This is a genomic window from Cellulomonas xylanilytica, from assembly GCF_007989805.1.
Taxonomy (GTDB): domain Bacteria; phylum Actinomycetota; class Actinomycetes; order Actinomycetales; family Cellulomonadaceae; genus Cellulomonas; species Cellulomonas xylanilytica.
This window is the reverse complement of the sequence record NZ_BJUB01000012.1, coordinates 1-57,671: the sequence shown is the minus strand read 5'-3', so window position 1 is coordinate 57,671 and position 57,671 is coordinate 1. Positions and strand designations below refer to the sequence as shown.

53 protein-coding genes, 1 tRNA gene and 1 pseudogene (1 of these 55 running past the window's edge) are annotated in these 57,671 nt (G+C 73.1%); 15 read left to right on the top strand and 40 right to left on the bottom strand.

What is annotated here, in order from left to right; all coding sequences use genetic code 11:
* Together CXY01_RS17350 and CXY01_RS17345 are read right to left on the bottom strand one after the other, a co-directional pair.
* Positions 1-1,921 carry the 5' portion of a glycoside hydrolase domain-containing protein gene (locus CXY01_RS17350; RefSeq protein ID WP_146929858.1) on the bottom strand. The gene continues 299 nt to the left of window position 1, outside the view, so 1,921 of the gene's 2,220 nt are visible here — the first part of the coding sequence; it begins with the start codon at positions 1,919-1,921; its stop codon lies beyond the left edge, outside the window.
* Positions 1,922-2,059: 138 nt separating this feature from the next.
* On the bottom strand, positions 2,060-2,518 hold the full coding sequence (locus CXY01_RS17345; RefSeq protein WP_146929855.1) for a hypothetical protein: 459 nt from the start codon (positions 2,516-2,518) through the stop codon (positions 2,060-2,062).
* Positions 2,519-2,729: 211 nt separating this feature from the next.
* Between CXY01_RS17345 and CXY01_RS17340 the strand changes: the two genes are divergently transcribed.
* Genes CXY01_RS17340 through CXY01_RS17330 form a run of 3 tightly spaced genes read left to right on the top strand, consistent with a single transcriptional unit; the run spans position 2,730 to position 5,026 of the window.
* On the top strand, positions 2,730-4,229 hold the full coding sequence (locus tag CXY01_RS17340; RefSeq protein WP_146929852.1) for an MFS transporter: 1,500 nt from the start codon (positions 2,730-2,732) through the stop codon (positions 4,227-4,229).
* 45 nt (positions 4,230-4,274) lie between these two features.
* Positions 4,275-4,598: a hypothetical protein gene (locus CXY01_RS17335; protein ID WP_146929850.1), complete on the top strand. Its 324-nt coding sequence runs from the start codon at positions 4,275-4,277 to the stop codon at positions 4,596-4,598.
* A gap of 11 nt (positions 4,599-4,609) precedes the next feature.
* Entirely contained in the window at positions 4,610-5,026 is a 417-nt protein-coding gene (locus CXY01_RS17330) for an SseB family protein (RefSeq protein WP_186813445.1), read from the top strand.
* Between the two features lie 21 nt (positions 5,027-5,047).
* Here the strand turns inward: CXY01_RS17330 and CXY01_RS17325 are convergent, their stop codons facing one another.
* From CXY01_RS17325 to CXY01_RS17310, 4 genes are all read right to left on the bottom strand, one after another.
* Positions 5,048-5,788: a hypothetical protein gene (locus CXY01_RS17325; RefSeq protein ID WP_146929844.1), complete on the bottom strand. Its 741-nt coding sequence runs from the start codon at positions 5,786-5,788 to the stop codon at positions 5,048-5,050.
* A 66-nt stretch (positions 5,789-5,854) separates the two neighbouring features.
* On the bottom strand, positions 5,855-6,583 hold the full coding sequence (locus CXY01_RS17320) for a GNAT family N-acetyltransferase (RefSeq protein ID WP_146929841.1): 729 nt from the start codon (positions 6,581-6,583) through the stop codon (positions 5,855-5,857).
* Positions 6,580-7,404: an LLM class flavin-dependent oxidoreductase gene (locus tag CXY01_RS17315; protein ID WP_146929837.1), complete on the bottom strand. Its 825-nt coding sequence runs from the start codon at positions 7,402-7,404 to the stop codon at positions 6,580-6,582. Before CXY01_RS17315 ends, CXY01_RS17320 begins: the two co-directional genes overlap by 4 nt.
* A gap of 11 nt (positions 7,405-7,415) precedes the next feature.
* Positions 7,416-8,345: an NAD-dependent epimerase/dehydratase family protein gene (locus CXY01_RS17310; protein ID WP_146929834.1), complete on the bottom strand. Its 930-nt coding sequence runs from the start codon at positions 8,343-8,345 to the stop codon at positions 7,416-7,418.
* A 122-nt stretch (positions 8,346-8,467) separates the two neighbouring features.
* On the opposite strand from CXY01_RS17310, the gene CXY01_RS17305 reads away from it, so the two are divergent.
* The 7 genes and pseudogenes from CXY01_RS17305 (at position 8,468) to CXY01_RS21080 (ending at position 12,192) form a co-directional block, all read left to right on the top strand.
* Complete coding sequence (locus CXY01_RS17305; protein ID WP_222594579.1) at positions 8,468-9,208, top strand: TetR/AcrR family transcriptional regulator; 741 nt, start codon at positions 8,468-8,470, stop codon at positions 9,206-9,208.
* A 130-nt stretch (positions 9,209-9,338) separates the two neighbouring features.
* Positions 9,339-9,415 (top strand) — tRNA-Arg (locus CXY01_RS17300).
* Positions 9,416-9,431: 16 nt separating this feature from the next.
* Positions 9,432-9,509, top strand: a pseudogene (locus CXY01_RS21430) (HNH endonuclease); the annotation flags it as partial.
* Positions 9,510-9,577: 68 nt separating this feature from the next.
* Positions 9,578-9,877, top strand: coding sequence for an HNH endonuclease (locus tag CXY01_RS17295; RefSeq protein ID WP_307724407.1), 300 nt, complete (start codon positions 9,578-9,580; stop codon positions 9,875-9,877).
* 27 nt (positions 9,878-9,904) lie between these two features.
* Positions 9,905-10,918, top strand: a complete 1,014-nt coding sequence (locus CXY01_RS17290) for a hypothetical protein (RefSeq protein WP_146929830.1) — start codon at positions 9,905-9,907, stop codon at positions 10,916-10,918.
* Between the two features lie 93 nt (positions 10,919-11,011).
* On the top strand, positions 11,012-11,815 hold the full coding sequence (locus CXY01_RS17285) for an RDD family protein (RefSeq protein WP_146929828.1): 804 nt from the start codon (positions 11,012-11,014) through the stop codon (positions 11,813-11,815).
* Complete coding sequence (locus CXY01_RS21080; RefSeq protein ID WP_222594578.1) at positions 11,812-12,192, top strand: DUF2510 domain-containing protein; 381 nt, start codon at positions 11,812-11,814, stop codon at positions 12,190-12,192. Before CXY01_RS17285 ends, CXY01_RS21080 begins: the two co-directional genes overlap by 4 nt.
* Positions 12,193-12,305: 113 nt before the next feature.
* Here CXY01_RS21080 and CXY01_RS17270 read toward each other — a convergent pair whose 3' ends face one another.
* The gene (locus CXY01_RS17270; protein WP_443092706.1) at positions 12,306-13,256 is read right to left on the bottom strand and encodes a glycoside hydrolase family 113; all 951 of its coding nucleotides are present in this window, start codon (positions 13,254-13,256) and stop codon (positions 12,306-12,308) included.
* A gap of 82 nt (positions 13,257-13,338) precedes the next feature.
* On the opposite strand from CXY01_RS17270, the gene CXY01_RS17265 reads away from it, so the two are divergent.
* A complete protein-coding gene (locus CXY01_RS17265) occupies positions 13,339-14,232 on the top strand; it encodes an SDR family oxidoreductase (protein WP_146929825.1) in 894 nt (297 codons plus the stop codon).
* Here the strand turns inward: CXY01_RS17265 and CXY01_RS17260 are convergent.
* From CXY01_RS17260 to CXY01_RS17215, 10 genes are all read right to left on the bottom strand, one after another.
* Complete coding sequence (locus tag CXY01_RS17260) at positions 14,229-14,966, bottom strand: uracil-DNA glycosylase (protein ID WP_371862784.1); 738 nt, start codon at positions 14,964-14,966, stop codon at positions 14,229-14,231. The genes CXY01_RS17265 and CXY01_RS17260 overlap by 4 nt on opposite strands.
* Before the next feature lie 58 nt (positions 14,967-15,024).
* Entirely contained in the window at positions 15,025-16,467 is a 1,443-nt protein-coding gene (locus CXY01_RS17255; protein ID WP_246125457.1) for a cellulose binding domain-containing protein, read from the bottom strand.
* A gap of 200 nt (positions 16,468-16,667) precedes the next feature.
* The gene (locus CXY01_RS17250) at positions 16,668-17,144 is read right to left on the bottom strand and encodes a TIGR00725 family protein (protein WP_146929819.1); all 477 of its coding nucleotides are present in this window, start codon (positions 17,142-17,144) and stop codon (positions 16,668-16,670) included.
* Positions 17,145-17,294: 150 nt separating this feature from the next.
* A complete protein-coding gene (locus tag CXY01_RS17245) occupies positions 17,295-17,915 on the bottom strand; it encodes an L-threonylcarbamoyladenylate synthase (protein ID WP_146929816.1) in 621 nt (206 codons plus the stop codon).
* 10 nt (positions 17,916-17,925) lie between these two features.
* A complete protein-coding gene (locus tag CXY01_RS17240; RefSeq protein WP_146929813.1) occupies positions 17,926-18,279 on the bottom strand; it encodes a nucleotide pyrophosphohydrolase in 354 nt (117 codons plus the stop codon).
* A complete protein-coding gene (locus CXY01_RS17235; RefSeq protein ID WP_146929810.1) occupies positions 18,276-20,333 on the bottom strand; it encodes an elongation factor G in 2,058 nt (685 codons plus the stop codon). The genes CXY01_RS17240 and CXY01_RS17235 overlap by 4 nt, the downstream gene beginning before the upstream one ends.
* A 96-nt stretch (positions 20,334-20,429) precedes the next feature.
* A complete protein-coding gene (locus CXY01_RS17230; protein ID WP_146929807.1) occupies positions 20,430-21,374 on the bottom strand; it encodes an FKBP-type peptidyl-prolyl cis-trans isomerase in 945 nt (314 codons plus the stop codon).
* 217 nt (positions 21,375-21,591) lie between these two features.
* Entirely contained in the window at positions 21,592-23,274 is a 1,683-nt protein-coding gene (locus tag CXY01_RS17225) for an alpha-amylase family protein (RefSeq protein ID WP_146929804.1), read from the bottom strand.
* A complete protein-coding gene (locus tag CXY01_RS17220) occupies positions 23,271-24,302 on the bottom strand; it encodes a TIGR03885 family FMN-dependent LLM class oxidoreductase (protein ID WP_146929801.1) in 1,032 nt (343 codons plus the stop codon). The genes CXY01_RS17225 and CXY01_RS17220 overlap by 4 nt, the downstream gene beginning before the upstream one ends.
* A gap of 63 nt (positions 24,303-24,365) precedes the next feature.
* Positions 24,366-27,812, bottom strand: coding sequence for a TM0106 family RecB-like putative nuclease (locus tag CXY01_RS17215; protein WP_146929798.1), 3,447 nt, complete (start codon positions 27,810-27,812; stop codon positions 24,366-24,368).
* Between the two features lie 156 nt (positions 27,813-27,968).
* Here CXY01_RS17215 and CXY01_RS17210 point away from each other — a divergent pair, with 156 nt between their 5' ends.
* Complete coding sequence (locus tag CXY01_RS17210; RefSeq protein WP_146929795.1) at positions 27,969-29,411, top strand: LamG-like jellyroll fold domain-containing protein; 1,443 nt, start codon at positions 27,969-27,971, stop codon at positions 29,409-29,411.
* Positions 29,412-29,422: 11 nt separating this feature from the next.
* Here CXY01_RS17210 and CXY01_RS17205 read toward each other — a convergent pair whose 3' ends face one another.
* The 4 genes from CXY01_RS17205 to CXY01_RS17190 all read right to left on the bottom strand — a co-directional run bounded on the left by CXY01_RS17205 (position 29,423) and on the right by CXY01_RS17190 (position 33,856).
* Complete coding sequence (locus tag CXY01_RS17205; protein WP_186813444.1) at positions 29,423-31,720, bottom strand: helicase-related protein; 2,298 nt, start codon at positions 31,718-31,720, stop codon at positions 29,423-29,425.
* A 195-nt stretch (positions 31,721-31,915) separates the two neighbouring features.
* On the bottom strand, positions 31,916-32,422 hold the full coding sequence (locus tag CXY01_RS17200; protein ID WP_246125455.1) for a hypothetical protein: 507 nt from the start codon (positions 32,420-32,422) through the stop codon (positions 31,916-31,918).
* A gap of 362 nt (positions 32,423-32,784) precedes the next feature.
* Positions 32,785-33,408, bottom strand: coding sequence for a DUF6318 family protein (locus tag CXY01_RS17195; RefSeq protein WP_146929789.1), 624 nt, complete (start codon positions 33,406-33,408; stop codon positions 32,785-32,787).
* 43 nt (positions 33,409-33,451) lie between these two features.
* On the bottom strand, positions 33,452-33,856 hold the full coding sequence (locus CXY01_RS17190) for a winged helix-turn-helix transcriptional regulator (protein ID WP_146929785.1): 405 nt from the start codon (positions 33,854-33,856) through the stop codon (positions 33,452-33,454).
* 101 nt (positions 33,857-33,957) lie between these two features.
* Between CXY01_RS17190 and CXY01_RS17185 the strand changes: the two genes are divergently transcribed.
* Both CXY01_RS17185 and CXY01_RS17180 read left to right on the top strand, forming a co-directional pair.
* Positions 33,958-34,806 (top strand): SDR family oxidoreductase, encoded by an 849-nt coding sequence (locus CXY01_RS17185; protein ID WP_146929782.1) that lies wholly within the window; start codon positions 33,958-33,960, stop codon positions 34,804-34,806.
* A gap of 131 nt (positions 34,807-34,937) precedes the next feature.
* Positions 34,938-36,584, top strand: a complete 1,647-nt coding sequence (locus CXY01_RS17180) for an ABC-F family ATP-binding cassette domain-containing protein (RefSeq protein ID WP_146929779.1) — start codon at positions 34,938-34,940, stop codon at positions 36,582-36,584.
* Between the two features lie 3 nt (positions 36,585-36,587).
* On the opposite strand, the gene CXY01_RS17175 is transcribed toward CXY01_RS17180, so the two are convergent.
* The 16 genes from CXY01_RS17175 to CXY01_RS17100 all read right to left on the bottom strand — a co-directional run bounded on the left by CXY01_RS17175 (position 36,588) and on the right by CXY01_RS17100 (position 54,214).
* Complete coding sequence (locus CXY01_RS17175; RefSeq protein ID WP_146929776.1) at positions 36,588-37,052, bottom strand: hypothetical protein; 465 nt, start codon at positions 37,050-37,052, stop codon at positions 36,588-36,590.
* Complete coding sequence (locus CXY01_RS17170; protein ID WP_146929773.1) at positions 37,027-39,048, bottom strand: DNA/RNA non-specific endonuclease; 2,022 nt, start codon at positions 39,046-39,048, stop codon at positions 37,027-37,029. Before CXY01_RS17170 ends, CXY01_RS17175 begins: the two co-directional genes overlap by 26 nt.
* The gene (locus CXY01_RS17165) at positions 39,045-39,347 is read right to left on the bottom strand and encodes a hypothetical protein (protein ID WP_146929770.1); all 303 of its coding nucleotides are present in this window, start codon (positions 39,345-39,347) and stop codon (positions 39,045-39,047) included. Before CXY01_RS17165 ends, CXY01_RS17170 begins: the two co-directional genes overlap by 4 nt.
* Positions 39,348-39,355: 8 nt before the next feature.
* A complete protein-coding gene (locus tag CXY01_RS17160) occupies positions 39,356-39,802 on the bottom strand; it encodes a hypothetical protein (protein ID WP_146929768.1) in 447 nt (148 codons plus the stop codon).
* 52 nt (positions 39,803-39,854) lie between these two features.
* The gene (locus CXY01_RS17155) at positions 39,855-44,501 is read right to left on the bottom strand and encodes an FtsK/SpoIIIE domain-containing protein (protein ID WP_146929765.1); all 4,647 of its coding nucleotides are present in this window, start codon (positions 44,499-44,501) and stop codon (positions 39,855-39,857) included.
* Positions 44,502-44,579: 78 nt separating this feature from the next.
* Positions 44,580-44,852, bottom strand: a complete 273-nt coding sequence (locus CXY01_RS17150; RefSeq protein ID WP_056588984.1) for a WXG100 family type VII secretion target — start codon at positions 44,850-44,852, stop codon at positions 44,580-44,582.
* A gap of 139 nt (positions 44,853-44,991) precedes the next feature.
* Entirely contained in the window at positions 44,992-47,847 is a 2,856-nt protein-coding gene (locus tag CXY01_RS17145) for a LysM peptidoglycan-binding domain-containing protein (protein WP_146929762.1), read from the bottom strand.
* Positions 47,844-48,317, bottom strand: a complete 474-nt coding sequence (locus tag CXY01_RS17140; protein WP_146929759.1) for a pilus assembly protein TadG-related protein — start codon at positions 48,315-48,317, stop codon at positions 47,844-47,846. Before CXY01_RS17140 ends, CXY01_RS17145 begins: the two co-directional genes overlap by 4 nt.
* Positions 48,314-48,736, bottom strand: coding sequence for a TadE/TadG family type IV pilus assembly protein (locus CXY01_RS17135; RefSeq protein WP_222594577.1), 423 nt, complete (start codon positions 48,734-48,736; stop codon positions 48,314-48,316). The genes CXY01_RS17140 and CXY01_RS17135 overlap by 4 nt, the downstream gene beginning before the upstream one ends.
* A gap of 26 nt (positions 48,737-48,762) precedes the next feature.
* Positions 48,763-49,182, bottom strand: a complete 420-nt coding sequence (locus tag CXY01_RS17130) for a TadE family protein (protein WP_146929756.1) — start codon at positions 49,180-49,182, stop codon at positions 48,763-48,765.
* 20 nt (positions 49,183-49,202) lie between these two features.
* Entirely contained in the window at positions 49,203-49,424 is a 222-nt protein-coding gene (locus tag CXY01_RS17125; RefSeq protein WP_246125454.1) for a hypothetical protein, read from the bottom strand.
* A gap of 64 nt (positions 49,425-49,488) precedes the next feature.
* Entirely contained in the window at positions 49,489-50,409 is a 921-nt protein-coding gene (locus tag CXY01_RS17120; protein ID WP_146929753.1) for a type II secretion system F family protein, read from the bottom strand.
* Positions 50,406-51,380, bottom strand: coding sequence for a type II secretion system F family protein (locus CXY01_RS17115; protein ID WP_146929750.1), 975 nt, complete (start codon positions 51,378-51,380; stop codon positions 50,406-50,408). The genes CXY01_RS17120 and CXY01_RS17115 overlap by 4 nt, the downstream gene beginning before the upstream one ends.
* Complete coding sequence (locus CXY01_RS17110) at positions 51,380-52,693, bottom strand: TadA family conjugal transfer-associated ATPase (protein WP_146929747.1); 1,314 nt, start codon at positions 52,691-52,693, stop codon at positions 51,380-51,382. Before CXY01_RS17110 ends, CXY01_RS17115 begins: the two co-directional genes overlap by 1 nt.
* Before the next feature lie 11 nt (positions 52,694-52,704).
* Entirely contained in the window at positions 52,705-53,484 is a 780-nt protein-coding gene (locus CXY01_RS17105; RefSeq protein WP_146929744.1) for a CpaE/TadZ family protein, read from the bottom strand.
* Position 53,485: 1 nt separating this feature from the next.
* Positions 53,486-54,214: an SAF domain-containing protein gene (locus tag CXY01_RS17100; protein ID WP_146929741.1), complete on the bottom strand. Its 729-nt coding sequence runs from the start codon at positions 54,212-54,214 to the stop codon at positions 53,486-53,488.
* Between the two features lie 303 nt (positions 54,215-54,517).
* Here CXY01_RS17100 and CXY01_RS17095 point away from each other — a divergent pair, with 303 nt between their 5' ends.
* Entirely contained in the window at positions 54,518-55,486 is a 969-nt protein-coding gene (locus tag CXY01_RS17095; RefSeq protein ID WP_146929738.1) for an FHA domain-containing protein, read from the top strand.
* A 162-nt stretch (positions 55,487-55,648) separates the two neighbouring features.
* Here the strand turns inward: CXY01_RS17095 and CXY01_RS17090 are convergent, their stop codons facing one another.
* The 3 genes from CXY01_RS17090 to CXY01_RS17080 all read right to left on the bottom strand — a co-directional run.
* Complete coding sequence (locus CXY01_RS17090) at positions 55,649-56,002, bottom strand: hypothetical protein (protein ID WP_146929734.1); 354 nt, start codon at positions 56,000-56,002, stop codon at positions 55,649-55,651.
* Between the two features lie 181 nt (positions 56,003-56,183).
* The gene (locus CXY01_RS17085) at positions 56,184-56,678 is read right to left on the bottom strand and encodes an Imm61 family immunity protein (RefSeq protein ID WP_146929730.1); all 495 of its coding nucleotides are present in this window, start codon (positions 56,676-56,678) and stop codon (positions 56,184-56,186) included.
* Positions 56,679-56,683: 5 nt separating this feature from the next.
* Positions 56,684-57,671 (bottom strand): TNT domain-containing protein (locus CXY01_RS17080; protein WP_146929727.1); only part of this gene is annotated, 988 nt, incomplete at its 5' end.

Below are 57,671 nucleotides of genomic sequence, written 5' to 3'. Positions count from 1 at the left end.
GACCTGCCACGGGGAAGAGCCCGAGCGACGCCCACACGAACCACGACGAGAGCCCGCCGGAGTCGTCGTTGCCGGGCAGACCGCCCCGCCCGGTGCCGAACTGGTTCTGCACGATGGCCTGCACCACCTCGGCCGTCCGGTCCGGCCGGCCCGCGTAGTGGTAGGACCACGGGGCCTCCATGTCCGGCTCGTTGTTCAGCCCTTCGAACCGGTTGAGCGCGTACCCGGCGGCCATCTCCTCGATGGCCGGCCGGAGCCCTGGCTGCGTCACGGCGGGTGCGCCGAACCCGAAGAACTGGTCGAGCTGGGCGACGAACGCGTCGTCGCCGCCCGAGAGCTTGATGCGTGCCGCCATGTCGTGCAGCAGCCGGAACGAGTAGTTCCAGCGCCCGCCCTCGTAGTACGTGGAGTCCTGCAGCAGGCCGGTCTCCTCGTCGAACGCGTTCACCCAGCGTGCCGCCAGCGGCGTGAACTGCTCGACGAGCGCCGGGTCGCCCACGTGCGCCGCGATCTGGGACGTGCACCAGTACCCGAACGCCAGGTCGAGGGTGTGGCTGATCGGGTGCACCTTGCCGCGCAGCAGGAAGTCCTCGCCGTACGTCCGGCGCAGGTCGTTGTGCATGTGCACCAGCGCCCAGTCCCAGTCCATCCCCGGCAGTCCCAGCTGGCACAGGTCGGCGAGGAACGTGTGCGCGAGAGCGGACGCCTGCCGGCTGAACTGGTCCGCACCCCGAGCCATCCGGTACCCGATGGGGAGGTTCCCCTCCTCCTCCGAGATGTACAGCAGCGCGTTCGCCAGCTCGACCGCCTTGTCCGGCAGGAGCGTCGTCAGCAACGGCAGCTGCGTCCGGTAGATGTCCCACATGGTTGCCAGGTCGAACGCGAACGGCCCGTCGGCCGGCCAGAACGGCGACTCGTCCGGCGCCAGGCACGGCTTGATCAGCGAGTGGTAGAGCGCCGTCGAGAAGACCGTCTGCTTGTCCTTCGAGGGTGTGTCCACCCGGATCTTGCCGAGCGCCTCCTGCCAGACCTCCGCGGTCGCCGCGCGCCTCGTCGCAAAGCTCGACGGCCCCGGCCCGCACTCCCGCTCGAGGTTCTCCCGGGCCTGGTCCACCCCCCGCAACGAGAACCCGAACCGCAGCTCCACCACCTGCCCGGGCTCCGACGGCCCCGCCCACATCAGCCCGAACGGCCGCAGCGTCGTCGGCCGGATCCGGTCGAAGTCCAGCCGCGTGCCCCCCGGCATGAGCCGGCGGTCGTACCAGAGCAGCTGCCGCCAGCGCGGGTCGTCACACTCCACGTGGATCGCCAGCGGAGCGCCCTCGACCACGATCTCGCCCTGCGCGATCCCCGGGCTGATCGAGTGCAGGTGCGCCCGCAGCGGCACCGTCCGCCCGTGCGGGATGGACAGCCCCCCCAACGAGAAGTCGATGACCAGCCGCGCGTCCCGGTGCGCCGGGAACGTGTACCGGTGCACAGCCGACTTGGGCCCCACCGTGATCTCCGCGCGGATCCCGCTCTCGAGCGTCGCCGTGTAGTACCCCGGCTCAGCGCTCTCGTCGACCACGTCCCACAGCTGACCCAGGTCGTCCAAGGGCTGCAGCATCGGGGTCACGCGGAAGTAGTTGTAGTACTTGCGGATCGCGCCCGTGCCCGACTGCTGGAAGTGCGTGAACCCGCTGGCCACCTGCCGGTCGTGCAGCTCCGTCGGCAGCCCCTCGGTGCCCAGGTCGTACCGGCCGTACCCCGTCGGGTACGCGCCGCTGTACGCGCACGCACTCACCATGCCGAGCGGGAACGTCGCCCCCGGGTGGGTGTTGCCCACCTGCGGCTTCGGCCACCACCACGTCTGCGCGAGACCGTGCTGCTCCGGCAGGCTCGTCGCCTCCGTGCCGATGAACGGGTCGACGCGTTCGAACATCCGCCGCTCCTCGCGCTCGTCGTCGGGGACGACAGGGTCCCGGTCGGGCGACGCCTGCGTCTCTGCCTCGTTCAGGGGGACGGTACGGGGGGAGTGTGTCTGGCGGGTTACAGACCACTGTGGATCACCGGAGCGCGGTCAGGATCCTCGGACGGCCGCAGCGATGCGTTCGAGGTACTGAGCAGCGAGCAGGTCGAGACTCTGCTGGAGCTCGGAGAAGTCCGTCCCGGCGGGCGCAGGCCGTCTCCACGCTCCCGTGACCCGGGCGCGGGTGCGGCCAGGATCGATGTCCAGGAGCAGCAGCGTCTCGACGTGCTCCCACGTCGACGTCAGGACCTCCGAGGTGATCCAGTGGGGCTCCTGGAGGGCCGTGACCTCGCTGTACATCACGGTCCGGAACCCGTGAGGCCCTACGGGTGGACCGAGCCTGACGGACTTGGCGCCGAGACCTGACCTCGGTTGGCCGACGAGCGCGTAGCCGCCGTCGTCCGCCAGCTCGTCCAGCTCGATCGCCGCGCGCCACACCGCGGCCCTCGGCGCATCGATCGTCAGCTCGCCGGACGTCGGGACCGTGTGCACGACGTCGGGAGCCGGCACGGCAGCCCCTGAGGGAGACCTAGAGCCGAACATGGCGACGATGGGTGGGCACTCCGACTACTCGGCCAGCCGCAGCTCGATCTTGAGCCCGCCGGCTCGACGGGCGTGCGGTCGCGCCCACGCCGCCGTTGCGGCGCGGTGGGTGTCGGAGAAGGGTGGGCCACGAAGCGCGCGCCGATCGCGCTGCCCATCCGCCTGAAGGGCCGCACCGATGACGGACGCCACCGCAGCCACGGGGAACCCACGCGTCACCGTCCCCCGCAGCGCGTGGCACGCGCTCGTCGTCCTCATGGCCGGCATGTTCATGGCCCTGCTGGACACGACGATCGTCAACGTCGCGCTGCCGACGATCCAGGTCAGCCTGGATGCGTCGGAGGCGACGCTGAGCTGGATCATCAGCGGGTACGCGCTGGCGTTCGGGATCGCGCTGATCCCCGCGGGGCGGATCGGGGACCGGGTCGGGCACAAGTGGGTGTTCTTCACGGGGCTGCTGCTGTTCACGATCGCGAGCCTGTTCTGCGGGCTGGCGCAGAACAGCATGCAGCTGATCGTCGCTCGCGTGGTGCAGGGACTTGCAGGCGGCATCTTCGTGCCGGCGGTGACCGCCATGATCCAGCTGCTGTTCCCGGGGCCGGTGCGGGGCAAGGCGTTCGCGATCATGGGGTCGGTCATCGGGGTCTCGACGGCGCTGGGGCCGATCCTCGGCGGGCTGATCATCGAGGCGTTCGGCGACGAGAACGGCTGGCGGCTCGTCTTCTGGGTCAACCTCCCCATCGGTGCGATCGCGCTGCTCGCTGCGGCGAAGATCCTGCCGGCCGGTGCGGAGGGGAAGCCGAAGGACGGGTACGACTTCGTCGGGCTGGTGCTGCTCACCGCGGGGCTGATCGCGTTGCTGGTGCCGCTGATCGAGGGGCAGGACAAGGGCTGGCCGGCGTGGACGTTCCTCACGCTCGCGGCGGGGGTGCTGCTGATCGTGGCGTTCGCGTGGTGGGAGAAGCGCATCGAGGACGACAACCCGATGGTCCCGCCGCACCTGTTCGCGCACCCGGCGTTCACCGGCGGGACGATTCTCGCGCTGGTCTACTTCGCGGCGTTCACCAGCATCTTCTTCACCATCTCGCTGCTGTGGCAGGCGGGGCTCGGGCACACGGCGCTCGAGTCCGGCGTGGTCGGGGTGCCGTTCGCCATCGGGAGCATCATCGGGGCGTCGCAGAGCAACCGGCTGTCGCAGCGGCTGGGGCGCACGGTCCTCGTCGTCGGCACCGCCATGGTGGCCACCGGCCTCGTGGCGGTCTGGGCGATCCTGCGGTTCGTCCCGGCGGCCGACCTCGTGAACTGGGACCTGCTGCTGCCCCTGCTGATCGCCGGCATCGGCAGCGGGCTGTTCATCGCGCCGAACGCGCAGTTCATCGTCGCGACCGTCAACCGCTCGGAGGCCGGCGCAGCCAGCGGGGTGATCAGCGTGATGCAGCGTGTGGGGTCCGCCATCGGGATCGCCGTCATCGGCAGCGTCCTGTTCGGCACGCTGCACATCACCAGCAGGGACCCCGCGCAGGTCGCGCAGGCGTTCGTCGACAGCGCCGCGCACGCGATGGCGGTGAGCGCGGTGCTGGCGGTCGTCAGCTTCGCGCTGGTGTTCGTGCTGCCGAGGCAGGTCGACGCGCACGGCGGCCCGCCGGTGGAGACCAGCGAAAAGGCCATCCCCGCGTAGGCCGGACGTCACGCGGGCGCCACCTGGCTCGCGTGCACTGGACGCATGGCCACCACGCTGGACGCCACCCGCCTCTACTCCGCCGCCGACCACCACGAGCCGATCCTCGGTTCGACCGTCTGGGCCGTCGCCCACCCGATCGGGGAGCCGCCGACCATCGGCCCCGACCTGCGCTGGGTCGCCGTGATGGGGGAGGTCATGGGCGTCCGGCTCGACACGCCCGGGTGGCCGCACGGCCAGGTGTGGTCGACGGAGCAGCTGTGCCGTGAGCACGCCTGGGCACGGCACGTGGCGGGGCGGCGCACCGGCTTCGAGATCCACCGGATCTCCGTCGTGACACCCGCGCTCTTCCGGCTGGCTCCGCGCTGATCGCAGGTAGCGTGACCCTCGCCCGCAACGACGAGGGAGCACTCGTGAAGGACTTCGACCAGGCCTTGCGCACGGCGGCCCCCGGCACCATCGACGGGGCCAAGCTGCTGACGCGCTTCGCGTACGAGCAGCTCGCGGTACCGAGCGGCGGGCCGGTGGGGGAGAACTTCGAGGGGTTCATCCCCGCGATCGCGCGCCGGGACGGCGAGAACCGCCTGGTGGCGTTCTCGTCGGTCCAGCGGTTCCGCGACGAGGGTCGGCTCGGGGGCGAGGCGATCACCATGGCGGTGCGTGAGGTGCTGCTGCGCATGCCCACGGACGTGGGCATCGTGATCAACCCGGGCAGCTCGCAGGGGTTCGAGCTGGGTGCCGACGACGTCGCGAGGCTCCGGGACGAGCTGACGCGGCCGCACGACGAGTCGCCGTGAGCCGCGCCAGGGCGTGCTGGGTCAGGCGGGCACCTTCACGGTCGTGAGGAACGCGGCCGCCTGGGTGAGATCGTCGAACTCGTCCTCGACCAGGTCGACGAGCAGATCGTTGCTCCACAGGATGAGCCGACCGATCGTGAACTGCTCCTTGGCGACCTCCGGGAGCGTCAGCCCGTAGACGCGCTGCGCGATCTCCTTCTTGCCGCCGCGCGCGCCGCCGTAGGTGTGGATGGGCAGGTACGCGTCGGGTGACGTGGCGACGAGTACCCGGGTCAGGGTCGGCTCCTTGAAGCCGGTCATGCCGAGCCCGCCCTGGCCGAGGATCAGCCGGGTCAGCCGGTCGGGCAGCGGCACCGTCGCGGGTCCGTAGAGCAGGTACCGGATGGTGTTGCGGGTGCGGGCCGACGCCTCGCGCTCGCCCATCGTCTTCCACGCCCGGTTGAACGACGCGGTGGTGGCGTTCGTCGCGCCGGGGGTCTCGTTGACGAACGACAGCAGGTCCCGCGGGTCGCAGTCGGCGACCTCGTCACGGGCGAACACCTGCTGGTAGTGGGTCCAGTCGTATCCCGGCGCGGTGGGCGGCGATGCTGCGGCGAGCGCGGCGACCTTCTCCCACCGGGCCTGGTCGACGGCGGACCGGTCAGGGAACCTGGCCTGCAGGTCGGCGGAGGAGGACGGTAGGGGGGCCGACGTCTTCGCCTCTCCTCGGGTCCACTGGTGGGTGCATGCGGTGCATCGGATGGTGCGGCGATCGTCCGCCAACCGTTCGACGAGTTCGAGCTCTCCGGACGTACAGACCGGGCATGTCAGCATGGTGCTCCTTCGTCTCTACGGAGAGTGTGACGCACCGAGCGCGGCTCCGGGGACGGTGGGCGGATGCAGCCACCACGTGATGCCCGTCCCGATGCGCTCCAGACCGCACTTCTCGTAGAGCCGGACGCCGGTCGGCGTGGAGTTGAGCACGACGTCCCGGGCTCCGGCGTCCGCTGCCGCGGCGCAGACCGCCCGCATCAGTCCGGCACCCAGTCCACGCCGCTGGAACGGCTGCCAGACGTCGACGTCGAACACTCCCGCGAGCTCCTCGACGCGGTGGGACCAGGCCCGCCCTGCGAACCGGCCCTCGGCGTAGGCGGCCGCGTACCAGGCGCGGGACGGCCGGAGCCGGGCCATCGCGAGCGTCTCCGCGTAGGGCGCGTGCTCGCCGACGTAGTCGGTGGTGTGCTCCTGCAGCTGGACCCGGGGGTCCGCCGGGAGGCCGCCCAGGTCGGTCGGGCCGGCCATCCACCAGGGTGACCAGCCCCTCTCGAACCCCGCCGCGGCGAGCGGGCTCGGGTCGACGTCGAGGCCGAGCCACGCGCCGACGACGGTGGTCCCGCCGGCGCGGGAGCGCTCGACGCCGCGGGCGAGCGCAGCCGGGTCGATGACCTGCGGGAACATCAGGTCGCCGTTGGCCCAGACGAGTCCGGTGTCCTCCCACGCGTCCACGCCGAGCACCTCGGACCGGAGCTGGAACCAGCTGGTCTGGACGCGCTCGCAGTCGGCGACGGTCGCGCTCACGCGGGCAGCGGTCCCTGGCGGATCCGGTCGAGGAGGCCGTCGGGGGTGACGGTTTCGAAGTTCCAGTTGGAGTCGATCCACCAGGTGACGCCGGCGTCCTCGAGCGCGGCGATCCGGTCTGCCGCCTCGGCCCGGTCGGCCGGGAGGACGCCCTCGGCGACCAGCTCGACCGGCCGGCCGTCGCTGTGCTCGTCCACCCAGGTCCGCACGGACCGCCACTCCTCGGGCTTCAACGGGTCGAAGCCGTCCTCGCGCCGCACGGCGATGACCCCGTCGCGCGTGACCGCTCGTCCCATCGACCGGGGCGCGAACCAGGCGCCGATGACCCAGACGGGGATGGTGCCGTGCACCGGGCGCGGCCGGAACTCGAGGTCGGTGACCTGGTGGTGCGTCCCGGCGTAGCTGAACTTCTCGCCGGTCCAGGCGAGGTCGAGGATCGCGAGCGAGTCGTCGAGCAGGGCGGCCCGTTGCCTGACGTCGGTGGTCTCGCCGGAGACGCGGCTGTACGCACCGTCGTCGACCGCCCCCAGCCCGACCGGCAGGACCAGCCGGCCGCCGGACAGGTGGTCGACCGTCAGCGCCTGGCGCGCGACCTCCCACGGCTTGCGCCGCGGCAGCGAGAACACCATGGCGCCGAGCGTGATGCGGCTGGTCCGCACCGCAGCGGCACCGAGCACGGTCCACGGGTCGAACGTGTCCATGGGCCCGACGCTGATGCCGTCCCACGCCATGAACGCGTCCCAGCCGGACTCCTCCGCCGCGACGGCCATCTCGATGTTCTGGGCAGCTGAGCCGCACGACGCGGTGACTCCGAACCTCATGGGACCCGACGCTACGCCCGACCTCCGACAGCCGACCGGCCGAGCGTCCCGGCGATCGCGACGTCCCACGGGGTGGCGACGAGGCCGAGCACCCGCGAGGACGCCGCGGTGTCCATGACGTACGGCTGCGTGAAGTGGTCGGACACGGCGGCGACCTCCCGGAGCAGCGGCGACACGAGGCCGAGCGCGCGCACCGCCGCGGCCGGCATCGGCCTGATCCGGGGCGCCGGGTGGCCTGCGGCGAACCGCTGACCCAGCTCCAGCATGGTGAGCGGCTCCGCGGTGGGGACGTGCCAGGCGTGCCCCCATGCCTCGGGTGTCCGGCCGGCGGCGACGAGCGCGCGGGCGAGGTCGGGCAGGTACGTCCAGCTGTGCGGCTGGTCGACGGCGACGACCGTCCGCACGACCTTGCCGGCGAGCAGCGGGTCGAGGAACCGTGGGCCGGCCATGGCCTGCGAGTCGGCGAGCGGTCCGAAGTAGTCGGCGGCGCGGACCTCGGTGACCCGCAGGTCGCCGGCGCGGTGCCGGGCCTCGGCGTCACGCCACATCTGCGCGCGGACCCGGCCCTTGCGCTCCGTGCTGTCGAGCGGGGTCTCCTCGGTCATCACGGCGCCGTGCGTCGCGTAGCCGTAGAGGTTGCCGACGGAGACCAGCACGGCGCCGGTCTCGGCGGCCGAGTCGAGCATGGCCGACCACAGCGGGGGCCAGTCGGTGGTCCAGCGGTGGTACGGCGGGGCGGCGCAGTTGTAGACGACGTCGGCCCCGCGCGTGGCGGCGGTCAGCGCGGCGACGTCCGTCGCGTCGACGGCGCGGTGGGTGATGCGGCCGGAGGAGGTGCCGCCGGACCGGCTGAGCACCAGCACGTCGGCTCCGTCGTCGGCGAGCAGGTGGGCCAGCGTGGTGCCGATGGCACCCTTGCCGACGATGACGTGACGGGACACGGGGAGCTCCTCGATGCGAAACGAGAGCGGTGCTCTCTCTTGTGAGCGATGCTCGCACGCCGTGGTCGAGAAAACAAGAGCAGTGCTCGCAGTTCCGTCGCGGAGAGGGCACACTGACGACCGTGACCGAGCAGACGGCAGCCCCGCGCGTCCCGACCACCGCCCGCGACCGGGCGCGGGCCGAGGTCATGTCCGAGCTGCTCGCCGCCGCGCGCGCACGCCTCGAGAGCGAGGGCTCCGCAGCGCTGAGCCTGCGGGCCGTCGCACGCGACCTCGGGATGGCGTCGTCGGCGGTCTACCGCTACGTCCCCTCACGCGACGCGCTGCTGACGCTGCTGATCATCGAGACGTACGACGCCGTCGGTGAGGTCGCGGAGACCGTGGCCCGGACCAGCGACGCGGGACCGGCGCAGACGTGGCTGGAGGTCGCGCGCGCCGTGCGGCGGTGGGCCCTCGACCAGCCGTACTCCTTCGAGCTGATCTACGGCACGCCGGTCCGCGGCTACCGCGCCCCCGACGACACGGTGCGCCCCGCCGTGCGGATGTGGGGCGTCATCATCGGCCTGCTCATGGACGCGGACCGCGACGGCGTGCTCGACCCGGCCGGACCCGACTTCGACCCCGCCGGCCGGATGGCGCCCGAGGCGTTCGCCACCGCCGGCTACACCGACCCGGCGACCGTGCCCGACGACGTGGCCCGCATCGCGATCCGGTCGGCGACGCTGTTCACGTCCCTCGTCGGCGCGATCTCCGTCGAGCTGTTCGGCCACCTGCACCGCGTCGCGGAGGACCGCTCCCGGTTCTTCGACGTCACGATCGCCACGGCGGCAGCGGGCGTCGGCCTGCGCATCACGCTGGACTGACCAGGAAATCACTGGCCGGACCGCCCGCCCGGACCGCACCCTGGTCCCCGCGGGCGCAGGTCGCCGGCGGGTCCACGACGGGCTCGCCCCGGGAGGTTCGACTCCTCCGCTCGCGACCACCCATCCACCCGCCCCGCTAGCTCAACAGGACAGAGTGCCGGCCTACGACGCCGGAGGCTGCTGGTTCGACTCCAGCGTGGGGCACCACCGAGAGGTTGCGACGATGGCGGGAGTACTCGTCCTCGACGCGGGCTACGAGCCCCTCCAGCGCGTCTCGCTCGCGCACGCCGTCCGCATGCTGCACCGCCGCGTCGCCGTCGTCGAGGAGGCCGTCGACGGCCGCACGTTCGGCCCGTACCGCTGCCCGCCGTGCTGCGCCTGGTCCGCTACGTGCAGATGCGCTGGCGGCACCGCACCGGCGTCCCGACGTGGTCCCGCGCCGGGATGCTCGCACGCGACGGCCACCGGTGCGCGTACTGCGGCACCAGCGGCGCGCTGACCGTCGACCACGTGGTTCCTCGCAGCCGCGGCGGCGCCAGCTCGTGGCTCAACACGGTCGCCGCGTGCGCCCACTGCAACCACCGCAAGCGCGACCGCACCCCCGAGGAGGCCGGGATGCGGCTGCGCGTCGAGCCGCGGGTGCCGACGCACCTGGAGCTGCTCAAGTAGCGGCTCCAGGTGGTCGACACCTTGAGGATGGACGAGTGGATCGACCGGGGCCGGGCGGCCGTCGAGAGGTGGCGCGACGACCAGCGGCTGCGCGCGGTCCAGCGGCTTCCGCTGGTGCAGGTCCGCGTGCGCGAGCAGGTGGCGCTGCCGGCCTCGGCGGCCACGATCTGGTCGCTCGTCGGCGACACCGGCAACGACGCGGCCGTCGTCGGACCGTCGCACGTGCGCACCTTCGTGGTGCCGGGGACCCCCGCCGGTGCCGTCGGTGAGCTGCGGTGCACGGTGCTGAGGCGCCCGGACGGGTCCTGGGCGGGACACCTGCTCCAGGTGGTCGAGCGGGTCGAGGGCGTCCGGTTCGCCGGGCGCGCCCTGAGCCTCGGGTTCCGGCACCTGGAGACGGTGACGGTCGCCGACGGGCTGCTGACCTGGGAGGCCGCCGTCGAGACGCAGCAGCCCGTGGCCGCGCAGGTCCAGGCGCTCGTGCAGCGGAACGTCGCCGGGCACGTCGCCCGCATCGCCGCAGTGCTCGACGGAGACGCGCCGGCGGAGGACACCGTGCCTTTCGTGACCTCCTGCGACGACCGCAGCGCGCTCGTGGACGTCGAGGTCAGCGTCAGCGCCGACCTGCGGATCCCGGTGGACGTCGCGTGGGCGCACGTGCGGGCCGCCCGGAGCGTCGCGCTCGAGTCGGCGGACCCGACCGCGACCAGCTTCACGGTCCCCGGGTCGCCGCAGGCCGAGCCCGGCGAGCTGGTGTGCGTGATCGCCGCGACCTCCGACGGCGGGCGTGCCGCGACGTTCCAGCAGGTCGTCGGTCAGGAGGCCGGCCGGTCCGTCGTGAGCCGGTCGTTGTCCGTCGTCGCCGAGCACGCCTGGGAGCGCGAGCTCCGCGTCGAGCCGATCCCGGGCGGCGCACGGGTCACCTACCGCGTGCGCGTCCCGGTGCACCGGCGGCAGGCCGCCGCGACGCGGGCCACCTGGACGGCGGACGCGCAGCGCTACCTCGGGGCGATCGAGTCGGCGCTCGTCGCAGCCGCCTGACCGCCAGGGCTCAACCGGCCGGCCGGTCGTGTCGATGGGGAGGCACACCCTCGTCGGCGGCCCCTTCCGCTGCGCCGGAAAACAGGAGACCCCTTGAGCACGCAGGACCCGTACTCGCAGCGCCCGGCCGCCAGCTGGACCCCCGGGGCGCCGGACCCGTCCGGCCAGGACGCCGCGAGCCCGTTCACGCAGCCGAGCCCGCCGCCCTACGGCCAGCCGGCCTACGGCGAGCCCGCCTACGGCCAGCCCGCGTACGGCCAGCCCGCGTACGGCCAGCCCGCGTACGGCCAGCCCGCCTACGGCCAGCCTGCGTACGGGCAGCCGACGCCCGCGTACGCCCCCGCCGCGGCGGCCGCGCCGGCGTACGGGACGCCGCCTCCGTTCGGCGCCCCGGCCTACGGGGCACCCGTCTACGGCGTCCCCACCTACGCCGACCGCGGGTACCCGGGGTTCGGCGTGTTCACGTACGCGTCCTGGGGCCAGCGGGTGGGCGCCTACCTGCTCGACTCGCTGGCGCTGCTCCCGTACCTGATCGGCCTGGCGTACATGTCGGCGACGTCGCAGCCGGGCTTCGACCGCTACGGCTACCCCACGGACCAGCCCACCGCCATCGGCTCGCTCGTGGCGTTGGTCGGCGTGACCGCGAGCCTCGCCCTCTGGGGCTGGAACCGCTGGGTCCACGCCGGCCGGACGGGCCAGTCCTGGGGCAAGAAGGTGGTCGGGCTGACCCTGCAGGGTGACGTCACCGGCGCACCCATCGGGGTGGGGATGGCGTTCCTCCGCGACCTCGCGCACTACGTCGACGGGATCCTCTACATCGGCTACCTGATGCCGCTGTGGGACGGCAAGCGGCAGACGCTGTCGGACAAGATCGTGAAGTCGGTCGTCGTCCGGTGACGATCCCCGCCGGCTGGTACGACGACCGCGTGACCCCCGGCGTGCTGCGGTGGTTCGACGGCGCGAGCTGGACGCCGCACACGGCGCCGACGACCGTGTGGACGCCTGCGCCCGCCGCGCACGAGACCGCGCAGGACGAGGCCTTGCACTGGGTGCTTCCCGTCGGCCGCTCGTGGCAGTCGGTCCTGGCCGGGTACCTCGGGCTCGTCGCGCTCTTCGTCTGGCCGCTCGCGCCGGTGGCGATCGTGCTGGGTGTGCTCGGGCTGCGGCAGGCGCGCGTCGGTGGTCGTGGGTCGGGACGTGCCTGGTTCGCCGTGGTCGCGGGCGTGCTCGGCTGCGTCGTCGGGGTCCTCTACCTCGTCAGCGCGTCGTCGTGAGGCTGCCCGACCCGGTCGAGGTGTGGTGGGACGCCGGCCAGGAGTGGTTCGACCGGCCCTGAGACGCGCGGCGGAGGTCGAAGGAGCTGGAGAGCCTCGCGCGCTGACCGCGTCTACCGGGTCAGCGCTGCTGCGTAGGCGTCGCGGACCACGGTCTCCGCGGCCTTGCCGAACATGCAGTAGTCGTCGTTCGTGCTCGCGGTGGCCTCGTCGTACAACCGGGCGGGCCAGTCCCAGAGCATGAAGCCGCGGACCCAGTCGCGCTCCGCGCACGCCCCGAACGCGGCCTGGTACCAGTCGACCTGAGCCTGCTCGGAGGGGGCGCCGCGCAGGTTCCAGTCGTTGGGCAGCGCGGGGGAGCCGACGCGGCTGGGGCAGCCGGCCTCCATGAAGAAGAACGGCTTGCCGGCGGCAGCGACGACGGGCTCGATGCGGTCGAGCTGGTTCTCCCAGTCGTCGACCGGGTAGTAGCCGGACGACGAGATGACGTCGACCGCGTCCCACCACCCGACGTGGTCCTCCTGGTACTTGTCGCAGTTGTAGGTGACCAGGCCGTCGTAGACGGCGCGGACCTCGGCGATCAGGGCGCGCCACTCGACCTCGCGGCGGTCCGTCTGCACCATCTCGCAGCCGATGCACAGCATCTCCGCACCCTCCTCGGCGGCGATACGGGCGTGGTGGACGATGAACTCGGTGTAGCCGGCGAACCACTCGGACCACTTGGGCTCGGGCGGGACGTCGTGGTCGAAGAAGTTGATGTGCGCGCGCCAGGTGCCGTTGCGGACGTTCACGACCGGCTTCAGGCAGACCTTCAGCCCGCGTGCCTTCGCCTGCCGGACGGCCCACCGGACCTCGTCGTCGGTGACGGTCGGCTCGTCGCGGAAGTGGATCTGCGTCGACTGGGCGGTGTCCTGCAGGGCGCCGAACGAGATGGCGGTCCAGGTCACGCCGAGGCGCTCGACCATGAGGTCCATCGACCGCTCGGCGTCCGGGCCACCCCAGGTCCCTCGCACGCCGGTCCAGCCCCAGGTCATGCCGGCCACGTAGTCATCTCCGGTGATCACGACGCCTAGCGTACGACTTTCTTCGACGCATGAACAAAGCCGTTCCAGTGGCGCTCCGGCGTGGACTGCGGAACATGGATGAATGAGCGACCAGACGACTCCCCAGGACCCCCGAACCCAGCACCCGGACGCCGACGCGCAGACCGCCGAGCAGATCCCGCACCCCGGGCTGACCGACCAGATGTCGCACGAGCCCGACCACGGAGAACAGTCGTACCGCGGCGCCGAGCGGCTCCAGGACAAGAGAGCGATCATCACGGGCGCCGACTCCGGCATCGGCCGCGCGGTGGCGCTGGCCTTCGCGCGCGAGGGCGCCGACGTGGTGATCTCCTACCTTCCCGAGGAGGAGGAGGACGCCCAGGAGACCGTGCGGCTCGTCGAGTCCGCCGGCCGCAAGGCCGTCACCGTCCCGGGCGACATCCGCGAGGAGCAGCACTGCCAGGCGATCGTCGACACGGCCGTCAAGGAGCTCGGCGGCATCGACATCCTGGTCAACAACGCCGCGTACCAGATGGCCCAGGAGGACGGCCTGCTCGGCATCAGCACCGAGCAGCTGGACCGGGTCCTCAAGACCAACATCTACGCCATGTTCTGGCTGACCAAGGCAGCCGTGCCGCACATGGAGCCGGGCAGCTCGATCATCAACACGAGCTCCATCCAGGCGACCCAGCCGAGCCCGCAGCTGCTCGACTACGCCACGAGCAAGGCCGGGATCCTCAACTTCACGAGGGGCCTCGCACAGCAGCTCGGCGAGAAGGGCATCCGGGTCAACGCGGTCTGCCCGGGGCCGATCTGGACCCCGCTGATCCCCGCGACGATGGACGAGGAGAAGGTCGACCAGTTCGGCTCCGAGACGCCCCTGGGCCGCGCCGGGCAGCCCGCCGAGCTGGCCCCCGCGTACGTGTACCTGGCCTCGCAGGAGTCCAGCTACGTGACCGGCGACCGCATCGCGGTGACCGGCGGGCGGCTGCTCTAGACCCCGGCGATCGCACGGGCGCGCAGCAGGACCGCGTCGAGCATGTCGGGGGTCAGCCGGCCGGTGAAGGTGTTCTGCTGGCTGACGTGGAAGCAGCCGAGGAGCACCAGCTCGGCGCCACCCGGCCCGGTGAGCACGAGCTCCGCGCCGTGGCCGAACGCCGGCCGCGGTCGGGGCACCGCGCAGCCCTGCTCGGCCAGCGTGGTCAGCAGCGCCTGCCACCCGAACCCGCCGAGCACGACGACCACCCGCGGACCGATCAGCGTGAGCTCCCGGCCCAGGTAGGGACCGCACGTCCGGCGCTCCTGCGGGGTGGGCGCGTTGGCCGGCGGGGCGCACCGGACCGGCGCCGTCACGCGGATGTCGGTGAGGGTCAGACCGTCGTCGGCGGCCGTCGAGGTGGCCTGCGACGCGAACCCGGTGCGGTGCATCGCCGCGAAGAGGAAGTCGCCCGACCGGTCGCCCGTGAACATCCGGCCGGTGCGGTTGGCGCCGTGCGCCGCGGGAGCCAGTCCGACGACGAGCACCGACGCCTCGGGGTCACCGAACCCCGGGACCGGCCGCGCCCAGTACGTCTCGTCGCGGAACGCCGCGCGCTTCTCGATGCCGACCAGCTCCCGCCACGCGACCAGCCGCGGGCACGCCCGGCACTGCGGCACGACCGCGTCCAGCGCCGCGACGTCGTCGGCGCCGGCGGCCGCACGCACGACGTCGTCGGGTGTCGTCAGGTCCACACCTCGCACGGTACGACGACGGCCCTGACCGCTGCAGAGCGGTCAGGGCCGTCGGCGGTCAGGTCGCCGAGCAGGGCACCGTGCCGTTGGTGGGCGGGGTGCCCGTGCCGAGGAAGCCGAACGTGGTGGACCGGCCGGCGGCGAGCGCCCCGTTCCAGGACGTGCTGTCCACGGTGACCACCTGGCCGGACGTCGTGGCGGCGCCGGACCACAGCTGCGTCAGCGCCCCGCCCGTGGGGAGCGTGATCGTCGTGCGCCAGCGGCTGATCGCCGTCCCCGCGGTGACGTCGACCGAGGCCTGGTAGCCGCCGGGCCACGTCCCGCCGACGGTGAGCCTGGCCTGGCACGCCTGCGGCTGGGAGGTGGACGTAGGTGTCGGAGTCGGGGTCGGGGTCGGGGTGGGTGTGGGAGTCGGACCGCCGCCGCCCAGGGGTAGCGCCTGCAGGTAGCTGGTGAGCTGGCCGGCGATCACCCGGTCGTCGGCCACCGACGGGTGCCAGTGGCACCCGCCGTAGTCGAGGCCCTCGCTGCCGTAGTACCAGTACGCGACACGGCTGTCGCCGCCGGCCTTCTCCTCCTGGACCACCCGCTGGGCGAGGTCCGCCAGGTCGGTGCCCGTCTGCACGGACGTCGCGCTGACCACGATGTAGGGGTCGGGCCCGTACTGCGCCCGCAGCGTGTCGATGAACCCGTGGTACGCGGTGACCCACGCCTCGCGCAGCGCAGCCGGGGTGGCCCAGGCCTCGTTGCCGTTGAGCGGGGTCGAGAAGTCGTTGATGCCGAGGCCGACGACGACGGCGTCCGGCTGCCAGTCCGCCGGCGCGTCCCACGCGTCCGTGCTGAACGGCAGGGCGCGATCGTAATACGTGCGGAAGCTGGTGCCCTGCTCGCCGCCGGCGTAGTTGCGGACCATCCCGCGGCCGGAGAACGCGTTGATCTGGTAGTCGGCCCCGAGCGCCCGGGCGGTCACCGCGCCGAACGACAGGTCGGCGTTCGTGGTCCGGGTCACCTGCTCACCGGTGCACTCCCGGCTGGTGGACGTGTTGCCGTAGCCGGCCGTGTAGGAGTCGCCGACGAACTCGAGCTGCAGGTCGCGCCCGGCGGGCGCCGACAGGATCTCGCTGCCGTCGACCGAGACGAAGCCGCCGAACGTGCTGGTCGCCCACGGCACCTCGCTGCGCTTGACCACGCGGACCGTGTGCATGCCGTCGGAGAGCCCCGTCACCCGGTGCGTGATGCGCCCGGGTGTCACGAGCGTCGTGGCCGGTCCGCCGTCGACAGAGATGTCGTAGTCGCCGGCCGTGTCGTCGAGGACGATCCCGACGCCCGTGCCACGGAACCTGCCCTCGAAGTAGACGCCGGGCCACGCGTGCTGCCAGCTGTCGCCGCTCGCGACGACCCGTCCGGCGGTGTGCACCGTGTCGTCGAGGGCGGACGTCGAGGAGGCGCTCGCGGCCACGGGCACGAGAGCCGCACAGGTCGCGACCGCAGTGAGCGTCAAGGCGGCACGAAGTCGTCGCACGCCGGTTCCCTTCGTCGGTGGGTGGCCGGCCGGTCGGCTGCGGCGCGTGCCTCGTTCGTACCTCCCAGTGGGAGGTCGGCGCACCGTGTGAAGCGCTTCGACGCGAGAGTGGGGACCGGCGTGGCTGTCGGCAGCGCGCGGGCCGAGAGAGTCACGCGGAGGCGCTGCGGCCCACGGGGCTAGCTGGAGAGCAGCCTGTCCAGCAGTGTGAGCGCCTCGTCGGCCGACGACACCGCGCGCGACCCGTCGTCCACCTCCTGACCGTCCGCGGTGCTCAGGCGCCAGCCGCGGATCGCGACCACCCGGACGCCCGCCCGCAGCGCCATGGCGACCTCGCTGAGCGTTCCCCAGGACCCGCCGACGCTCACCACCACGTCGCTCGACCGGACGAGCAGCGCGTTCCGCAGCTCACCGAGCCCGGTCGGGATCGCGACCGTGACACCGGGGTTCGCCGCGGAGCGGTCGGTGCCGGGCAGCAGGCCGACGACAACGCCGCCCGCCGCCGACGCACCCCCGGCGGCCGCCGCCATGACCCCGCCGAGGCCTCCGCAGACGACGACGTGCCCGCGCTCGGCCAGCCCGCGGCCGAGCACCTCGGCGTCGTGCAACTCCCGCTCGTCGGCGGACGACGGCCCGACCACCCCGACGTACGCCATGGTTCGCCTCCTGGGTTCTCGCGGTCTCGCCGCCGAGCTCGTCACTCCGGGCCGAGATCGTGCGGTGCAGCAGACGAGCTCGTCGCGGACTGACGAGCTCGACGCGGACCGACGAGCTCGGCGCCGGCCGGCCGGCCCTGGCGGATCCGGTTAGCTGAAGCGGTCCGGGTCGCCCGCGCCCACGCGGACGACCTCGGGGGCGCCCTCCGTCCAGTCGACCACCGTCGTCGGCTCGGTGCCGCAGTCGCCGGCGTCGACGACCGCGTCGAGCACCAGGTCCAGCTCCTCCTTGATCTGCCAGCCCTCGACCATCGGCCACTCGGCGCCGGGCATGAGCAGGGTGCTGGACAGGAGGGGCTCGCCGAGCTCGCGCAGGATCGCCTGTGCCACGGGGTGGTCGGGGATGCGCACGCCGACGGACCGCTTCTTCGCGTGCGCCAGCCGGCGCGGCACCTCCGGCGTCGCCGGGAGGATGAACGTGTAAGGGCCGGGCGTCACGGCCTTGATGGCCCGGAACGCGCTGTTGTCGAGGTGCACCAGCTGCCCGAGCTGCGCGAAGTCGGCGCAGACCAGCGTGAAGTGGTGCCGGTCGTCGAGGTGCCGGATGGCCCGGATGCGGTCGGCCCCGGCGTGGTTGTCGATGCGGGAGCCCAGCGCGTAGCAGGAGTCGGTGGGGTAGGCGATGAGCGCGTCGTTGCGCAGCAGGTCGACCACCTGCGCGATCGACCGCGGCTGGGGGTTCTGCGGGTGGACGTCGAAGTACCGGGCCATGGGGACGAGGCTACGGCTTGTCGGGTGCGACGCCACGGACGGCGTCGGCCGCGAACCGCACGTGCGACGCGGCCAGCTTGGCCCGGGCAGCCTCACCCAGGTCCACGCCGAGCACGTCCGCCAGGCACACCAGGTAGACCAGGACGTCGGCCATCTCCTCCGCCGCGCGGGCCTTGCGGTCCGGCGACGAGAACCGCGACACCGCCTCGTCGGACGGCACCCACTGGAACAGCTCCGCCAGCTCCCCGACCTCCCCGACGAGCGCGAGGATCACCGACTTCGGGTCGTGGAACTGCTGCCAGTCGCGCTCGGTGCTGAACTCGCGGACCAGCCGGGTCAGCTCCGCGATCTCGCGTTCGCTCACGCGGGGACCAGGTGGTCGGGGCAGACCTCGAACCGGTCGGGCTCCATGGTGAGCTCCGCCCGGCCGCCGGTGATCGAGCGCAGGTCGAGCACGTACCGGGCCAGCTCGGACTCGGGCACGGACGCCTCGATGAGCACCAGGCCGTCGTCGAGCGACGTGGTGGCGTTGATGTGCCCGCGCCGGGCGGACAGATCGCTCATCACGTCACCCTGCGCGGCCGTCGGGACCGTCACGGACACGTGGCTGATCGGCTCGAGCACCGTCGTGCCGGCGGCGTGCAGGGCCTCGCGGACACCGGTCGCGGCTGCGGTGCGGAACGCCATGTCGGAGGAGTCCACCGAGTGCGACTTGCCGTCGTAGACCTCGACCCGCAGGTCGACGACGGGGTAGCCGTGCGGTCCGCCGGACGCCATCGCCTCGACGACCCCCTTGTGCACGGCCTGGACGTAGGTGCGGGGGATAGCGCCGCCGACGATCGCGTCGACGAACTCGAACCCGGTCCCGGCCGGCAGCGGGGACACCCGCAGCTGCACCACGGCGAACTGCCCGTGCCCGCCCGACTGCTTCTTGACCTTGCCCTCCGCCTCGACGGGCCGCCGGATGGTCTCCCGGTACCCGACGGGGACGGGGGACGTGCTCACGTGCACGCCGAACACGCGGGCCAGCCGCTCCAGCGCCACGGTCAGGTGCGTGTCGCCGAGGCCGCGCAGGACCGTGCTGTCGCCGGAGCGGTCGACGCGCAGCGTCGGGTCCTCGGCGGTGAGGCGCGCCAGCGCGGCGGACAGGCGGTCGTCGTCGGACTGCGTGAGCGGTGCCAGGGCGAGCGCGTACACCGTGGCCCGCTCGCGGGCGGGCCGGGCGGTCATCGACGCGCCCGGCCCGGTCCGTTCCGCCAGCAGGGTTCCCGACGGGGTGCCCGTGAGCTTGGCGACGGCGCCGATCTGCCCCGCCGGTACCGCGTCGACGGGCAGGTGCTCCTTGCCGCGCAGCCGGAACAGGCCGGGGATGCGCTCCTCGGTGCGCGTGGCGGTGTTCAGCAGCCGGTCGCCGTTGCGGACCGTGCCGGACAGGACGCGGAACATGGTGACCTGGCCGACGAACGGGTCGGCCAGCGTCCGGAACGCGTAGAGCAGCGTCGGTCCGGCGGGGTCGGCCGCGACCTCGACCTCGACCCGCCCGGCCTGCACGGACCGGGTCCGATCGGCCGGCGACGGGCCCAGCTCGCACAGCAGGTCCGCCAGGCGGTCCACGCCCACGCCCGTGACCCCCGACGCCATGAGTACCGGGAACGCCTCGCCGGCGAGGACCTCGTGCGCGAGCGTGTGCTCCAGCTCCTGCATGGTGGGCACGTCGCCGGACAGGTAGCGCTCCAGCTGGTCGTCGTCGTGCGCGACGATCTCCTCGGTCACCTCGTCGTGCAGCCGGTGCTCCTCGTCGGCGAGGCCGGCCGGAAGGTCCTCCGTGTGGTGGCGGCCGTCGCGGTCGTACGCGAGCCCCTCCTCGCTGAGCACGTCGGCGACACCCGTGAAGGCCGTCTCCTCGCCCAGCGGCAGCTCGAGCGCGACAAGCCCGTCGCCGAACGCCTCCCGCAGGTCCGCCAGCACGTGCCGGAAGTCCGCGCGTGCCTTGTCCTCCTTGGTCACGACGACCATCCGGGGCAGGCCGGCCTCGGCCGCGAGCCGCCACGCCGTGTGGGTGCCTGCCTGCACCCCGTCGACCGCGCTCACCACGACGAGCGCGAGATCGGCCGCGGCGAGCGCCGCGTCGACCGCCCCCGCGAAGTCCGCCGAGCCCGGGGTGTCCAGGAGTGTCACGTCGTAGGCGTTGCCGTCCGTCGCCGTCCAGGAGAACGGTGCGACACCCAGCCCGAGGGAGATGCCGCGCGCGACCTCCTCCGGCTCGTGGTCGCTCACGGTGGAGCCGTCCTCGACGCGGCCGGTGCGGGTCAGCACACCGGCGCGATGCAGCAGCGCCTCGGTGAGGGTCGTCTTGCCGGAACCCACGGCGCCGACCAGCGCCACGGTACGGATCCTCGGCGACGCTGCCTGGTCCATGGTCTTCTCCCGGTCCGGGGTGCAGACAACCCACCCTAGGACGCCTCGAGCCCGGGACGCGAGGCGTCCCGGGCTCGAGGGGTGGAACGGGGAAGGTCAGGAGGCCCCGAGGATGTCGACGACGAAGATCAGCGTCGAGTTCGCCGGGATGGACTCGCTGGCCTGGTCGCCGTAGCCCTTGTCCGGCGGGACGACCAGGAGCACCTGGCTGCCGACGGTCTGGCCGGCGAGGCCCTCGGTCCAGCCCGGGATGACGGCGTTCAGGGCGAACGTCGCCGGCTCGCCGCTGTCGAAGGACGACTCGACGGGCGTGCCGTCCCACAGGAACAGGCTGTAGTTCACGGTCAGCGTCTGGTCCGCCGTGACCTCGGCGCCCGTGCCCTTGATCAGCGGCTGGACGACCAGCTCCGCCGGGGGGTCACCGGCGACGGGCGCGACGGTCGGCTTGCCGGCCTCGTCGAGCGTGACCGTCGGCAGGCCGGCGGCGGGCGTCACCGGCTCGCCCTCGGGGCCGTCGAGCGGCTTCGGGGTGTCCTTGGCCTCGACGACCTCGCCGACGACGACGTTGGTGTCCTCGCCGCTCGGCAGGGCGAACAGGATGCGGACGCCCACCTTCTGGCCGACGAGCGCGTCGTGCAGCTCGGGGAGCAGGTTCTCGTCGGCGACGATCTTCTCGGGCGTCGACGAGTACGTGTCGCCCAGCTCGCTGCCGTCCGAGCCCTTGACCGCGGTCGTCTCGATGGAGAGCGTCTGGCCGTCCTCGATGACGTCGCCGTCACCCTCGTCGACCACGCGCACCGTGAGGGCGGTGACCGTGAACGGAGTCTCCGGGAGCGTGATGGTGGGCTTGCTGCCGGGGTCGCCCTCGACCGTGACGTCCGCCAGCGCGGCGGCGTCGGCCGGGTTCGCGGTGGACGACGACGACGCGGAGGGCGTCGGGTCGTCGGCGGAGCCGCCCGAGCAGGCGGTCAGCGCGAGGCCGAGGGACAGGGTCAGGGCTGCTGCGGCGAGGCCGCGGCGGGCGGTGGTCGTGCGGCGCACGAGGGTCCTCCGTCGGGTTCGGGTCCCGCCCGGGGAGGCGGCGGACCTCGGCACGGTACGCGAGATTGCTGGGAGTCCGCTGGGTGAGCCGGTGGGTGGGAGGTGCGAAACGGTTCAGCAGCCCGTGAGCGGACCTCGCCCGTCGAACCCGACAGGGGTGTCGTCGCCGGGCACCAGCACGGCACCCCTGTCGGGTTCGAGCGCGTGGAACTGCCGGTCAGAGCAGGCGGCGGTTGCCCTCGCGGACCACGCGGAGCCAGCGGTAGCCGTAGCCGTCGAGCTCGACCTCGGTGCGGCCGCGGGCGTCGATGACGCACGAGCCGTCCTGGAGCAGGTCGACCAGCTGGACGGTCTCGTCGCAGTCGGCCAGCTGCAGCGGGACCATGACCGACTCGCTGGCCAGGTTGTGCAGGGCCACGAGCGACCCGTCGTCCCAGGTGCTGCGGTGCGCGAGCACGGCCGCATGGGGCTGGTCGAGGATCTCCGCACGCGGCGTCCAGCCGAGCTCGGGGCACTCGCGGTACCGGCGGATCAGGAGCTGGACGAAGCTCAGGAGCGAGTCGGGGTCCCGACGCTGGTCGGCGACGTTGACGTGCTCGGGGGCGAACCCGCCGTCGGTGACCGGCCCGGACAGCGCACGCTTGGACGCCCGTGAGAAGCCGCCGTTGACGCCCGACGTCCACTGCATCGGGGTGCGGACCGCGAGCCGTCCCTCGGCGGCGAGGTTCTCGCCCATGCCGATCTCCTCGCCGTAGAACAGCACCGGCGTGCCGGGCAGCGAGAACAGCAGGGAGTAGACCATCCGGATGCGGCGCGGGTCGCCGCCGAGCATCGTCGGCAGGCGTCGCCGCAGGCCGCGCCCGTAGAGCTGCATGTCGGGGTCCGGGCCGAAGGCGGCGAACACCTCCTGCTTCTCGTCCTCGGACAGCTTGTCCAGGGTCAGCTCGTCGTGGTTGCGGACGAACGTGGCCCACTGCGCGTCGTGCGGGATCTCCGGCCGCGCCTCCAGCGCCTTCGCGATGGGTCCGGCGTCCTGCCGGGCCAGCCCGAGGTAGAGGTTCTGCATGCCGACGAAGTCGAACTGCAGCGACAGCTGGTCGCTGTCGGCCCCGTCGCCACCGAAGTAGAGCTTCTGCTCCTCGTACGGCAGGTTGACCTCGCCCATGAGGATCGCGTCGCCCACCCGCCGCGTGAGGAACGCGCGCAGCTCCTTGAGGAAGTCGTGCTTGTCCTCGACCTTGTCGCCGGGGGTGTTGGCGGCGTCGGCGAGGAAGAACGGCACGGCGTCCACCCGGAACCCGCTCAGGCCCAGCTCGGCCCAGTAGCCGATGACCTTGGCGATCGCGTCCCTGACCTGCGGGTTCGCGGTGTTGAGGTCCGGCTGCTGGTGGTAGAACGTGTGCCGGTACCACTCGCCCGTGGCCTCGTTCTTCGTCCAGATGCCGTCCTCCTTGTCGGGGAAGACGACCTTCTCCTTGGTGGACGGCGGCTTGTCCGTGCGCCAGACGTAGAAGTCGTGGAACGGGCTGTCCTTGCTCTTGCGGGCGCTGACGAACCACGGGTGCTTCTCGGACGTGTGGTTCACGACGAGGTCGACGATCACCCGGATCCCGCGGTCGTGGGCCGTGCGGATCACCTCGACCAGGTCGCCCGCGTCGCCGAGGCGCGGGTCGACGCCGTAGAAGTCGGAGATGTCGTAGCCGTCGTCGAAGTCGGCCGTCGGGTAGAACGGCATGAGCCACAGGCACGTGACGCCGAGGTCCGCCAGGTGGTCGATGCGCTGGACCAGGCCCGGCAGGTCGCCGACGCCGTCGTCGTTCCAGTCCATGTACGTCTCGACGTCCAGGCAGTAGATGACGGCGTTCTTCCACCAGAGGTCACCGGTGTCGTGGATCCTCATGCGGCCACCTGCTTCAGCTGGGGGAGGAGGTGCTCGGCTGCCATGTCGACGAACGCGTCGAGCGTGGCGCTGCGCGGGGTTCTCGTCGGCGCGGCGTCGTCGTGCTTCTCGTCGCTGGGCGCGGGGTCCGTCGCCACCTGGTGCAGGTAGACCGCGTCGAACCCGATGGCCACCAGCTCGCTGATGCGGTCCGCCAGACGCGCCGGCTCGTGGTCGACCAGCACGCTGCGACGCAGGGTCTCGTCACCGACGTGGACACCGAGGGAGTCGAACGCCTCGGGGGTGTCCAGGTCCCACGCCACCGGCGGGCCGAACACCTGGCCGGCCATCTGGTCGCGGGCCAGGTCGAGGGCCGCCTGGGCGGTCGGTGCCCACGACACGTGCACCTGCAGCGTCAGCTGGCCGCGTCCGCCCGCGTCCCGGTACTCGTGCACGACCTGCTTCAGCACCTCCGGCGACTGGTTCACCGTGGCCAGGCCGTCGGCCCAGTCGGCGTGCGCACGGGCCGTCGCGGGCGTCACGGCGGGGCCGATGAGCAGCGGCTTCTCGTCGGGGAGCGTCCACAGCTTGGCGCGGTCGACCGTGACGAGCCCGTGGTGCGTGACCTCCTCACCGTCCAGCAGCGCGCGGATCACCTCGACGCACTCACGCAGGCGCGCGTCCCGCTCGGCCTTGGCGGGCCAGCGACCACCGGTGATGTGCTCGTTGACGTTCTCGCCCGACCCCAGCGCCACCCAGAACCGACCGGGGAACATCGCGGCGAGCGTCGCCGCCGCCTGCGCGATGATCGCGGGGTGGTAGCGCTGGCCCGGTGCGTTCACGACGCCGAGCGGCAGCCCGGTCGTCGCCAGCGCGGCCCCGAGCCACGTCCAGGCGAACCCGGAGTGCCCCTGCCGGACCGACCAGGGCGCCCAGTGGTCCGAGCACATGGCGGCGTCGAAGCCCGCCTGCTCCGCGCGCTGGGTGGCCGCGAGGAGAGCAGCGGGGTGGACCTGCTCGTGCGAGTTGTGGAATCCGACGATGGTCATGGGGATCGGTTCTACCTGCTGCACGCCCCGTCCGCGCGCCGAGACGCGTCACGACGAGCAGGGTCAGGCGCTGCACAGGGCGATGAACGCGCCCAGCTCCGCGAGGGTCTCCGGGCGGGTCGGCAGGTAGTCGGTCAGGCGGGTCGACCGGATGACGACCGCGCACCACTGCGCCCGGGAGACGGCCACGTTGAGCCGGTTGCGGTTCAGCAGGAACTCCATCCCGCGCGGCACCTCGTCGGCCGACGACGCACACAGCGTGACCAGCACGACCGCCGCCTCCTGGCCCTGGAACTTGTCGACGGTCCCCACCCGCACGCCCGTGATCCCTGCGGCCTCCAACGCTCGTCGGACCGTCCAGACCTGCGCGTTGTAGGGGGCGACGACGAGGATGTCCTGCCCCGTGAGCGGTCGGGTGGTGTCGTCCGTCCACGCCCGTCCGAGCAGGTCCCGCACCTGCTCGACGACGACCGCCGCCTCCTCGGGCGACGACACGGCGTTGCCGACGTGGTCGACGACGACCGTCCGCAGCCCGGGGGCGACACCCTCCAGCGACCGCGCGGCGGTGTGCGGGACCGCGGCGAGCCGGTCCTCGTAGGACAGTCGCGAGACGGCCGCGCAGAGCGCCGGGTGCATCCGCCACGTGCGGGCCAGGAAGTAGCCGAGCTCGTCGGGCAGGGTGTCCCGCCCGTCGACCAGCCACCCGAGCGCGGACCGGTCCACGGGCTCCGGATGGCGGCCCTGCGACACCTGCGGCAGCTGCTGCGGGTCCCCGAGGAGCAGCAGGTTCCGCGCCGCCGTCGAGACCGCGATCGTGTCCGCGAGCGAGAACTGACCCGCCTCGTCGATGACCAGCAGGTCGAACCCGCCGTCGGGGACCCGGTCGCGGCTGGTGAAGTCCCACTTGGTGCCGCCGATGACGAACCCGCCGGGCTGCCGAGCGTGGAACGTGACCGCGTCCCGGCCCTGCGGCAGCGACTCCCACACGGCGTCGTCCGGGTGCGTGTCCTGCGCCTTCTTGCCGATGTGCTCCGCCGCCAGCCCGGCGTCGTTGACCGCGCGCAGCATGTTCTCGACCACCGCGTGCGACTGCGCGACGACCCCCACCTTCCAGCCCTGTGCCGCGAGCGCCGCGACCACGTGACCGCCGGTGTAGGTCTTCCCGGTGCCCGGTGGTCCCTGCACGGCCAGGTAGGAGCCGTCGAGGTCGAGCACCGCGTCGATGATCGCCTCGGTGGTGCCGGTGACGTCGTCGGGACGGGGGAGGGGGAGCGCCCGTGTGCGCGGCGGGACCCGGCGCAGCAGGTCGACGGCCGGCAGCGGTGGCAGGTCGGCGCCGAGACCCTCCACCAGGGCGCGGACCGCGGCGACGATGGTCGACGTCGGCGGCGGGGCCGACGGCGCGAGAGCCATCGGCAGGCAGGGCTCCGGGACCGCGTTCCTGGGCAGCCGTTCGACGATCCTCAGGACGTCGCGGGTCCCGGACGGCGAGTCCGGCGCGCGCTGCGAGGTCACCTCGAGGATCTCCACGCTCTGCGTCCACCCCCGGTGCCCCGTGGTCGAGGTCTTCGCACAGGCGGGCGGGTCGTCGTAGAGCGCGTACGCCTTGCCGCCGGGGCGCAGGTCGCTGCCCGGTTCCAGGTGGCCCGTGACGCGCAGGACACGGCTGTAGGTCTGCCGTCCGGGACCGATGCTCCAGTCCTCGACCACCTCGGGCGTCCCGTCGACGAGCAGCGTCCCGCGTGGGTCCATCCACTCCGCCGGGTCCGACTGGAGCCGGTCGAAGTGCGCCCACCAGAACGGCTTCTCCTCCCGCCGGTGATAGCCGACGGCCGCTGCCAGCATCCGGACCGCCTGCGCGTCGCGCGGGTCGGCGAGACCCTCGGCCCTCGCCAGGAGGGCGGTGACCAGCGGATCGTCCTCGGCCGGCTCGCCCGGCTCGGCGACGGCCGACCCCGTCGGCTCCGGGCCGTGCGCCAGCAACCAGTCGCGCAGGCGCAGGGTCGACTCGCAGTCGTACCGGTTGTACTCACCGATCTCGTCGAGCTTCGCCTGCCAGGCGGTCTCGTCGCCGGCGTCCCGCAGGTCGCACGCCTCCGCGTACTCGGTGATCGAGTCGGTGGCAGTCGTGACGGCCCCGCCACGCGTCACCAAACCCATGTACAGCGGCTCGAGCCTCTTCAGCGAGTACGAGTCGCTGCCGACCCGGAGCCCGCGCCGGACGGTCGCGTACAGGTCCACCAGCACCCCGTCGCGCAGCAGCTGGTCCACCGCGTCCTCGCCGACGCCGTACCGGCCCGCCAGCCGGAGCAGGGCCGACCGCTCGTAGGGGGCGTAGTGGTAGACGTGCATGCCCGGGTGCGCCGTGCGGCGCTGCTGGACGTAGGCCAGGAAGTCGACGAACGCCTGCTTCTCCTGCGCGCGGTCGTGCGCCCAGAACGGCCGGAACGTGCCGTCCGGCTCCACCACCCCGAACAGGTACTCCAGACCCCAGTCCGCCGGCTCGTCGTCGGCGACCGTGTCGTCGGTCCAGAGCGGGTCGCCCTCGAAGTCGAAGAAGATGTCACCGGCGTCGGGCGCCGGCAGGTCGCTGATCGCCGCCGGGTCGACGACCTCGAACACGAGGGGTTCCGACGAGGTCTCCTGCCGGACCTGCAGGGAGGCTTGCCGGCGCAGGCCCGCCAGCGTCTCGACGCCGATGCCCGGCACCGGCCCGGTGCGCGCCGCGAGCTGGTCGATCGTGACGATCCCGGCCGCGGCCAGCCGTGCGCGCTGCGTCGACCGCATGCCGGCCACGAGGAGGACGTCGCGGTGCGCGACGACCAGCGCGGCACACGTGTCGCAGCGCCCGCACGCCCGGTACCGGACGTCACCCCACGTCACCGGCATCCCGGTCGACCGGTGGTCGTCGAGGAGCCCTTCCAGGCGCGCGCGGCGCTCGCGGTAGAGCGGCAGCAGGTCCGCGAGGCGGTGGCTGGACCGGGACCGGTCGCCCAGCACGAGGTGCACGTCGTCCGTCACCGGGACGCCCGCGGTGACCAGCTGGTCCGCGTACGCCGTGAGCTGCAGCAGCGCCGTGACCTTCACGCTGCGCGCCAGCTTGGTGTCGAGCACCGCCCACCGGCCGTCCTCCCGCACGAGGAAGTCCGCCCAGCCCGTGAACCGGCCGTCGAAGAACCCGGCCTGGTAGACGACGTCCGCGTCAGACGACAGCGCCGCGAGCGTCGACTCCTGCACGCGTTCGAGGGCGGCCCGCTCGCCGGACTCGTCGTACCGCGGCCGCGCGATGGTGACGACGCTCCCCGAGGCGCGGTACCGCTGCAGGATCGCGGTCTCGTGCGCGGGGCCCAGCGCGGACACGCGCGCCAGCATCGCGTCGGCGGCGATCGGCGCCGGCTCCGACCAGCCGAGCCGGCCGTCGAGGTTGCTCAGCACCGCGAGCTCGCAGGCGGCGGCATTGGCGAGGTCGCTCGGGCTGAGCACGAGGCCGCCGTCGCCGAGGAGGAACATGCGCCGAGGGTAGACGGCGGCTCGGACAGGGCTGCGGGGAGCGGTGCGAAGCGGGGCGTATCACCCGTTGGCCGGATAGCCGCCCTGGACGGATGACCGATACCTTCCGAGCGCAGCCCTGCGGCACCGGCCCCGGGCACCGGCAAGGGGGCCTTCGTGCGCGCAGCCAGTTTCCGGATCAGTGCCGTCGCCCTGGTGGCCGCCGCGGCCCTCCTCGTACCCGCCGTGTCGGCCTCGGCGGGGCCGCCCGCGCGCGGCAAGGCTCCCGTCGTCACGGACGCGGGCACGTCGAACCCCACGACCGTCTGCGCCACCGGGGCCGACCGCCCGTGGATGCGGAGCACCACCCCGACCCTGCGCGCCACGCTGAGCGACGCCGACGGGCAGGCCGTCCGGGCGAGGTTCGTGGTCCTCGACTCCCGCGCCCGCGTGGTGTGGGCGCCCCCCGAGACCATCGCGCAGGCGTCGGGGGCGCAGCACGCCGTGGCGGTCCCTGAGGGCCGCCTCAAGGAGGGTGGGACGTACAGCTGGCTCGTGACCGGCCGGGACGCCGGCGGGCGCTGGGGGTTGCCGAAGCTCTGTCAGTTCAGCGTGGACGTCACCCCTCCCGCCCTGCCCACGATCACGCCGGTCGACGGCGAGCCCGCGGTCTACACCGAGGACGCGACCTCCGGCGGTGTCGGTCTGCGCGGGTCCTTCACCCTGGGCGACGAGTCCACCGACGTGGTCTCCTACCAGTACTCGTTCACCGACGGCTCGTTCGGTGAGTCCGTGCCCGCCTCGACGCCGACGATCAGCTGGACGCCCACGACGTCCGGCCCGCAGATGCTGCGGGTGCAGGCGTTCGACCGGGCAGGCAACGTGAGCCCGGCGCGCGACTACCGCTTCACCGTCGGTGAGCCGGTCGTCATCGGTGGCGGCGGCAAGTGGCTTCTCGACGAGGGCGAAGGCAGCGTCGCCGCCGGCACCGGCGTGCCCCTGACCCTGACCCCGACGACGACCTGGACGGCCGGGCCGCTGGCCGAGCTGGCCGGCGAGGACTCCGACCGTGCGCTCCTCTTCGCCGGCCCGGCCGACGGCGCCGCGACCGACGGCCCCGTCGTCGACGCGACGCAGTCGTTCACCGTCTCGGCGTTCGTGCGCCTCGACACCCTCGGCGCCGGTGGCACCGCCGTGAGCCAGGACACGCTCGCCTACAGCGGGTTCGCGCTCGGCTACGACACGACCGGGTGCGCCGAGGACCTGCCGGCGTGCTGGACCTTCGCCATGACCGGAACCGAGTCGTCCGTCGTCACCTCGGTGGATGCGGCCCAGGCGGGTCCCTGGGTCCAGCTCACGGGGGTCCACGACGCGGCCCAGGGCACGATCAGCCTCTACGTCTGCCCGATCGGCACCGCCGACGCACCCGGGACCATGAACCCCGTGGCCAGTGGCCCGGTGGGCTTCGCGGGCGGCACGTCGCGGTCGGGGCCGTTCCGGCTCGGTCAGGCGTTCGGGGGCGAGGCGCCGTTCGCGGGCGCAGTCAGCTCCGTCACGGTGGCCGAGGGCTTCGTGACCTCGATCGCGTCGGTCCGCCTCTCCTGCTCGATGGGAGCCTGACCCGCCGACTGCTAGACGCCGAGGAACCAGGCGGCGATCGCGGCGCCCGGGGTGCCCACGTCGAACGTGCGCACCTCCGTCGCGACCGCCGCCAGGTCCGCCACGAACCCGTCGTCGGCGTCCACGGTCCCGCGCGCGTTGACGACCAGCACCACCGGGAGCCGGTCGGACTCGGTCACCGGCAGGACCGCGCTCACGCGCTGGACCAGCTGCCGGTAGGACCGGCTGGCGGCGAGCAGCACCACCGCGTCGACCGTCGGCAGGTCGAGACCCTCGTCGAGCACCTTCGGCGCCGTGATCGCCGTCAGCCGGCCGCTGCGCAGGTCGCGCAGGGTGTTCCGGCGGACCTCCGGCTCCAGACCGTTGTGCAGCCACGCCGCCGGAACCCCGGCTGAGCGCAGCCCTGCCGCAGCAGCGTCGGCCCCGTCCTTCGTGTGCGTGAAGACGAGCGCGTGAGCGGACCGCGCGAGCGTCGGACCCAGCCTCGCGACGGCGTCGATCTTGGCCGACGAGGTGGCCAGCAGGTCCCGTCGGGTGCTCACCGCGCGCAGGTACGCGCTCGCGTCGGCGGCCGCGCGGGCGTTCTCCCGCCACCCGCCCTGGAGCCGGATGACGTCGTCGACGAACCTGCCCGGAGCGCACCCGTGCCCGACGAGACGCTCCGCCAGCTCCGAGATCTGCGCCGACAACGCGTCGTGCTCCGCCCGCTCGTCGGCGGCCAGGTCCACCTCGACGAATGCCAGCCGGAACGGGGCCAGCACGCCGTCCTTGCGTCCGCGGCGCAGGTCGCACCCGTCCAGCACCGCGCCGAAGTACGGCCGCAGGACCTCGTCGAACCCCGGGTCCTGACGTTCCATCGACGACGTCAGACCCAACCGTGCCCCGAACCCGGCGCGCAGCGTCTCCGCCGGCCGCGCCGACCCGTACTTGTGCACCTCGTCCGCGATGACCAGCCCCGTCCGGTCGTCCGGCAGCAGCTGGTGCCCGTACGCCGCGCTGACCAGCGACACCAGCACGTCGCACTCGTCGAACGTGTGCGCCGTCGTGATGTCCCGGCGCCCGATCGACAACCCGGGCAGGCACAGCTCCAGCGTCGAGAACCACCGGTCCAGCAGGTCCGTCGTCGGCACCAGGACCAGCACCTTCTCACCGCGCGTCAACGCGTCCCACGCCGCGAGCACCCCCACGACGCCCCGACCCTGCGCGCTGAACGACTCGACGATCCCGCGCCGGTCCTCCGCCAGCCACGCGTCCAGCACGTCCTTCTGCCAGCGGCGCAGCTGCGGTCCCACGTACCGCACCTCGCCGCCCGGCGGGCGCGGCCCACGCTCGACCACCGCCGTCGTGGCGAGGGCGTGGAACAGGCCGCCGGCAGGCACCGCGGGTGCCGTGGGGAACGGGTCGGCGGGCGGACGGTCCTCCGCGGCAACCCGCACCGGCAGCGGCTCGGCGACGCGGGACGTCGGGTTGGTCGCCGGTGCCGTGGCCGGATCCGTCGGTGTCACGACGATCGGCTCGTACGCCGGCTCCCCGACCGGACTGCTCTGCGCGACTGTCAGCACGTCGGTCAGCCGGACGGCCGGATCGCTCGACGTACCGTTCGGCGTCACGGCGACTGCGTCGGTCGATCCCACGGTCAGACTGCTCGGCGCACCGGTCGCCGTCCGGGCTCCCGCGTCGGTCGTCCCCACAGGCGGACTGCTCGGCGCAATGGTCACCACATCGGTCGACGCCACGGTCGGCTCACCCCTCGGCGCGACGGTGACCGCCTCGGTCGACCCGACCGTCGGTGCGAGGGTGCGCTCGATCGTGTGCTGGTCCGTCGGCTCGTCGCTGCGCCCACCAGTCGGCGCGCCCGGCTGCTCGACCGGCGGGACCGGTGTGGCCACCAGGCGCTCACTCACCGGCACCCGGGCAGGAAGGGTGGCGGCGATCTCCTGCAGCCGCACGGAGGGCCGGCCGGCGAACGCCGCCGCCGGCAGGATCCCGCGGCGGGTGTCCAGCCGCTCGACGGTCGCGGAACCGGCTCGGTCTCCGAACGACGCCGCGGGCGCGAGCACCTGCTGGGCCGGACGTCGCGGGGTCGGAAGGTTCAGGAGCGTCGCAGGGTGCCCCGCCCCGAGCGCCCGCCAGCGCGGCGGCGTGCTGCCGTCGGGGCGCAGCCTCGGGTCACCGATCAGCAGTCGCTCGACCTCAGCCGCGGTCAGGCCGCCGTGACCGGCGTTCGCGACGATGGCCGTCAGCTCCGACGCCGTCTGCAACGGGCGCGCGCACAAGGCAGCGTGCAGCACGTCGCTCGGTGTCGACACGTGCGCCCTCCTTGTCCTCGCAGAGCGAGGTGGTCCCCGCGTCCGATGCTCCTCCTCTCTTGTCGGCATCAGCACGGCCCGAATCCAGTCGGGCACCGCAACTCGTCCCGCATAGCTGAGCAGTGCCACCCCCGCAGGATCCGGGCGATCCCGGTCCGTGCGATCGAGTGGCTCCCCCTCAGCCGAGGGATCTCCTCAGCAGTCCGGCTGGGACGGGTCCTCGATGCAGTCGTTGGCGACGAGGCGGGACCGTCGCTCCACGATCTCGAACTCGGCGGTGGTGCTGGTCGTCTGAGCGGTGCCGACGACCTCGCGCCAGGTGTCGTCGCCGTCGATGCGGTAGCGGCCGGACCAGGTGGTGGTCAGCTCGATGGCGGTGGTCCCGGTGTCGGTGAACACGTAAAAGACGTCGAACTCCGGGTACGGCGTCCCGGGGCTGTCGGTGGACAGGTCGTCGGAGCCGTCGTTGAAGTCCCACGTGTAGTGCGTCGGCGTGGCGATGACGTCGACGCCATAGCCGAACAGGTCCGTGCGGAACGTCTGCTCGACGGGCTCGGTCAGGACGATGGTCTCCTTGTTCACCAGCACCCACCCGCGGTCGGGCTGCATCGTGATGACCTGCGGGGTGATCGGCAGCCGCTGAAAGTCGGCCGCGGTCAGGGTGGGCAGCAGGTCACCCGGGCAAGCCCAGCCGACGACCATCTGCCACGGACCCCAGGGAGTGTCGGGAGTTCCTCGGTCACGACGCCAGAGCGGCTGCACCGGCTGCTCGCCGTCGCACGCTGGGACGACAGAGCCGTCCGGGGGAGCGCAGGCGCCTCCGATGTCGGACTCCAATGTCCCGGAGGTCACGTTGCACAGCGCCGCACGCCGCAACTGGAAGAGTTCGACGCGGGGAGGGACGGCGGCACTGAGGTAGGAGCGAAGTGCCCGTTCCCCTTGAAACGCGGAGAGCTCCAGTGCGCTCTCGGCCGCATCGGCGACGATGTCAACGGCATGTGCACCAGGAACCGATCCCATGATCAGCAGCAATGCCACGATGGCGCCGCACCCAAACCGTGCCCTCATGCTGCAGGCGCTTCAGTCGGCGTAGCCTCACGGACCGCCCATTCTCCGCCCTCCCAGACGACCGCGAGATCGACGTGCACACGCTTCGTCTCGGGAAACTCTTCGACGACGCTGCCGGTCGCGTTGACACTCACAGAGGGTTCCTGCACCAGATCGACCTTGACCGCGTACCAAGCGCCAGGAGTGACCTCCGACCCCGAACTCTCGATGAGGGTGAACGCGCCACCCTCGCTGCGCTGTCCGAGTACGGACATCGACTCTGCGTTCGTTTCAGCGTTTGCGCAGAAGGTGCATTCGGAGTGGCTTAGCAGCGACCAGTCGGTGACATCGCCGGTTGCGTAGAGATAGGGGTACAGGAGCAGGAAGTACTCCGAGACCGCCACCGCACCCTCAACGCTCGGCGGCTCGTCCATCGCCGCCGGTCGGGTCGGCTTCACGGTCACGTCGACGGGAGCCGTAACGGTGGGTGTTGGTGACGGAGTCGATGAGGGGGAGGCCGTCGGCCGGGTCGTCGTCTCGACTGCGACCGGGGTGCCGTCGGTGCAGCCGGCTGCGGTCAGGGCGAGCGCGGTCGTGGCGACGACGAGCAGGGCACTGCGACGACTGCTCCACCAAGGCATGCGGGCGAACGTACCGAAAACGGACAGCGCCCGTCACGGGTGGTCACGCGTCTGTGGACAACTCCTGTGACAGGGAGGGCCGGGCGACGATGTCGTCGGCGTTGTCCACGATCCACTCCATGAGCGGCAGGAGCCGGGTGACGAGCTCCCCGCCTCGCGCGGTGAGGGAGTAGTCGACGCGTGGGGGGACGCTGCCGGTGACCTCGCGGTGCACGATCCCGTCGGCCTCGAGGACGCGCAGGGTCTGGGCGAGCATCTTCTCGCTGATGCCCTCGACGATCCGCCGGAGCTCGCCCCAGCGCCTGGTGCGCTCGGACAGGGCGACCAGCAGCAGGACGCCCCACTTGCTGGTGACGTGGTCGAGGACGGTCCGCGACGGGCACGCGGCGGCGAGAACTCCGTCGGTGAGGAGCCGGTCCAGGACGCTGACCTCGTTGCTTACCGTCACGTGCGTACCTTACGCGAAAGTGGGTACCGGCCGGAGGGAAGGTCCTGGATGGGCGACGGGTTGGGCCGGACGACAAGCAACGCCTGCGAGAGGAACCACCCATGTCCGTCGTCGTCACCGGTGCCACCGGCCAGCTCGGTCGTCTCGTCGTCCAGCACCTCCTCGAGGGTGGGCTGCCCGCGGACCAGGTCGTCGCCGCCGCGCGGCGTCCCGAGGGGTTCGCCGACGGGGTCCGCACCGCCGTGATCGACTACGACGACCCGGCGTCGCTGGAGGCGGCGTTCGCGGGTGCGGAGACAGTGCTGCTGATCTCGGGCAACGAGGTGGGCAAGCGGGTCGCGCAGCACGGCAGGGTCATCGACGCGGCGAAGGCCGCAGGGGTCCGGCGCGTCGTCTACACGAGTGCACCGCACGCCGACACGACGTCGCTCGTCCTGGCGCCGGAGCACAAGGCCACCGAGGAGCTGCTGACCGCGTCGGGCCTGGCGTGGACCGTCCTGCGGAACAACTGGTACACGGAGAACTACGTCGGGGCCGTCGAGCAGGCGCGCTCCACGGGCGTCCTGCTGACGAGCACGGGCGACGGGCGCATCGCCTCCGCCACGCGCGACGACTTCGCCGCCGGGGCAGCCGCCGTGCTGCTGGGCGGCGACCACGACGGCCGCACCTACGAGCTCTCGGGTGACGTGGCGTGGTCGTTCGACGAGCTCGCCGAGGCCGCGTCGACCGTCCTGGGTGTCCCCGTGGTGGCCCAGCAGGTCTCCTCCGACGAGCACCGCGCGATCCTCGTCGACGCCGGGCTTGACGAGGGCACCGCGGGGTTCGTCGCGACGCTCGACGCCGACATCCGCCGGGGCGACCTGGCCGACGCGACCGCCGACCTGCGGACCCTCATCGGTCGGCCGACCACCCTGCTGGTCGACGGGCTGCGTGCGGCGCTCCGCGCGTAGCGATTGCCGACGCCGCCCCCGCCGCCCAGGGAGGACCCGGGCGGCGGGCGGGCGTTGGGGCGGAAACAAGGGGCGCTCGGCGGGATCGGCTGCGTACCCTCGCACGTCCGCCGAGCAAGGAGAATGACCGCATGAGCGCAACCGTCCAGGCCAAGAACGTGGGGGCCGGGTTCGGCGATCGCGAGCTGTTCTCCGGTGTCGACCTCGTCGTCGCGCCCGGTGACGTCATCGGCCTCGTCGGCCCCAACGGCGCGGGCAAGTCCACGCTGCTCCAGATCCTCGGCGGCCGGCGCCAGCCCGACTCCGGCAGCGTCGCCGTGTCGCCCGCGCACGCACAGCTGGGCTACCTGGCGCAGGAGATCGAGCGGGTCGAGGGCGAGTCGGTCCGCGACCACCTCGGCCGGCGCACCGGCGTGACGCCCGCCCAGCTCGCTCTGGACCAGGCGGCGGACGCGCTGGGCGCCGGCCAGGACGGGGCCGACGACGCGTACTCCGAGGCGCTCGAGCGCTGGCTCGCGCTCGGTGGCGCCGACCTGGAGTCGCGGCTCGGGACGGTGGCCGACGACCTCGGCCTCACCGTCGACCTCGACCACCCGATGACCGCGCTGTCGGGCGGTCAGGCTGCGCGGGTGGGCCTGGCGGCGCTGCTGCTCTCGCGGTACGACCTCTACCTCCTCGACGAGCCGACCAACGACCTCGACGCCGCGGGCCTGGACCTGCTAGAGGAGTTCGTCGACCGGTCGGAGGCGGCGATCGTCGTCGTCAGCCACGACCGCGAGTTCCTCAGCCGCACCGTCACGGCCGTCGTCGAGATCGACCGCAGCCTGCAGCGCGTCACCACCTACGGCGGCAGCTACGACTCGTACCTCGACGAGCGCTCGATCGCCCGTCGCCAGGCCCGCGAGGCCTACGAGGGGTACGCGGCCCGTCGTGACGCCCTCAACGCCCGGGCTCGGATGCAGCGGGCGTGGATGGAGAAGGGCGTGCGGAACGCTCGTCGCAAGGCGTCCGACAACGACAAGCACATCAAGTACTTCCGCGGTCAGACGTCGGAGAAGCAGGCGGCGAAGGCCCGGCAGACGGAGAAGCTGATCGAGCGGCTCGACGTGGTGGACGAGCCGCGCAAGGAGTGGCAGCTGCAGATGAGCATCGCGACCGCGGGCCGGTCCGGTGCCGTCGTCGCGGTCGCCCGGCACGCCGTCCTGACCCGTGGGGAGTTCACGCTCGGACCCGTCGACCTCCAGCTCGACTGGCGCGACCGGGTCGCCGTCACCGGACCGAACGGCTCGGGGAAGTCGACCCTGCTGGCCCTGCTGCTCGGTCGCCTGGAGCCGACGTCCGGCGCGGTCGACCTCGGGTCGGGGGTGCTCGTCGGCGAGGTCGACCAGGCGCGGCGCGCGTTCGAGGGCGACGAGCCGCTCGTCGACGCGTTCTCGCGCGAGGTGCCCGACTGGCCGACGGCCGACGTCCGCACGCTGCTGGCCAAGTTCGGTCTGGGCGGGCACCACATCCACCGGCCGGCGGCGTCGCAGTCGCCCGGCGAGCGGACCCGGGCAGCCCTCGCTCTGCTGCAGGCTCGCGGCGTGAACCTGCTCGTCCTCGACGAGCCGACCAACCACCTGGACCTGCCCGCGATCGAGCAGCTGGAGTCGGCCCTCGACAGCTTCGACGGGACGATCCTGCTGGTCACGCACGACCGCCGGATGCTGGAGACCGTCCGCCTGACCCGCCGCTGGCACGTCGAGGACGGCCAGGTCACCGAGGTCACGGCGGACTGACGATCAGCCGAGCAGCGCGGTCAGCTCGGCGCGGTTCCGCTCGAGGTACTGATGGACCGGCTTCGAGGACGTCTCGTCGCGGATCCCGACCAGCACCCGAGGCGTGTCGACGACGACGGTCGCCTCGGTGCGGCCGTCACGGTCGATCACGACGTCCAGCACGATCGTCTGTGTGGGGGAGCCTGCCGCGAGCTCGCGCAACAGGTCGCTCGTCTCGAAGTACAGCTCGTCGGACGGGCGGAAGGTCTCCTGCTCCAGGCCGTCCGGCGTCTCGACCACGACGATCCGGACGCTCCCGATGCCGTCGCTCTCCGGCGCGACCGAGCACTCCTCGCGCGTGACCACGCGCAGCCAGCCGGCGGGCGCCGCGGCGGCCCAGCTCCTGACGATGGAAGCGAGGAGCGCCGACTGCTCGTCCGTCAGCGTGACCGCCGTGGAGCCGTCATCGCGGGGGTCGTGGCTGGGCATCGTTTCTCCATTGGTAGGTGAAGACTTCACCGTCGATGTTGACCTCGACGTCGAAGACGTCCGGTCGTGTCGTGTCGTTACCGGCCCGGTACTTCGGCTGGATGTGGATCTCGACGTTGCCCGGCGTCTCGCCACGGAGCGCCTTGCGGATAGAGCGCTCCATGCTCGCCCACTGGCCCTGGTTGAGGTTCACGAGGCCGTCGTAGGGCTTGCCGTTGCCGGGGAGCACGTTGAGGCGGTTCGTCGCTCCGCCGAGCGAGTCCGCGATGAGGTGGAAGCCGATGTCGGTGTCGAGGCCCTCGTTGCCGATCGCCGCCGTCAGGGTGCTGTTGCGACCGCCGTCGCCCAGGTTGACCTGCCCGCTGACGCTGCGGGTCCGTCCGAGGTGGTCGGTCTCCCAGGCCATGCCCCTGAACTCGTAGACGGCGTTCGGGTGCGGGACGTTAGCGGCTCGGTTGAACGCGTCGATGTCGGTGAAGGTCAGGTGCGGCATGGGCAGCCCGTCGGCACGCGCCACGAGGTCGATGGCCGCGTCGTACGACTGGAGCTTCTCGATGTCGACGCCCCGCGAGACCAGGATCGCGATCTCGTCGGCGCTGAGCGCCCGCTTGGTCCACTTGCCGCCGGTGGCGCCCCACCCGAGGAAGGGGATGAGCGCCGCGCCGGACAGCGCCGCGTCGACGGTGTTGCCCTCGGCCGCGTACCAGACGGCGTTGATCGCATCGACCGGTTCGCCGATCAGGGGGACGAGGCCGAGCCCGTCGAGCACCAGGTGACCGATCTCGGAGAACGGGTTCTGGTTCTCCCGCGCCTCCTCGACCTCCGCGGCCTTGATGTCGAAGATCTCGCGTGCGTCCGTCGCGATCGCGGCGCTGATCGTGTCGCCGCCCTCGAACGGGGTGATCGCCGCCGCGATGGCCGCGTTCGAGCCCGCGCCGTCGTCCACGGGCCAGCGCCGCTTCACCAGGACGTACTCGAGGAACGCGTTCGTCGTGGCGGACTTGCCACCGCCCTCGATGGTGACCGTGGGGCCGGTGCCGAACAGCTGGTGGGCAGCGTCCGGGTTCCGGCCGACCGCCGCCATGATGCCGGCGAGCGGGTCGTAGTACTCGGTGTACCCGGTCGGTGCGCCCTCGTCCTCGCCGTGCACGGGGTCGATGGCCCCGAACCCCTCGCTCATCGAGTGGGCCCGGTTGTACCACATGTCCCGGGTGTCGACGCTGCGCTCGTAGTCGTGCACGTCGGTGGCGACGGTGGTCAGGAAGGGCGTCGAGAACGACCCGCGGGAGATCACCAGGCCGAGCGCGCTGGCCTGGCCGAGGGTCTCGGGGTTCTCGTCGGTGATCGCGTCCGACCAGGACGTCGCGTAGCCCGGGGGCAGCGCGTGGTCGCCCGTGCCCTGCGTGGCGGTGCCGAACGTCGTGCCGAGGCCGTCGAGGAGCGCCTCGTACTGCCCGTCGAACTTCTCGACGTCCTCGATGTCCCCGCCGAGCGAGCCGTTCCGGACCAGGCTCCGCCGCGTGTTCGACGCGTCGATCACGAGGTCCGCGACCTCCTCGGGCGAGACCTGCAGCGCGAGCTCGTAGGCGAAGTACGGGTCGGTGCCGTTCTCGGCCAGGAGGTCGACGAGCTCCTGGGGGAGGTCCTCGTCGGACCCGTACTCCTCGATCAGCTCCGCCGCGCGGTCCGCGCGGTCCTTCGCCTCGGCCGGCGTCGTCGTCGGCACCGTGGACTCGTCCAGCTGCACGTACCCCTGGAACCCGGGCACCTGCGTCTCGATGTGCCGGGCCAGCGCGAGCCGCCGCCGCAGGCCGGGGAGCTGGCCCTCGATCCAGGCACTGACGGCGTCGAGCCGCGCCAGGTCCTCCGCGGAGAGCATGACGGTCTCCAGGCCCGACCGCAGCGACGACCGGTGCGACGACACGTCGGTCGCCGCGCTCTCGAGCGCGCGCACGAGCGCCGCCATCTGGGCGAGGTCGATCGACGCCACGCTCACCGCAGGTTCCTCCACCGCGTCTGCCACGCACCGGGCTCGACCTGCTCGGGCTGCCCTCGGACCGCGGAGTCGTACGTGGCGATCGCGCCGTCCGCCGCCGTGGTCAGCGCCTGCTTGTGCCCGGTCAGGTCGACGTAGAACGCGTCGGCCACGGGGCTGAGCCAGGCTCCGGCGTCCATCGCCCGGACCACCGCGTCGAGGTCGTCGCGCAGGTCGGCCGCGACCGGCACCGCCTGCCCGCGGTGCTGCCTGATCGCCGCGAGGTACGGGTTGGGGATCGGGGCGGCCTCCTCCGTCACGGCCGGCCCTACGCCTGCGGGGCAGGGGTCGTGGGCACCGCCCCGTGCTCTGCGACCCAGGTGTCGAGGTACCGCTCGAAGCGGCCGTGCGACTGCTCGTCGAGGATGCCCTGGCTGCGCTTCGGCTCGTCGTAGCCGAGCTCGACCTTGATCGTGCCGTCCGGGTCGACGAGGAGCTCCAGGGTGGTCCACCGCCGGTCCGGCCCCTCCTCGGCGGAGAGGTCGTTCAGCCGGGCCACCGCGTCGTACAGCGGCTCGTCGTAGCCGACCTGGCCGTACAGCCAGCGGTCGCCACCGTGCACGACGGCGGTGGTGATCCAGTTGAGCGTCACGTCACCGGACTCGTCCGGGGTGGCCTCCCAGCTGCCGACGAGCCGGGCCCACCCCTGCGGCGCGATCTCGGCGAAGCGGCGCACGACCACGCCCAGCTGTTCCTGCTGCTCTGCCAGACCCACCGGAGGACCCCCTTCGACGTTGCCGAAACCACATGATGCCAGCCGTGCCTGGTCAGGGCACCGGGACCTGCACCAGCTGCCACGCACCGCCCGTGACGAGCAGGCCCCGCCCCGGGTTCGCGCCGCCGAGCGCCGAGCGGGGGAGCCGCACCCCGAGCAGGTCGCCGTCGTTCGGCGTCGCCGGGGACAGCAGCAGGCCGCTGCGGGACTTCTTGATGGTCGCGGCCGGGCCGCGGTACGCGCTGGTCAGCTCGTCGGTGGTCCCGGCGCCGACGATGAGGCCGGGGCGGTCCCGCAGGTTGCCCAGGTGCGCCACGATCGCGTCCGCGAGCGGGCCGTCGGTGCCGACGAGCTCCAGGTCGTCGACGAGCATCAGCGTCGGCACGTCGTCCGTCGGGACGAGCGCCTCCATGAACGCGGCGATCTCCTCCCGGGTCGACTCCATCGACAAGGTCCCGACGACGCCCGGTCGTTCGGCGAGGTCGCGCAGCGGGCTGCGGCGCGGCGTCACGAGACCGACCGACCACCCGCGCTCGAGCGCCGAGGTGCCCATCGTCAGCAGCACCGTGCTGCGACCCGACCGCCGTGGGCCCACCGCGAGCAGCCCAGGGCCGTGCTCCTCGGCGTCCAGCCCGAACAGCCCGAGGGTGTCGCCGCCGACGCCCGCCGGGACGGCCGTCCGGCCCAGCGGAGCACCGCCGAGGGCACGGGCCTCCTCGAGCGTGACGCGGGTCGGCAGCGGGTCGACGCGGAACGGCACCTGCGACGGCTCCGGACGGGTGCCGTCCCCGGCGTCGTGACGCTCGACCGCGGCCCGCGCGATCCGCTGCAGCGCGGCGACCTGGGCGGGACCCGACGGGTCGGGGTCGAGCAGCGCCACCTGGAGCTCCTGGCGGCCCTGCGACCGGAACGCGCGCCCCTCGGGCAGCTTCTCGGGGACCTCGCGCGGCGACATCCCGACCGCGGCGTAGTCGCCCGGGTCGGACATCGGCAGCATCACGCGGTCCTCGGTCAGCGTGGAGACGCGTCCGACCAGCAGGCTCCGGTCGCCCGTGAGCACGACCTTGATCCCCGCGCCGGGCCCCTCCTGGAGGATCTGCGTCCACATGTCGATGAGCACGCCGGCGTCGTAGTCCTCGAACGCCTGGATGAAGCCCTCCCACCGGTCGAGCAGCACCAGCAGGTACGGCAGCCGCCGGGCCGGACCCGTGCCGGCGCGCTGCTCGGTCACGTCCGCGAACGCCTGCTCCGCGAGGAGCTGCTGGCGGCGGGAGATCTCGGAGCGCAGCCGCCGCGTCAGGCGGGCGACGCGATCCGGCTGGTCGCGCGTGACCACCGCCCCCGTGTGCGGGAGCGCGACGAGGGGCAGCAGCGCGTTGTTGCCGAAGTCGAGGCCGTAGACGTGCACGTCGCGCGGCGACAGGCGGGTGGCGACGCCGGCCGCGAACGTCCGCAGCACGGTCGACCGGCCCGACCGCGGCGCACCGACCACCGCGAGGTTCCCGGCGGTCTCCAGGTCGTGCACCGCGACGTCCCGACGCTGCTGCGCCGGCAGGTCGACGATCCCGTAGGGCAGCGCGAACGGCGAGCGGTCGAGCGCGGGGCCGCCCTGCGCGAGCACGTCGTCGAGGGTGATCTCCGTCGAGAGCGCAGGCAGCCACGGCGGCGGCGGTGCCGCGACCTGGGCCAGCTCGGCTGCCGAGCCGACGGCGGTCACCAGGGCCGCGAGGTCCGTGGGCGTGTCGACGTCCTCCTCGCCCCGGCTGCGCGGTGCGGACAGCGGACGACCCGCGGCCGACCAGGTGAGGCGCTCGAGGTGCACGGCTCCGCCGCCCGTCGCGGTCGGCGGTCGGCCGCCGACGCGCGACGACTGGAACGCCACGAGGCTGGAGTGCCCGAGCCGGGCGTACGCGCGACCGGGCAGGCTCGGGGGGATCTCCGCGGCGTCACCCGACTCGATGACGTCCTGGCTGTCGTTGCGGTCGGTGACCCGCAGCGCGATGCGCAGGTTGGTGTTCGACTTGATCTCGGCGCTCACCACACCCGCGGGCCGCTGCGTGGCGAGCAGGAGGTGCACACCGAGCGAACGTCCGCGCCGGGCGATGTCGACCAGGCCGGTGACGAAGTCGGGCAGCTCCGCGACGAGCGCGGCGAACTCGTCGATCACGATGGTCAGCCGGGGCATCGGCGGGTCACCGGGCTCACGCCCGGCGAGGTAGTCCTCGATGTCCTTGGCGCCCGCGTCCGCCAGCTGGTGCTCGCGCCGCCGCAGCTCCGCGGCGAGGCTCTCGAGCGCGCGCGTCGTCAGGTGCGCGTCGAGGTCCGTGACCATGCCGACCGTGTGGGGCAGCTTGCTGCAGTCCTTGAACGCCGCCCCGCCCTTGTAGTCGATGAGCACGAACGTCATCTCGTCCGGGCGGTTGGCCACGGCGAGCGACGCGATCAGCGTCTGCAGCAGCTCGGACTTGCCGGAGCCGGTGGTGCCGGCGACGAGGCCGTGGGGTCCGTCGGCGCGAAGGTCCACCGTGAACGGGCCGTCCGTGGACTCGCCGATGACGGCCTTCGTCGTGCGTCCGCCGCCCTGCGCCCAGCCGAGCGCGATCGAGCGCGCGTCCGGCGGGTCCAGCTCGAGCACGTCGAGCAGCCGGGACGTCGACGTCAGGGTGCTGGCCAGGTCCTCCGAGCTGATGTCCCGGACCGGCGCGAGCGACCGGCCGAGCTGCTCGAACCAGCCGCGCGGCACCAGGTCCGCGCGCACCCCGTCGACCGGCTGCTCCCCGGTCACCGACACCGTCGAGCCGGCACCGTCGACCAGGACCACCGCCTGGCACTCCTCGGGCAGCTGGCGCTCCTGCTCGTCGACGCACAGGAAGTACACGCCGACACCGGGCCCCTCGCGCAGGAGCGTGACCAGGCCCGGGAGGAGGCGGATCCGGCGGGCGCCGTCGAGCACCACGAGCACCGGGGGCGGGAGCAGGCCACCGCCGCCACCGAACGCCCCGCCGCCCATCCGCGGCCCGTTGCTCGCCGCCTCGCGACGACGCTCGACCAGGTCGAGGAGCTCCGAGATCCGGCGCGACGTCGTCTCGTCGTCGTTGCCGACCGCCACGACCGGCCCGGACTCGCGGCGCGCGTGCGGCAGCCAGCGCACCCACGACCACGCGTCGTCGCCGTCCTGGTCCGCGAGCAGCACCACGCTCACGTCCGCCGGCGAGTGCGCGGTCACCACCTGCGCGAGCATCCACGCCGCCACCTGCCGACGCGCCTCGCCCGTCCCGGCGACGCCGGTCACCCCCGCCCGGGCCAGCGGAACGGCCACGGGGACGTCGGACGCGGTCCAGTGCTGGACCTTCTCGTGGTCCTCGCGCGCCGGGTCGTTCAGCGACACCTCGCTCGGGACGTCCGCGGTGCCCACCCGGGCCAGCATCCAGTCGGGGTCGGTCCGTCGCCGCTCCCAGAGCCGGGCGCGCGGACCGGTCGCGAACAGCAGCACCGACCCGGGGTCGGGGAGCTCGGCGCGACGTGCGGCGCTCTCGGCCGTCAGCGCGTCGTAGGCCTGCTGCTCGATGCGCGCGGTGCGCTGCACGAACGTCCGGACGGCCTCGAGGTGCTGGTTGCGGCCCTGGCCGCGCGAGGAGAAGAAGTTCGACGCCGCCATCGCCGGCGACAGCGCCATGATGAGCAGGGCGTACGGCGACCGCGTGAACCAGTACATCCCGGCGCCCATGATCAGCGGCATGATCATCATCGCGAGCGGGAACCGCTGCTTGTCAGGAGTGCGTGGCTCGCTGGGCAGGCGGAAGTCGGTGGTCCGCGGCGGCGGCAGGAGGCGCGGCGGGCGGTTGTAGTCCAGCGTCGCGCCGATCGGGCTGAGCGACAGCGACGCGTCCGGGGCGCTGACCCCGGCGACCTCCAGCACCACGTCGCCGACGACGAGCGACTGCCCCGGTGCCCACGGGCGCCGCTCGGTCAGGGGCTCCCGGTCGACGTGCACGAGCGGCCGGTCCTGCTCGGGGTCGATCTCGCTGATCCCCTCGAGCCCGCGGCGGGCCTCGAGGAGCTTGCGGGCGTACTTGCTGCGCGAGCGGCCACGGGCGGGCGTCGCGGCGTCGGGCACGTCCTGGCGCACGACGATGGGCCCCTCGAGCGGACGGCGCCGCACCGGTGCCGGTCGCACGACCTCGACCACCGCGGACGACGGCTCGACCGTGACCGTGCCGTCGAGCGCGACCTCGAGGACCACGGCGCACGCGGGGACGTCGGCGCCGTCGACGCGGACGGACGCGCCCGGCCCGCTGCCGATCTCGTGGCGACCCAGTGCGAGCCGGTGCACGCGTCCGGCGTCGACCCCGGACACCAGCCGGACCTCGCACGAGCCACCCGGCTCGTGCCAGCTGTCGCCGGGGTCGACACCGAGGCCCACGACCGCGCCGTGCCGCAGCGGTGCGCTCTCCACCGGCTGGTCCGGGTCGAGCTGCTGCCCGTGCCACCACAGCGCGGGTGCGGCCTGCGTGGCCGGGACGACCTCGACGACGCCGAGGTGCCCCGACCCGCGCGGCACGACGCGCTGCTGGGTGGTCTCGATCCGCTCCGCGAGAGCGTGCGCCACGTCGCGCACGAGCGAGCCGGGGGCGCAGTCGAGCACGACGTCGACAAGCTCGCCGCCCCGCTCCGCGGTGACGCTCACGATCAGTCGCACGGCACGCTCTCTCGTCGTCGGTCTCCGGACAGACGGACGGCCCGCCCTCGCAGAGGACGGGCCGGGCTCCGACCGGACTCAGATACGGTCGGCCTCGCCCGTCGCCTGCGCGATGTTGTTGTGGTTCGTGCGCACGTCGGCCGCTGCGCCGTCGAGCGCCTCCTGGAGGCGGTCCAGGTTGGCCCGGTAGTCCTGCCAGGCGGTCCGGAAGTCGTCCGAGTACTTACCCGTCCAGACGGCGCTCTGAAGCCCGCTGTCGACCGCGGTCTTGATGTCGGCGGCCTGGAGGGCCTTGTCCTGGAACGTCTTGTAGAGGCTCTGAAGGGTACTGAGCTCTGCACCAACGGCCACGAAGATCTCCTCGTCTCAGGCCACACCGGGGCGGCGTGGCGACGCGTTGACCCTACCTGCTCGTCCCCGGACCGGGGAGACGGATCCACAGGAACCACCCGCGCGGCGACCCGCGTGGGTGGCACCAGCGGCCGGGGGCTCACGCCGAGCCGAGCACCGCGTCGTCGTACCCGGGGGCCAGCTCCTCGAGCAGAGCACGGGTCGCGGGCGACACCGTGGGCGCCCCCGCGGCGTGCAGCGTCGCCTCGAGGTCGCGCGCCACCGGACGCACCGCGTCGGCGCCGCCGAGCGCCGCCGCCGCCCGGACCAGGTCCCGCCAGAGCAGCTCCTCGGTGGGCGCGAGCCGGAGCCCGGCCCAGGCGACCGACTGCGCACCCGCCGGGTCGTCGCCGTCCCGGCACAGCACGACCAGCCGGTGCACCGTGTCGACCAGGAGTGCCTGCGAGGCGCGCTCCAGGCGGACGCGCGCCAGCCAGGAGTACCGGCCCGCGGGCCGCGCGGACAGCACCGCGCCGCGCGCGAGCCGCAGCGCCGCCGCGAGGTCGCTGCGCTCGGCGGCAGGGTCGGCCGCCCGACGCGCACGCGCCAGCAGCGAGCGCACCACGTCCCAGTCCACGACGACGTGCTCGCTGAGCCGCACGTGCCCGTCGTCCCCACGGACGAGGTTCGGCTTCCCGTCGACGTCCGTGCCCAGCCACTCCGCGGTGCGCGCGAACAGGCTCTCGCGCACCTCCGTCGTGACACCCCGCGGCCACAGGGCGGCCGCCAGCACGTTCGCGTGGGCACCCTCCGGGTGGAGCGCGAGGTACACGACGAGCTCCGTCGCCAGAGCCCGGCGGCTGTCTTCGATCGTGCGCGGGGTCTCGACGCGCGGCTCACCGAGCACGAGGACCCGCACGAGGGCGGCCTCGAGGTCGGCGGGCTCCACGGTGCGCGCAGGGGCGACCACGGGCGGGCGCTCGACGGCGCCCTCGTGCTCGATGGCGGCACGCTTCTCGTCGACCGCACGCGCCGGCTCCGGTGCCTCGGTGAGCAGCTCCCCGAGGGCCGTGACCTGCCGCGACGTGAGCCGGTTGGCGCGCACGTCCAGGTCGAGCACGCGCGCGCTGAGGCGCCCGTCGGCCTCCGCGACCAGCTGCCACCGGGCGCCCGGCAGGGCGCCGACGCACACGACGCCGAGCGGGGACCGCTGGCTCGTCGCGGTCAGCTCGACCAGCTGCTGCGCGGCGGACCCGACAGGGGTGGAGCCGAGCACGAGGTACTCCGGCACCCAGGTCCCGGCGCCCCCGCTGCGCAGGCGGCCGGTGAGCACGCTGGACCCGAGGACGTCGGCACGACGCTCGCGCAGCCGCGGCAGGACGTCCGCCGCGGACGCCGCGGTGTCGTAGCGCCCGCCGGGCAGCGCGTCCAGGCCGTCCGGCAGGTCCACTCCGGTCACGTGCAGCCCGTCCGACCACCGGTTGGTCACGAGCTCCGCCGCCCAGGCGCTGGCGACCTCGCGCGCCACGTCGAGGTCCCCGACGATCGCGATGGGACCCTGCGCCGCCTCGAGGTCGATGAGGACGTCGCGGTCGTCGGCGTCGCGTCCGAGCGACACGAGACCGGGGAACGGTGCGGTGCCGGTGCGGGCGTCGAGGTCGACGTCCGCGGCGTCGAGGCGCCACGCGGCGCCCGTGCCGAGCACCCGCCACGGCGCAGGAGCGGCCGTCGACGGGGGGCTGAGCCGGAGCTCGACGCCGGTGTCGTCGACCACCGCGCCGAAGACCCCGGGCAGCTCGTGCCCGGCCGCGCGCAGCCCCTCGGCCAGCTGACGCAGACCGCGGTCCAGCAGGATCGCGCGCTGCGGGTCCGCACCGATCCGCAGGGCCACCTCGACCTCGACCGCGTCCGGGGACGGCTCGTCCGTGCGGCGCCGGCGACGGAGCTGGTCCACCGCGACGAGCAGGCCGGCGGCCAGCAGACCGGCACCGACCAGACCCGCGGTCCCGATCCCGTCCTGGCTCTCCGCCTGGACGACGGCACCGCTGCCGGGGACCGACGTCTCGGCAGCGGCGGCCACGTCGGTCGCGGCCACGGGCGTCTCGATCACCGGGGCCGGCTCCACGGCGGCCACGGGCGTGACGATCGCCGTGACGCGCTCGACGCCGACCGCGTCCTCGGGCATGACGAGCAGCCAGTTCGGGTAGATGAGGCGCTCGAGGGTCAGCGCGTGCCCGTCGGGCTGGTCGCGGTGCTTGTTGAGCTCGAAGACCTCGTGGTACCGCCGGCCGTCACCGAGGGACCGCTCGGCGATGTCCCAGAGGTTGTCGTGGTAGCGGCCGTCGGGCGGCTGGACGACGTAGACGCGCTGGCCGGCGAGCTCCATGCCCTCCTCGGGGCTGAGCTGCATGTCCCCGAGCCAGTACGTCGTCTCGCCCTGGACGGCCGCCTGCTCCGTGGCGGCGGCGGTGGCAGCAGCGGTGTCCACGACGGGCGTGGGCGTCGCGGCCCCGCCGTCGACCGAGACGGAGATGCTCGACGCGGACGACGGACCGTGCTCGGGAAGGACGGACGCGACGGCGGCGGACGCCTGACCGGCGGCGGTCGAGATGAGCAGCACGCTGACGACGAGGACGCGTGCGAGACGCTGGCTGGGTCCCGCGAGCGGCACGCGTCGTGGCAGCCCGACACCGGACAGCGCCGAGCGGAACTCCACGGCGACGCACACCGTGAACTGCAGCCACGCGAGCCACACGACCCAGACGAGGACCGCCAGGACCTGCGTGATGTCGAGCGTCGCCGTCAGCTGGTCACGGCTCGGCAGCGACGTCGGGATCTGCGGCACGCCACCGAGCGACACCAGCGCGACGGGGATGCCCACGACCAGGAGCAGGAGCAGGAGCCCGGCGCCGAGGGCCGCGGCGCGGTTGCGCGAGTCCTCGGGGCCGTCGGGCTGCTGGAAGCGGCCGGGACCGATCTCGCGGTCGAGGGGCCCGCTCGCGGGTTCGCGTGTCATGGCGCTCCTGTGATCTCTTGGTTGATGCCGAGGGCGGCCCGGGCGGTCGCCGAGCCCTCGATCTCGAAGCTGTCGATGAAGGCGAGCTGCAGCAGGGACGTGGGGACCGTGTCGTTCACGACGACGCTGACCGTGCCGGCGTCGGACGTGACGGTGATCCGCCCGGCGGAGTAGCCGCGGGCGGTGAGGAACGCCGTCGCCTGCGTCCGTGCGGCCGCGGGGTCGATGCGCGCGACGCCCGACGAGCGCAGGGTGGCGTCGTCGATCTGGTTGGCGCCGGTCCGCGCCGCCTGCTCGGCGTCGTCCATGATCTCGACGCGCGCGTTGAGCGCCCGACCGCCGTCGGCCACGAGGCCGGCGAGCGCGAACAGCACGACGACCATGCCGACGACGAAGACCGAGGCGGAGCCGCCGTCCCGGGACGTGCGCCGCAGGCGCGCGCGGACGGCGTCGAGCATGCGACGGCTCACGGTCCTCCTCCTGTCCTGCGGTACTGGTCGAGCGGCGCGGAGCTCGAGCCCTCGACCCGGGCCGTTCCCGGCAGGCCGATGAAACCGAGCTCCGCCCAGGAGATCGTGCAGCTCACGTCGACCGTCAGCATCGCACCCTGCGCGAACGCCCCCCGGAGCTCGGCAGGCTGGCACGTCATCGTCGAGGGGACCGTCGCCGCCGCGGCGGCCCGGGCGGCGTCCACCGCGCTGTCGCGGTCGCGTTCGAGCGTCGCCGCCCGGACCGCGTCGCGCGCCATCGCCTCGGTGTCGCCCTCCGCCGCGACGTAGCGGCCGAACGCCACGATGAGGAAGAGCATCCCGAGGAGCACGGGGACGAGCACGACGATCTCGACCGCCATCGACCCGCGGTCCCGCTCGTGCTCGGCCTTGCTGCTCACCTCGGCTCCTCCCTGGTGCCCGGCGCTCACGCGTCGGGGCGGAACTGCTCGATCGGCCCCTGCACCGTGGCGGACACCCGCGGTGCGAACCCGTCGACGATCTCGAGCGCCCGGCCGGAGACGGTCACCCGCACCGTCTGGTCGTCGGGCTGCGTGATCTGGACCTGCAGGTCACGGAACGACGTCCCGCCGACGGCCGCGGTGTAGTTCCGCGCGTGCGTGCGCGCGTCAGCCACCGACTGCGGCGTGCCGCCGCCCACGCGGACCACCCGCGCGGTCTCGCGGGCGACGGCCCCCGCGACCTCGTTGCCGTACCAGGTCAGCGCGAACTGGATGGTCAGGAAGATGACCAGCATGAGGACCGGCGTGTAGAGGACGAGCTCGATCGAGCTCGCACCGTCGTCGCGCCGGACGCGCTCCGCGGCGCGACGGAGGGCCTCCCTCATGCGGCGACGGCGGGACGTGATCACGGCCCGGGGGCGTCCGGGATGACGATCGAGTTCGCCTCGTTGTTGATGAGGTTGAAGATCACGGCGCCGATCGCCACCGCGATCGCCACGAGGATCCCCGTGATGATGACCCACTCGATGGCGGAGGCGCCGAGGTCCTCGGTCGCGCGCACGCGCGCCCAGCGGCGGCGCAGCTCCGTCCCGAGGTAGACCATCGGGCTGGTGGGGGAGAAGTTCATGGGGTCTTCCGGTCCTTCCGTCGTCGGGCACGAGCTGATGAGTTCCGGCTGAGCCGGGCAGATATTACCCGGGCATCATGACTGTCACGATCGCTGGGTACACCAGGAACACGAGGAACCCGACCGCGAGGAGCAGCTGCGCGACGAGCATCGACTCCGAGCTCTCGCCGGCCTTGCCCTCCGCCTCGGCCAGCTCGCGGCGCCGCATCGACCCCGCGCGCGCCGAGAGCGAGTCGCGCACCTTGGCACCGTCCTCGGCGACGAGCGCCAGGGCCGCGGCGAGGTCGCGCAGCTCGTCGACCTGCAGCTCCTCACCGAGCGCGCCGAGCGCCGCCCAGGGGGTCGCACCGCGCAGGCGGGCCTCCCCGAGCGCGTTGCGGATCCGGACCATCGCCCAGCCGTCGCTGAGCTCCGACGCCCCCTGCAGCGCCTCGGGGACGCCGCGCCCGCCCGCGAGGCTCATCGCGACGAGGTCGAGGAACGACCCGACGACGTGCCGGAAGTCGCGCCGACGCTCCGCAGCGGCGGACCGCAGCGCCATCCACGGCACGAACATGGCGATCAGCGCGATGACGAGCGACAGGATCAGCGGGATGGACAGGTTCACGTCGAGCCGGAGGACCGTCGCGACGGCGCCGAGCACGAGCGGCACGAGGAGGCCGACCACCCCGGCGATCACCGACCGCGCCAGGAACGCGTCGAGGGTGAGGCCGACGATCGCCAGGTCGGACCGCAGCGGCCGCAGCTCGAAGCCGGCCGCGGTGACCCCGCTCGTCGCACGGCGTCCGATCGACTGCTGCCACGCCGGCGTCTGGGACCCGTTCGAGTCGAGGCCGAGGACAGCCGCCCGGGCGCGGCCCTGGAGCCGCTCCTGGTCGAGCCGTGCGAGCGCGCTGCCGGCGTGCGAGGCCGGCGGGATGAGCACGAGCACAAGGATGAGCAGGCCGAGCCCGATGATGGCGCCCGCGACCAGGACGCCGGTCACAGCGGCTTCTCCGTCGACGGGCGCAGCGCGGACGCCGGCGGAGACAGTGGTGCCGTCGCGATGGTGCCGGGCGCGGGCGCCGGTGCGCGGTCCGGGGTCCGGGTGGGCGTCGACATCGCCATCCGTTCGGGCGTCGCGACGAGGAAGCGCTCCGGCACGTCGACGCCCGACAGGCGCTTCATCCACCAGAACCCCGCGCCGAACAGGCCGATCACGATGAACAGCACGAGCTGTCCGGTGGGCGACGAGTACGGGGCGACGTAGTCCGGGCTGGCGATGGAGATGAGCAGGATCACGCCCAGCGAGAAGAGCATGACGATCTGCGCGGACCGCCGGGTCGAGCTGCGGCCGGCTGCCACGCGCTGACGCATGTCCAGCTCCGCGCGAGCGGACTCCGACAGCGAGGTGAGGACCTGGCGCAGGCCGGGACCGCGCAGGCGGGCGTTGAGGATGAGCGACGCGACGATCAGGTCCGCGCTCGGGTCGTCGAGGTCGTCCGCCAGGCGCTGCAACGCCGTGGGGAGCGGCACGCGGACGCGCAGGCGGTCGACGAGCAGCCGCAGCTGCGGCTGGATCGCCGGGGACGAGGCGTAGACGGTCGCGGGGATCGCCTGCTCCAGACCCACGGCACCGGCGATGGTGTCGCGCAGCGACTCCGTCCACGACGCGAGGCCCTCGATGCGTGCCATCGCCTGCCGCTCGGCCCGGGCGCCGCCGAAGAGCGAGTCCCACGACAGCACGACCGCGGCCGCGCCGAGCGCCGCGACGGGCCACTGGGTGATCAGCAGGACGACCAGCGCGACGCCCGCCGCGAGCAGACCGCGGCGACCGATCCGCTGGACGAGCGACGGGCCGCCGTGCTTGACGACGCCGTGCTCCTCGGGACGCGGACGCATCGCCACGAGGAGCACCACGACCCCGACGCCCACGAGGCCGCCGAGCAGGACGATGAAGAGCGTCGACGGAGACATCAGATCCCCTGCGAGTACGCGAAGCCGGGCTGGTACCCGACGGCGGCGAGGTCGTCGATGCAGGCGATCGGCGCGGCAGGCACGGCGACGCCGTCGGGTCCGGACGCGAAGATCTCGCTCGACAGCACGCGTCCGTCGATGCCGTTGACCTCACGGATGCTCGCGACGAACCGGCGCAGGCGGCCCCCGCTGTGGAAGTCGTTCTGCTTCTGCACGAACACGACGAAGTCGATGGCGCCCGCGATGAGCATCATCGTCGCCTCGACCGGCAGCCGTTCCGTGGACTGGATCGCGTACGTCGAGATGCGGTTGAACACCTCGATCGAGCTGTTCGCGTGGATCGTCGACAACGAGCCGTCGTTGCCCTGGCTCATCGCGTTCAGCATGGTGACGATCTCGTCGCCGAGCACCTCGCCGACGATCACGCGGCTGGGGTTCATGCGCAGGCTGCGCCGCACGAGCGCGGCCATCGAGATCATGCCGTTGCCCTCGGAGTTGGGCAGGCGCTCCTCGAAGGACACGACGTTCGGGTGCAGGTCCGGGAACTCGCCGAGCCCCAGCTCCAGGGCGCGCTCGACCGTGATGAGGCGCTCGTGCGGCCGGATCTCGTTGGCCAGCGCCCGCAGCAGGGTGGTCTTCCCGGCGTTGGTGGCCCCCGCGATCATGATGTTCTTGCGCGCGGCGACGGCGGCGGACAGGAACGCGGCCACCTCGTTGGTCATCGAGCCGAAGCGCACCATGTCGTCGAGGTGGACGCGCGACAGCCGGGCACGACGGATCGAGATCGACGGCCGCGCGCACACGTCCATGACCGCGGACATGCGGCTGCCGTCGGGCAGGCGGATGTCGAGCTGCGGGTTGGCGGAGTCGAACGGGCGGCTCGACAGGCCCGAGTACGCACCGAGGATCTGCACCAGCTCGATGAGCTCGTCGTCGGAGTCCGCCACCGGAGGCATGCGGGCCTCGCGGCCGTCGGCGTACTGGACGAAGACGTTGTCGTACCCGTTGATGTCGATGTTCTCGACCTCGCGGTCGTCGAGCAGCGGCTGCAGCCGGCCGACGCCGAACAGCGCCGCGTGGATGCCGGCGGCGACGTCCTCCTCGTCGACGGGTGACGGCGGCGTGCGTCCCGCGCTGACCTCGTCGCGGGCGTACCCGTCGAGCACGCGGTTGATGACGGCCCGGGCGAACTGCCGCTCGTCCTCTCCGGACATCGCGGGGAGCCCGCTGGCGGCGTCGTCGCGGCGCTGCCGCGCGAGGATGTCCGCGACCTCCTCGCGGAGGCGTCGGACGAGTCCCTGGTCAACAGCCATGATCCCCTCCTTCAGGCGGGTCTGCGGACGGCGCCGCGGCTGGCGGCGAGGGCGGCCACCGGCTCGACGAGCTGCCGGACGGAGCGGACGAGCAGGGAGCGGACGATCGGGCGCTCGAGCCGGCCCGCGACGACGTCGGCGGCCTTCTCGTCGAGCGCGACCTGCCCGAGCACGGTCGCCGGGAGGCGCTCGTGGGCGAGGAGCTGCCCGAGGTCGCTGAGCGAGCGCTTGTCGCGGTCGTCGGCCACGAGGACGACCCCGACCGCCGGCACGCGCGCGGTGGTGTCCTGGAGGTGCGCGAGCCAGCGCAGCCGCTCGCGCAGGTGGGCGAAGGACTCGAGCCGCGGCCGGGCGACGAGCACGAGCACGTCCGCCGACAGTGCGACCGGGAGCACGGGGCTCGACGCGGCCACGCGACCGCAGTCGACGATCACGTCGGTGCCGCGCACGGTCGCCAGCTCACCGGCGAGCGCCGGCCACACCGAGGCGATCCCGGTCATCTGCTCGGGCGTCGAGACCCCGCACAGCACGTCCAGGCCGCCCTCGATCTGCTGGAGGTGCTCACCGACACCGCCCTGGACCAGCCCGCGGCGGGCGTCAGCCGCGAGCGAGAGCAGCCCCCGCTCGGGGTCGAGCGCCGTACGGTCCGGGGTCCGGGCCAGCAGCGACACGTCGCCGCCTGCCGGGTCGGCGTCGACCAGGACGACCTCGGCGGGCCAGACGCTCGCCATCACGCGCGCGGTCGTCGTGACGCCCGGTGCACCCTTGGCGGAGCCGAACGCGACCAGCACGTCAGCCCTCCCCGTCGAGGGGCGCCCCGCGGGTGACGAGCACGGCGGAGAGCTGCCCCTCGGCCGCGACACCGGCGATGGCCGCGCCCTCGCCCGCGTCGACGATGAACGTCACGGTCGTCGCGCCCGAGCCGGTGGTGGACTCCTCGTCGGTCCCGGACGTCGAGCTGACCAGGGCGTTCGGCACCATCACCGTGCCCTTGCCCTCCGTGACCCGGACGAGCTGCACGATGTCGCCGGCGACCAGTCCCGAGGCCGGCGCACGACCCTCGGCGAGCGAGGCGCCGACGGCGACCTTGCCCTCCTGCAGCGTGCGGGTCGTGGTCAGCATGGTCGTGTCGAGCAGCTGGCCCTTGGTCACGGTGATGTCCGCGAACTGCCCGACGACCAGGTCCTCCTGCGACGCGGGGATCAGCAGCGTGCCCTCGGACGCGACCTGCGTGGTGGACACGTCGTCCGCGGTGATCTCCTGGCCGACCGCGATGTCCCGCGCCGCGATCAGCACCGGGACCCGGGTGTCGGAGCGCACCGCGAGGAGGCCCGCAGCGGCGGCGCCGCCGACGATGAGCAGCACCGCGAAGGCGGCCAGAAGTGGCCGGCGTTCGCGCGGCGCCGGGGGCAGCCGGTCCGTGCGGGCCGCTGCGCTCGCGGGCTTGAGGCCGCGGTCCTCGCGGGCGCGCCGCCGGTCCTGGGCGCCGTCGGGCGCGCTCGTGCTCGTGTTCACCGTCATGCTCGGGGGTCCGTACCTCACGCTCGTCCAGCCTCAGACCAAGGTCCGCACGACTATAGGCGAACCTGGGCGTGGGACCCGGGCGAAGTCGGGCACCTCGGGCGCCAGGGAGCGGAGGGCACGGTTACGATCGGGCGTCGACGAGCGGTCCTGGCTCCCCGCGCGCGGGTGGCGCCCTGGGGACGACCGGTCCGGCACCACGCCCACGCACGCACGACAGGAGAGCACGATGTCCGCAGCCACCCGGCAGGACCCGCGCACGCCGCACGGCCCGGTCCCGGCGCTCCTCGACGGGAGTGCACCGTGACGGGGACGCGACCCGAGGTCCTCGCGCGGTGGCCGCGCGTCCGCGCCGACCTGCGGACCGACGCCACGGGGACGCTCAGCGTGAACGACGTGGACCACGCGTGCTCCGCGGCGTCCGTCGCGCGGCTCCGCGCCGGCGTCCTCGCGCGCTGCGTCGCCGTCGCCACCACCGTGCACCGCCCCGTCCGCCTCGAGATCACCGACTCCCTCGGCACCCAGCAGCTCGCCGTGAGCCCCGACGGCACGGTCCGGGGGGCGCACGACGACGGGACGGTCGACGCCGTCGCCGAGCCGCCTGTCGAGGCGTCCCCGTGCCGCCGGTGCGACGTCCCGCAGCAGGTCACCACGACGACCTGCGCCTCCTGCGGGGTCCTCGAGCCGCTCCGGGTCGAGCTGGTCCCCGTCGCCGTGCTCGACGCCGACACCCTCGTCCACCCCGACGACGAGCTCATCGAGCGGCTGCGCGCCACGCTCGTGGACGCGGCGCCCCCTCCCGTGGTCCCCGTGACGCCCGTGCCCGCCGTGGTGGGCTCCGGCGCGTCCGGCCCTGCATCCTTCGAGAGCCTGCTGGACGTGGGGCTCGACCCTGAGCCGGTGGCCCCACGCCCCACCCGTGCACGTCGTGCCGCCCCGGCCGTCCGCGCCCGCTCGCTGCACCTGACCTTCAGCACGCAGGCCAGCGTCACCGCACCCGACGGCGTCTCCCTCGGCCGCGACCCGGCGCCCGCCGACGGCCGGCACCCGGTGCGCGTGGCCAGCCCGGGGATGCAGGTCTCGAAGACACACGCGTTCATCGACGTCGACGACCACGGCCGCCTGTTCGTCACCGACTGCCGCTCCACCAACGGCACGCGCGTCCTGTCCGAGCCTCCCGTGCGCCTCGACCCCGGCAGCCGCCACGAGATAGCCCCGGGCACGACGCTCGAGCTGGGCGACGTCCGCTGCACCGTGACCCTGGCGGACTGAGAAACCACCCGTCCGGCGCAGCCACCCCCGCACGTCTGGGTGAACTTGCTCCCGGCACCGCCGGCTGGTCCCGGGATCAGCGCCGAGTCGTCCGACAGGGCGCTCGACGTGTGCGACAGCGACCGCCAGCTCGTCCACGTCGACCGGCGTAGTGCCACCGGATCAGGGTGTTGCAGGGTCGGGCCCGTCGACCACGGACATCAGGTACTCGTAGTGCTCGAGCGACGAGCCCTGCAGGCGCGACTCAGGGACGGCGCGGACCTCCGCCGCGATGCCGGCCGGCAGGAGGTCGTTCGCGGCCAGTTCCGCCAACGCGTTCAGCTGCGACTCCAACGCGACGGCATCGTCCTCGTCGACGGCCAGCCACACGATGAGCTGGGCCACGACGAGCGCCTGGCCGGCGTCGAGCGCGCCCACAAGATCGGTGATGCCGTCGGCCGCCAGTCCGCGGCCCGACGGGTCGGACGTTGTCAGCTCGCGCACGAGCTGGACCAAGGTGGTGCTCGGAACTGTCATGGTGTGCTCCACGGGACGGGGATCTCGTGCGGCCACGGGATATGAGTGGCGTTGGCGGCTGCCGGGTCGAACCGGAGAACCCGAACGTCGGCTCCATCCACAACCGGACCAGCGCAGCGGGACGCGGACGAGTCCTGCGGGCGCTCCGTGTGGAGGTCTGATCTCGTCGACCGGAGCAGCGTCAGATGCTGCGGTCCTCGCGGAAGAGGGGTCCGCCGTCGGCCTGCATGATCGACGTCGTGATCTCGGCGAGGGGAGCGGTGACGACCCGGGCGAGGCGTGCGGCCTCGACCTCCTTCATCCCCCACGCGACGGGTTCCGGCTCCCCGACGACGGTCACGGCGAAGGCGCCGTCGTGCGGGACGACGCTGACTCCCTCCGGCGTGAAGGCGGGTCCGCCCCACGTCGAGATCCGGGGCAGACCGTTCAGGCCGCGCCAGTCGCTCGCGAAGGTCATCACGACGAACCGCTCGAGCACGTCCAGGCGTGGGGTCCGGATGCGCACGCCGGACAGCGCTCCGCGCGATCGCCACTCCGCGACGAGAACCGTGCCGTCCAGGGATACGGCGTACCCGACCTCGCCGTCGGTGATCAGCGCCGCCCACGGCCCCGACGGGACCTGCACGTCGATCCGTGCGCCGTCGAGAAAGCGCACGACCTCCTCGTGAAACGCCAAGCCTGTCATTGCAGGATGCCCCCAAAGGGATTGGTCGAACCGGGTGCGGCGGGCAGCATCTCGTCGACGGTGAGCGCCGTGTCGCCGTTCATGAAGCGCACCTGGATGCCCCCTCCGGGGCGGCCGAAGGCCGGCGCGATCTCCGAGACCTCGATCGTCACACCGGGAGGAAGGTGCCCGCTGAACGAGTAGTCGTGCACCGGGCGGTTCAGGTGCCCGGGCGGCAGGGCTCGCTCGCCGAACGTCGCTCCCGGGGGGACGCCGAGGAAGTCGCCCGACTCCGGGCCGATGCGGTCGAACTGGTCGCCGTAGACCTCCATGAACCGGTCGGCGTCCGTGAACTCGATGCGCGACCCCGGCACGGCGCCGCGGTTCGGGGGCCAGCGCGGCCAGCCGCTGCCGTCGACGAAGCGTCGTTCCCACTCGCGCTGGGTGAACGGCAGGCCGGTGACGGGGTCGATGCCCCACGGGTCGGACAGGTCGCCGCCGAGCCGCTGGATGTCGGGGTCGATGGTCGTCGGCACCTGGCTCCGGCTGTTGAGCGGGCCGAAGTCGAGCCGGGTCTGCCCGTAGAGCGGGTCCGGCTCGACGTCGGGCTGGCGCGACCAGCCCGGGCCTGACGCGCCGCCGTTGCGCAGCGGTCCGTACTGCTCGGCGTCGGTGCCGGGCCCCTTGCCGGTCAGCGGCTTGAGCCACTCGTCGAGCTTGCTGCGCCACGAGGCCGGCAGGTGCTGGAGGGTCTTCTGCAGGATCTTCCCGACGACGCCGACGCCGATCAGGGAGGTGATGGCCAGGGCGAGCTCGAGGGTGCCTTGCTTGACGAGGTCTTGGCCGTCGATCTTGCCTTCGCCCCAGTCGGCCACGACGTCGAGGAAGTCGCCGACGGAGACCAGGGTGAACCCGACGCCGAGGATCTTCAGCCCGAACGTGGCTCCGGCGATGGCACCGGCCGCGCCGCCGGGCACGGCTCCGACGCCGAACCCGAACACGGCA

Coding starts and splice junctions, on each gene's coding strand:
- CXY01_RS17340 (WP_146929852.1), top strand. CDS start 2,730: ATGACGGACGCCACCGCAGCCACGGGGAACCCACGCGTCACCGTCCCC.
- CXY01_RS17100 (WP_146929741.1), bottom strand. CDS start 54,214: ATGACGGTGAACACGAGCACGAGCGCGCCCGACGGCGCCCAGGACCGG.
- CXY01_RS17265 (WP_146929825.1), top strand. CDS start 13,339: ATGAGCGACCAGACGACTCCCCAGGACCCCCGAACCCAGCACCCGGAC.
- CXY01_RS17145 (WP_146929762.1), bottom strand. CDS start 47,847: ATGACACGCGAACCCGCGAGCGGGCCCCTCGACCGCGAGATCGGTCCC.
- CXY01_RS17235 (WP_146929810.1), bottom strand. CDS start 20,333: ATGGACCAGGCAGCGTCGCCGAGGATCCGTACCGTGGCGCTGGTCGGC.
- CXY01_RS17090 (WP_146929734.1), bottom strand. CDS start 56,002: ATGACAGTTCCGAGCACCACCTTGGTCCAGCTCGTGCGCGAGCTGACA.
- CXY01_RS17220 (WP_146929801.1), bottom strand. CDS start 24,302: ATGACCATCGTCGGATTCCACAACTCGCACGAGCAGGTCCACCCCGCT.
- CXY01_RS17125 (WP_246125454.1), bottom strand. CDS start 49,424: ATGAACTTCTCCCCCACCAGCCCGATGGTCTACCTCGGGACGGAGCTG.
- CXY01_RS17290 (WP_146929830.1), top strand. CDS start 9,905: ATGGACGAGTGGATCGACCGGGGCCGGGCGGCCGTCGAGAGGTGGCGC.
- CXY01_RS17115 (WP_146929750.1), bottom strand. CDS start 51,380: ATGTCTCCGTCGACGCTCTTCATCGTCCTGCTCGGCGGCCTCGTGGGC.
- CXY01_RS17335 (WP_146929850.1), top strand. CDS start 4,275: ATGGCCACCACGCTGGACGCCACCCGCCTCTACTCCGCCGCCGACCAC.
- CXY01_RS17185 (WP_146929782.1), top strand. CDS start 33,958: ATGTCCGTCGTCGTCACCGGTGCCACCGGCCAGCTCGGTCGTCTCGTC.
- CXY01_RS17315 (WP_146929837.1), bottom strand. CDS start 7,404: ATGAGGTTCGGAGTCACCGCGTCGTGCGGCTCAGCTGCCCAGAACATC.
- CXY01_RS17175 (WP_146929776.1), bottom strand. CDS start 37,052: ATGCCCAGCCACGACCCCCGCGATGACGGCTCCACGGCGGTCACGCTG.
- CXY01_RS17250 (WP_146929819.1), bottom strand. CDS start 17,144: ATGGCGTACGTCGGGGTGGTCGGGCCGTCGTCCGCCGACGAGCGGGAG.
- CXY01_RS17130 (WP_146929756.1), bottom strand. CDS start 49,182: ATGAGGGAGGCCCTCCGTCGCGCCGCGGAGCGCGTCCGGCGCGACGAC.
- CXY01_RS17215 (WP_146929798.1), bottom strand. CDS start 27,812: ATGTTCCTCCTCGGCGACGGCGGCCTCGTGCTCAGCCCGAGCGACCTC.
- CXY01_RS17180 (WP_146929779.1), top strand. CDS start 34,938: ATGAGCGCAACCGTCCAGGCCAAGAACGTGGGGGCCGGGTTCGGCGAT.
- CXY01_RS17200 (WP_246125455.1), bottom strand. CDS start 32,422: ATGGTCGTCGGCTGGGCTTGCCCGGGTGACCTGCTGCCCACCCTGACC.
- CXY01_RS17245 (WP_146929816.1), bottom strand. CDS start 17,915: ATGGCCCGGTACTTCGACGTCCACCCGCAGAACCCCCAGCCGCGGTCG.
- CXY01_RS17110 (WP_146929747.1), bottom strand. CDS start 52,693: ATGGCTGTTGACCAGGGACTCGTCCGACGCCTCCGCGAGGAGGTCGCG.
- CXY01_RS17195 (WP_146929789.1), bottom strand. CDS start 33,408: ATGCCTTGGTGGAGCAGTCGTCGCAGTGCCCTGCTCGTCGTCGCCACG.
- CXY01_RS17225 (WP_146929804.1), bottom strand. CDS start 23,274: ATGAGGATCCACGACACCGGTGACCTCTGGTGGAAGAACGCCGTCATC.